58 protein-coding genes, 1 tRNA gene and 1 pseudogene (1 of these 60 running past the window's edge) are annotated in these 54,416 nt (G+C 62.9%); 22 read left to right on the top strand and 38 right to left on the bottom strand.

The features are described 5' to 3' along the window. The 7 genes from A3A9_RS0121910 to gcvA (A3A9_RS0121880) all read right to left on the bottom strand — a co-directional run. A protein-coding gene (locus A3A9_RS0121910) for an ABC transporter ATP-binding protein (RefSeq protein WP_027060694.1) crosses the window boundary here: on the bottom strand, nucleotides 1-683 show its 5' portion. 43 nt of this gene lie to the left of the window's left edge; the window shows 683 of its 726 coding nt (coding positions 1-683); its start codon is at nucleotides 681-683; its stop codon lies beyond the left edge, outside the window. Further along, nucleotides 680-1,642 carry a branched-chain amino acid ABC transporter permease gene (locus A3A9_RS0121905; RefSeq protein ID WP_027060693.1) on the bottom strand — a complete coding sequence of 321 codons (963 nt, stop codon included), beginning with the start codon at nucleotides 1,640-1,642 and terminating at the stop codon, nucleotides 680-682. The genes A3A9_RS0121910 and A3A9_RS0121905 overlap by 4 nt, the downstream gene beginning before the upstream one ends. After that, nucleotides 1,639-2,520, bottom strand: coding sequence for a branched-chain amino acid ABC transporter permease (locus A3A9_RS0121900; RefSeq protein WP_027060692.1), 882 nt, complete (start codon nucleotides 2,518-2,520; stop codon nucleotides 1,639-1,641). Before A3A9_RS0121900 ends, A3A9_RS0121905 begins: the two co-directional genes overlap by 4 nt. 181 nt (nucleotides 2,521-2,701) lie before the next feature. After that, entirely contained in the window at nucleotides 2,702-4,006 is a 1,305-nt protein-coding gene (locus A3A9_RS0121895) for an ABC transporter substrate-binding protein (RefSeq protein WP_027060691.1), read from the bottom strand. A gap of 153 nt (nucleotides 4,007-4,159) precedes the next feature. Beyond that, nucleotides 4,160-5,599 (bottom strand): hypothetical protein, encoded by a 1,440-nt coding sequence (locus A3A9_RS0121890; protein WP_027060690.1) that lies wholly within the window; start codon nucleotides 5,597-5,599, stop codon nucleotides 4,160-4,162. A gap of 171 nt (nucleotides 5,600-5,770) precedes the next feature. Further along, a complete protein-coding gene (gene pncB, locus A3A9_RS0121885) occupies nucleotides 5,771-7,075 on the bottom strand; it encodes a nicotinate phosphoribosyltransferase (protein WP_027060689.1) in 1,305 nt (434 codons plus the stop codon). A gap of 116 nt (nucleotides 7,076-7,191) precedes the next feature. Beyond that, a complete protein-coding gene (gene gcvA, locus A3A9_RS0121880; RefSeq protein ID WP_027060688.1) occupies nucleotides 7,192-8,166 on the bottom strand; it encodes a transcriptional regulator GcvA in 975 nt (324 codons plus the stop codon). Nucleotides 8,167-8,378: 212 nt separating this feature from the next. Here gcvA (A3A9_RS0121880) and speB point away from each other — a divergent pair, with 212 nt between their 5' ends. From speB to A3A9_RS39225, 6 genes are all read left to right on the top strand, one after another. Then, nucleotides 8,379-9,440, top strand: coding sequence for an agmatinase (gene speB / locus A3A9_RS0121875; protein ID WP_027060687.1), 1,062 nt, complete (start codon nucleotides 8,379-8,381; stop codon nucleotides 9,438-9,440). Nucleotides 9,441-9,520: 80 nt separating this feature from the next. Next, entirely contained in the window at nucleotides 9,521-10,327 is an 807-nt protein-coding gene (locus A3A9_RS0121870) for a transporter substrate-binding domain-containing protein (RefSeq protein WP_027060686.1), read from the top strand. Nucleotides 10,328-10,332: 5 nt separating this feature from the next. Further along, on the top strand, nucleotides 10,333-10,989 hold the full coding sequence (locus tag A3A9_RS0121865; protein WP_027060685.1) for an amino acid ABC transporter permease: 657 nt from the start codon (nucleotides 10,333-10,335) through the stop codon (nucleotides 10,987-10,989). Next, on the top strand, nucleotides 10,986-11,633 hold the full coding sequence (locus A3A9_RS0121860) for an amino acid ABC transporter permease (protein ID WP_027060684.1): 648 nt from the start codon (nucleotides 10,986-10,988) through the stop codon (nucleotides 11,631-11,633). Before A3A9_RS0121865 ends, A3A9_RS0121860 begins: the two co-directional genes overlap by 4 nt. Nucleotides 11,634-11,716: 83 nt before the next feature. After that, nucleotides 11,717-12,577: a dienelactone hydrolase family protein gene (locus A3A9_RS0121855; RefSeq protein ID WP_027060683.1), complete on the top strand. Its 861-nt coding sequence runs from the start codon at nucleotides 11,717-11,719 to the stop codon at nucleotides 12,575-12,577. Between the two features lie 80 nt (nucleotides 12,578-12,657). Further along, nucleotides 12,658-13,095, top strand: coding sequence for a c-type cytochrome (locus tag A3A9_RS39225; protein WP_033838721.1), 438 nt, complete (start codon nucleotides 12,658-12,660; stop codon nucleotides 13,093-13,095). 22 nt (nucleotides 13,096-13,117) lie between these two features. Here the strand turns inward: A3A9_RS39225 and A3A9_RS0121845 are convergent, their stop codons facing one another. Continuing rightward, nucleotides 13,118-14,521 carry an MATE family efflux transporter gene (locus A3A9_RS0121845; RefSeq protein WP_027060682.1) on the bottom strand — a complete coding sequence of 468 codons (1,404 nt, stop codon included), beginning with the start codon at nucleotides 14,519-14,521 and terminating at the stop codon, nucleotides 13,118-13,120. Between the two features lie 252 nt (nucleotides 14,522-14,773). Here A3A9_RS0121845 and A3A9_RS0121840 point away from each other — a divergent pair, with 252 nt between their 5' ends. From A3A9_RS0121840 to A3A9_RS0121815, 6 genes are all read left to right on the top strand, one after another. Then, entirely contained in the window at nucleotides 14,774-15,691 is a 918-nt protein-coding gene (locus A3A9_RS0121840; RefSeq protein ID WP_027060681.1) for an AraC family transcriptional regulator, read from the top strand. A 240-nt stretch (nucleotides 15,692-15,931) separates the two neighbouring features. Then, nucleotides 15,932-17,203, top strand: coding sequence for an extracellular solute-binding protein (locus tag A3A9_RS0121835; RefSeq protein ID WP_033838720.1), 1,272 nt, complete (start codon nucleotides 15,932-15,934; stop codon nucleotides 17,201-17,203). A gap of 110 nt (nucleotides 17,204-17,313) precedes the next feature. After that, nucleotides 17,314-18,180, top strand: coding sequence for a carbohydrate ABC transporter permease (locus tag A3A9_RS0121830; protein WP_027060679.1), 867 nt, complete (start codon nucleotides 17,314-17,316; stop codon nucleotides 18,178-18,180). A gap of 11 nt (nucleotides 18,181-18,191) precedes the next feature. After that, nucleotides 18,192-19,004, top strand: coding sequence for a carbohydrate ABC transporter permease (locus A3A9_RS0121825; protein WP_027060678.1), 813 nt, complete (start codon nucleotides 18,192-18,194; stop codon nucleotides 19,002-19,004). A 15-nt stretch (nucleotides 19,005-19,019) separates the two neighbouring features. Beyond that, nucleotides 19,020-20,066 (top strand): NAD(P)-dependent alcohol dehydrogenase, encoded by a 1,047-nt coding sequence (locus A3A9_RS0121820; RefSeq protein ID WP_027060677.1) that lies wholly within the window; start codon nucleotides 19,020-19,022, stop codon nucleotides 20,064-20,066. Between the two features lie 2 nt (nucleotides 20,067-20,068). Next, a complete protein-coding gene (locus A3A9_RS0121815; protein ID WP_027060676.1) occupies nucleotides 20,069-21,157 on the top strand; it encodes an ABC transporter ATP-binding protein in 1,089 nt (362 codons plus the stop codon). A 19-nt stretch (nucleotides 21,158-21,176) separates the two neighbouring features. On the opposite strand, the gene A3A9_RS0121810 is transcribed toward A3A9_RS0121815, so the two are convergent. The 9 genes from A3A9_RS0121810 to gcvA (A3A9_RS0121770) all read right to left on the bottom strand — a co-directional run bounded on the left by A3A9_RS0121810 (nucleotide 21,177) and on the right by gcvA (A3A9_RS0121770) (nucleotide 31,212). Continuing rightward, complete coding sequence (locus A3A9_RS0121810; RefSeq protein WP_027060675.1) at nucleotides 21,177-22,763, bottom strand: FGGY-family carbohydrate kinase; 1,587 nt, start codon at nucleotides 22,761-22,763, stop codon at nucleotides 21,177-21,179. Continuing rightward, complete coding sequence (locus A3A9_RS0121805; protein ID WP_027060674.1) at nucleotides 22,760-23,443, bottom strand: HAD family hydrolase; 684 nt, start codon at nucleotides 23,441-23,443, stop codon at nucleotides 22,760-22,762. The genes A3A9_RS0121810 and A3A9_RS0121805 overlap by 4 nt, the downstream gene beginning before the upstream one ends. A 15-nt stretch (nucleotides 23,444-23,458) precedes the next feature. Next, nucleotides 23,459-24,937 carry a mannitol dehydrogenase family protein gene (locus tag A3A9_RS0121800; protein ID WP_027060673.1) on the bottom strand — a complete coding sequence of 493 codons (1,479 nt, stop codon included), beginning with the start codon at nucleotides 24,935-24,937 and terminating at the stop codon, nucleotides 23,459-23,461. 164 nt (nucleotides 24,938-25,101) lie between these two features. Further along, nucleotides 25,102-25,875: an L-iditol 2-dehydrogenase gene (locus A3A9_RS0121795; RefSeq protein WP_027060672.1), complete on the bottom strand. Its 774-nt coding sequence runs from the start codon at nucleotides 25,873-25,875 to the stop codon at nucleotides 25,102-25,104. Next, nucleotides 25,869-26,873, bottom strand: a complete 1,005-nt coding sequence (locus A3A9_RS0121790) for an ABC transporter ATP-binding protein (RefSeq protein WP_027060671.1) — start codon at nucleotides 26,871-26,873, stop codon at nucleotides 25,869-25,871. The genes A3A9_RS0121795 and A3A9_RS0121790 overlap by 7 nt, the downstream gene beginning before the upstream one ends. A 46-nt stretch (nucleotides 26,874-26,919) precedes the next feature. Further along, entirely contained in the window at nucleotides 26,920-27,744 is an 825-nt protein-coding gene (locus tag A3A9_RS0121785; protein WP_027060670.1) for a carbohydrate ABC transporter permease, read from the bottom strand. Between the two features lie 11 nt (nucleotides 27,745-27,755). Continuing rightward, complete coding sequence (locus A3A9_RS0121780) at nucleotides 27,756-28,628, bottom strand: carbohydrate ABC transporter permease (protein ID WP_027060669.1); 873 nt, start codon at nucleotides 28,626-28,628, stop codon at nucleotides 27,756-27,758. A gap of 143 nt (nucleotides 28,629-28,771) precedes the next feature. Further along, nucleotides 28,772-30,082, bottom strand: coding sequence for an ABC transporter substrate-binding protein (locus A3A9_RS0121775; protein ID WP_027060668.1), 1,311 nt, complete (start codon nucleotides 30,080-30,082; stop codon nucleotides 28,772-28,774). A 224-nt stretch (nucleotides 30,083-30,306) separates the two neighbouring features. Then, nucleotides 30,307-31,212 carry a transcriptional regulator GcvA gene (gene gcvA / locus A3A9_RS0121770; RefSeq protein WP_027060667.1) on the bottom strand — a complete coding sequence of 302 codons (906 nt, stop codon included), beginning with the start codon at nucleotides 31,210-31,212 and terminating at the stop codon, nucleotides 30,307-30,309. 110 nt (nucleotides 31,213-31,322) lie between these two features. On the opposite strand from gcvA (A3A9_RS0121770), the gene A3A9_RS0121765 reads away from it, so the two are divergent. After that, entirely contained in the window at nucleotides 31,323-31,508 is a 186-nt protein-coding gene (locus A3A9_RS0121765; RefSeq protein ID WP_027060666.1) for a hypothetical protein, read from the top strand. 45 nt (nucleotides 31,509-31,553) lie between these two features. Here the strand turns inward: A3A9_RS0121765 and A3A9_RS0121760 are convergent, their stop codons facing one another. Further along, entirely contained in the window at nucleotides 31,554-32,513 is a 960-nt protein-coding gene (locus tag A3A9_RS0121760) for a sugar-binding transcriptional regulator (RefSeq protein WP_027060665.1), read from the bottom strand. Nucleotides 32,514-32,757: 244 nt separating this feature from the next. Here A3A9_RS0121760 and A3A9_RS0121755 point away from each other — a divergent pair, with 244 nt between their 5' ends. Further along, a complete protein-coding gene (locus A3A9_RS0121755) occupies nucleotides 32,758-33,390 on the top strand; it encodes an HAD family hydrolase (protein ID WP_027060664.1) in 633 nt (210 codons plus the stop codon). Here the strand turns inward: A3A9_RS0121755 and A3A9_RS0121750 are convergent. The 9 genes from A3A9_RS0121750 to ureC all read right to left on the bottom strand — a co-directional run bounded on the left by A3A9_RS0121750 (nucleotide 33,387) and on the right by ureC (nucleotide 40,236). Continuing rightward, a complete protein-coding gene (locus A3A9_RS0121750; RefSeq protein WP_027060663.1) occupies nucleotides 33,387-34,154 on the bottom strand; it encodes a class II aldolase and adducin N-terminal domain-containing protein in 768 nt (255 codons plus the stop codon). The two genes, A3A9_RS0121755 and A3A9_RS0121750, sit on opposite strands and share 4 nt — an antisense overlap. Nucleotides 34,155-34,232: 78 nt before the next feature. Beyond that, the gene (gene ureG, locus A3A9_RS0121745; RefSeq protein WP_027060662.1) at nucleotides 34,233-34,862 is read right to left on the bottom strand and encodes an urease accessory protein UreG; all 630 of its coding nucleotides are present in this window, start codon (nucleotides 34,860-34,862) and stop codon (nucleotides 34,233-34,235) included. Continuing rightward, nucleotides 34,859-35,299 carry a DUF3995 domain-containing protein gene (locus tag A3A9_RS0121740; RefSeq protein WP_027060661.1) on the bottom strand — a complete coding sequence of 147 codons (441 nt, stop codon included), beginning with the start codon at nucleotides 35,297-35,299 and terminating at the stop codon, nucleotides 34,859-34,861. The genes ureG and A3A9_RS0121740 overlap by 4 nt, the downstream gene beginning before the upstream one ends. After that, complete coding sequence (locus A3A9_RS0121735; RefSeq protein ID WP_033838718.1) at nucleotides 35,296-35,967, bottom strand: urease accessory protein UreF; 672 nt, start codon at nucleotides 35,965-35,967, stop codon at nucleotides 35,296-35,298. The genes A3A9_RS0121740 and A3A9_RS0121735 overlap by 4 nt, the downstream gene beginning before the upstream one ends. Next, nucleotides 35,960-36,556, bottom strand: a complete 597-nt coding sequence (gene ureE, locus A3A9_RS0121730; RefSeq protein ID WP_027060659.1) for an urease accessory protein UreE — start codon at nucleotides 36,554-36,556, stop codon at nucleotides 35,960-35,962. The genes A3A9_RS0121735 and ureE overlap by 8 nt, the downstream gene beginning before the upstream one ends. Beyond that, nucleotides 36,553-37,158, bottom strand: coding sequence for a glutathione S-transferase family protein (locus A3A9_RS0121725; protein WP_027060658.1), 606 nt, complete (start codon nucleotides 37,156-37,158; stop codon nucleotides 36,553-36,555). The genes ureE and A3A9_RS0121725 overlap by 4 nt, the downstream gene beginning before the upstream one ends. Nucleotides 37,159-37,202: 44 nt before the next feature. Further along, entirely contained in the window at nucleotides 37,203-37,796 is a 594-nt protein-coding gene (locus A3A9_RS0121720) for a membrane protein (protein ID WP_027060657.1), read from the bottom strand. 56 nt (nucleotides 37,797-37,852) lie between these two features. Next, entirely contained in the window at nucleotides 37,853-38,341 is a 489-nt protein-coding gene (locus A3A9_RS0121715; protein ID WP_027060656.1) for a DUF29 domain-containing protein, read from the bottom strand. A 182-nt stretch (nucleotides 38,342-38,523) separates the two neighbouring features. Next, complete coding sequence (ureC, locus tag A3A9_RS0121710) at nucleotides 38,524-40,236, bottom strand: urease subunit alpha (protein ID WP_027060655.1); 1,713 nt, start codon at nucleotides 40,234-40,236, stop codon at nucleotides 38,524-38,526. Between the two features lie 152 nt (nucleotides 40,237-40,388). Between ureC and A3A9_RS0121705 the strand changes: the two genes are divergently transcribed. Together A3A9_RS0121705 and A3A9_RS0121700 are read left to right on the top strand one after the other, a co-directional pair. Continuing rightward, nucleotides 40,389-40,772, top strand: coding sequence for a hypothetical protein (locus A3A9_RS0121705; RefSeq protein WP_033838717.1), 384 nt, complete (start codon nucleotides 40,389-40,391; stop codon nucleotides 40,770-40,772). 111 nt (nucleotides 40,773-40,883) lie between these two features. Beyond that, on the top strand, nucleotides 40,884-41,372 hold the full coding sequence (locus tag A3A9_RS0121700) for a hypothetical protein (RefSeq protein ID WP_027060653.1): 489 nt from the start codon (nucleotides 40,884-40,886) through the stop codon (nucleotides 41,370-41,372). Nucleotides 41,373-41,392: 20 nt separating this feature from the next. Here A3A9_RS0121700 and A3A9_RS0121695 read toward each other — a convergent pair whose 3' ends face one another. Genes A3A9_RS0121695 through A3A9_RS0121675 form a run of 5 tightly spaced genes read right to left on the bottom strand, consistent with a single transcriptional unit; the run spans nucleotide 41,393 to nucleotide 43,738 of the window. Beyond that, complete coding sequence (locus A3A9_RS0121695) at nucleotides 41,393-41,698, bottom strand: urease subunit beta (RefSeq protein ID WP_027032439.1); 306 nt, start codon at nucleotides 41,696-41,698, stop codon at nucleotides 41,393-41,395. Between the two features lie 6 nt (nucleotides 41,699-41,704). Beyond that, the gene (locus A3A9_RS0121690) at nucleotides 41,705-42,292 is read right to left on the bottom strand and encodes a HupE/UreJ family protein (RefSeq protein ID WP_027060652.1); all 588 of its coding nucleotides are present in this window, start codon (nucleotides 42,290-42,292) and stop codon (nucleotides 41,705-41,707) included. 34 nt (nucleotides 42,293-42,326) lie between these two features. Beyond that, on the bottom strand, nucleotides 42,327-42,569 hold the full coding sequence (locus A3A9_RS0121685) for a DUF1272 domain-containing protein (RefSeq protein ID WP_027060651.1): 243 nt from the start codon (nucleotides 42,567-42,569) through the stop codon (nucleotides 42,327-42,329). 10 nt (nucleotides 42,570-42,579) lie between these two features. Further along, on the bottom strand, nucleotides 42,580-42,882 hold the full coding sequence (locus A3A9_RS0121680; protein WP_023693076.1) for an urease subunit gamma: 303 nt from the start codon (nucleotides 42,880-42,882) through the stop codon (nucleotides 42,580-42,582). 13 nt (nucleotides 42,883-42,895) lie between these two features. Continuing rightward, nucleotides 42,896-43,738, bottom strand: coding sequence for an urease accessory protein UreD (locus A3A9_RS0121675; RefSeq protein WP_027060650.1), 843 nt, complete (start codon nucleotides 43,736-43,738; stop codon nucleotides 42,896-42,898). A gap of 201 nt (nucleotides 43,739-43,939) precedes the next feature. Between A3A9_RS0121675 and A3A9_RS0121670 the strand changes: the two genes are divergently transcribed. The 3 genes from A3A9_RS0121670 to A3A9_RS0121660 all read left to right on the top strand — a co-directional run bounded on the left by A3A9_RS0121670 (nucleotide 43,940) and on the right by A3A9_RS0121660 (nucleotide 46,306). Beyond that, nucleotides 43,940-44,194, top strand: coding sequence for an acyl carrier protein (locus A3A9_RS0121670; protein ID WP_027060649.1), 255 nt, complete (start codon nucleotides 43,940-43,942; stop codon nucleotides 44,192-44,194). A 5-nt stretch (nucleotides 44,195-44,199) separates the two neighbouring features. Next, entirely contained in the window at nucleotides 44,200-45,408 is a 1,209-nt protein-coding gene (locus tag A3A9_RS0121665) for a beta-ketoacyl-[acyl-carrier-protein] synthase family protein (protein ID WP_027060648.1), read from the top strand. Nucleotides 45,409-45,601: 193 nt separating this feature from the next. Continuing rightward, nucleotides 45,602-46,306 (top strand): glutathione S-transferase family protein, encoded by a 705-nt coding sequence (locus A3A9_RS0121660; RefSeq protein ID WP_027060647.1) that lies wholly within the window; start codon nucleotides 45,602-45,604, stop codon nucleotides 46,304-46,306. 51 nt (nucleotides 46,307-46,357) lie between these two features. On the opposite strand, the gene A3A9_RS0121655 is transcribed toward A3A9_RS0121660, so the two are convergent. From A3A9_RS0121655 to A3A9_RS0121640, 4 genes are all read right to left on the bottom strand, one after another. After that, nucleotides 46,358-46,672: a hypothetical protein gene (locus tag A3A9_RS0121655; RefSeq protein WP_027060646.1), complete on the bottom strand. Its 315-nt coding sequence runs from the start codon at nucleotides 46,670-46,672 to the stop codon at nucleotides 46,358-46,360. Between the two features lie 93 nt (nucleotides 46,673-46,765). Then, entirely contained in the window at nucleotides 46,766-47,377 is a 612-nt protein-coding gene (locus A3A9_RS0121650) for a nucleoside triphosphate hydrolase (protein WP_027060645.1), read from the bottom strand. Between the two features lie 93 nt (nucleotides 47,378-47,470). Then, nucleotides 47,471-48,565, bottom strand: a complete 1,095-nt coding sequence (locus tag A3A9_RS0121645) for a hypothetical protein (protein ID WP_027060644.1) — start codon at nucleotides 48,563-48,565, stop codon at nucleotides 47,471-47,473. 139 nt (nucleotides 48,566-48,704) lie between these two features. After that, on the bottom strand, nucleotides 48,705-50,519 hold the full coding sequence (locus tag A3A9_RS0121640) for a hypothetical protein (RefSeq protein ID WP_027060643.1): 1,815 nt from the start codon (nucleotides 50,517-50,519) through the stop codon (nucleotides 48,705-48,707). 211 nt (nucleotides 50,520-50,730) lie between these two features. On the opposite strand from A3A9_RS0121640, the gene A3A9_RS0121635 reads away from it, so the two are divergent. The 3 genes from A3A9_RS0121635 to A3A9_RS0121625 all read left to right on the top strand — a co-directional run bounded on the left by A3A9_RS0121635 (nucleotide 50,731) and on the right by A3A9_RS0121625 (nucleotide 53,068). Beyond that, nucleotides 50,731-51,624 carry a D-alanyl-D-alanine carboxypeptidase family protein gene (locus A3A9_RS0121635; RefSeq protein ID WP_033838716.1) on the top strand — a complete coding sequence of 298 codons (894 nt, stop codon included), beginning with the start codon at nucleotides 50,731-50,733 and terminating at the stop codon, nucleotides 51,622-51,624. A gap of 210 nt (nucleotides 51,625-51,834) precedes the next feature. Continuing rightward, on the top strand, nucleotides 51,835-52,761 hold the full coding sequence (locus tag A3A9_RS0121630) for a DUF1003 domain-containing protein (protein ID WP_027060641.1): 927 nt from the start codon (nucleotides 51,835-51,837) through the stop codon (nucleotides 52,759-52,761). Nucleotides 52,762-52,991: 230 nt separating this feature from the next. Continuing rightward, nucleotides 52,992-53,068, top strand: a tRNA-Arg gene (locus tag A3A9_RS0121625). 52 nt (nucleotides 53,069-53,120) lie between these two features. On the opposite strand, the gene A3A9_RS0121620 is transcribed toward A3A9_RS0121625, so the two are convergent. Further along, entirely contained in the window at nucleotides 53,121-54,014 is an 894-nt protein-coding gene (locus A3A9_RS0121620) for a restriction endonuclease (RefSeq protein WP_027060640.1), read from the bottom strand. Nucleotides 54,015-54,219: 205 nt separating this feature from the next. After that, nucleotides 54,220-54,416 (bottom strand): annotated as a pseudogene (locus A3A9_RS39220) (IS630 family transposase); the annotation flags it as partial.

Genomic DNA, 54,416 nt, shown 5'->3' with positions numbered 1-54,416 from the left:
TCGCGGATCGCCTCGGGCGTGCCTTCGGCCAGTATCTTGCCGGCGTTGAAGACGGTGATGCGGTCGGCAAGCTGCATGACGACAGGCATGTTGTGTTCGATCAGCAGCACCGTGGCGTCCGTGGCGATCTCACGCACCAGAACGATGAAATTGTCGATCTCGCTGTCGGCCAGCCCTTGCGTCGGCTCGTCGAGGATCAAAAGGCGTGGCTTCAGCGCCAGGCCCATCGCCACCTCCAGCAGGCGCTGGTGGCCATACGACAATTGCCCGGCCGGCATATGGGCGCGGTCGGCTAGGCCAGTGCGTTCGAGCGCCAACATGACGCCGGCACGCACCGCACCCTTCGAACGGCCATCGCTCAGCGTGCGTTGCACCGGCAGCGCGACATTGTCGTAGGCGCTGAGGTTGGCGAAGACACTGGTGATCTGGAACGTGTATGCGATGCCCTGGCGCACCCTGATATAGGCCGGCAGGCCGGTGATGTCGGCGCCGTCGAAGACGATCGCGCCCGAAGAGGGCTGGATGCGGCCGCTGACCATGCTGACGAAGGTGGTCTTCCCCGCCCCGTTGGGTCCGATAACGGCGCGGATCTCTCCGGGCATCAAGGTGAAGTCGACATTGTCGACGGCGCGCAGGCCGCCGAAACTGCGCGACAGGCCCTTGGTGGTCAAAAGCGGCATCATGGCAGCCATCCGAGCCAGCGCTGGCGGATGGTGCCGAGAACACCCTTGGGAAAGAACAGCACCAAAAGGATGAGCGCGATGCCGACGATCAGCAGATAGGCCGATGTGTAGCCGCTGGTGATGTCGATGACATAATACATGAAGACCGTGCCGATCAACGGCCCGAGCGTCGTGGCGGCACCCCCGAGCAGGACCCACAGCAGCGGCAGGATCGAATATTGCACCGAAGCGAAGCTCGATCCGACATAGCCGAACAGCAGCGCATAGGCGGCCCCCGAGGCAGCACAGATGGTGCCGGAGACGACGACGGCTATGAGCTTGTTGGAGAAGGTGTCGTAGCCCAGCATCTTCGTCCGCTCCTCATTCTCGCGGATGGCGATCAGTACGCGGCCGTATCGGGAACGGACAATGGCCAGCGTGATCAGCAGAACGACTGAAAACAACGCCAGCGCGCTCATGTAGCGCACAGTCGGGTTGGTCAGGTCGAGCGATGTCGCACCGAAAGTGAGAACCCGCGCCGGCTGCGGCACGACCATGCCCTGGTCGCCCCCGGTCCACGACGCGAAGTAGAGGATCAGCAGCGAAAACACCTGCGCGAACATCATGGTGACGATCATGAAGGCGACGCCCGTGGTGCGCAGTGCCAGGAGACCGATCACCAGCGCCAGCACGGCGCCGCAGGCAATCCCGCTGACGAAGGCCAGCGGCACGCCCCAGCCGAGCTGGATGACGGCAAGGCCGGCGCCATAGAGCCCCGCACCGAAGAACATGGCATGGCCAAGGCTGAGTAGGCCGACATAGCCGAACAGGATATTGTAGCCAATGGCGAAGACCGCCAGTACCATGATGCGGGAAAGCAGGCCGTGATAATACTCCGGCAAAAGGAAGCTCAGCACGAAGAGCAGGGCAATGACGCCGAGATGAAGGGCATAGGCCTTTACCGGGGAAGCATCGCTCATCGCGATGCGGTCCCGAACAGGCCCTGAGGCCGGAACACCAGCACCATGGCGACCAGCAGCGTAGCGATGATCTTGGCCAGCGTCGGCGAGAAGAACATTGAGACGATGCCGTCGGACATGCCGATCAGCACGGCGGCGACGACCGTGCCGCGCAGGGAGCCAAGGCCGCCGATGATGACGACGATGAAGGACAAGAGTAGCGGATCCTGCCCCATCAGATAATGCGCCTGGCTGATCGGCACGATCAGCAGCGCGGCGATCGCCGCCAGCATGGCGCCAAGCGCGAAGACGCCGCCATAGACGCGGCCGACGGGGATGCCGAAGGCTTGCGCCGTCTCGCTGTCATACTGGGTGGCGCGCATAATGAGGCCGATCCTGGTGCGCGTCAGCACCAGCCAGGTCGCGATCAAGATGAGCGCGGAAGCCGCGATGATCGACAGCTTGTAGCCGGAATAGCCGAACCACGGCAAAAGGATGCGGTAGCTGAATGGCGGCTCGACGGGCCGCGCCTCCGGACCATAGAAGGTCAGCGCCAGCTGCTGGATGATGTAGAGCATGCCGATCGTGGCAACGATGGTGGCTTCCGGATTGTAGTTGAGCCGGCGCAGCACCAGTCGTTCCGCGACCAGCGCAATGGCGCCGACGATCAAGGGCGCTATCACCAGCGCCGCCAGGAAACCGAGCGCCGGATGGCCGCCGATTGCTGTTGTGATCGCCCAGGCGAGCACGGCGCCCAGCATGAAGAACTCACCATGCGCGACATTGACGACGCGCATCACGCCGAACACCAGCGACAGCCCAAGTGCCGTCAGCGCCAGCACGGCCGAGGTGACGAGGCCTTCGAGGGCGGCGAGGAGAAGATGGGGTCCGAAGTGCATGGGCTAGACACCCGGTGATAGCGCCAACGCGCCCCTTGAGGGGGGTGAGGAATGGTCCGCGCAGCGGACGGAAAGCCAATTGCTTGGCTTTCCGAACGACGAACGCCCGGAGCGACAGCGGAGGGCCGGGTCCGGCAGGACAGAGGGGGGTGCCTTGGCGCTCACGCTGCTAGAGCTAGGCTCACAGCGCCTGCGTCGTATAATCCCCTTCGGCCTCGTAAAGCCCGTCCTCGATTTTGGTCTTGTGCACCACCTTCAGCTTGCCGCCTTCGACTTTGGAGATGTTCTGGATGCCAAAGCATTGGTGGATCTTGCCGTTGAAGGTTTTTGCGCCTTGCGGATGCTCAGGTCCTTCGGCGAAGGCGGTCAGCGCTTCGGTCGCCTCGACGAGCTTGGCGCGGTCTTCCGGTCCCTTGTAGCCGGCATCTTCCATCGCCTTCTTGACGACATAGAGCGTCTCCCAGCAGCCGAACATGTGCGCGGCGGTGGAGACGTCCTTGGGGTCGCCGACGGCGGCGCCATTGTCGTCGATGCCGACCGCGGTGCGATAGGCCTTCTGTGCCTCGCTGTCATCAGGTTGCGCGTAGCGTGGCGAACCTTCCCAGAAATGGCTGCCGTCCAAAAATTCCAGGCCGGGGCTGTTGATGTCGGTGGCCTCGAGCGAATCGATGAAGCCGAACAGCTGCGGCCGGTTGGAGCCGTAGAACTCGCCGAGTTCCTTGACGAAGGTGAGCACCGCCGGGCCGACCATGACGTGGTAGATCACTTCGGTCTCGGGCGGGATCTGCGGAAAATATTTGGTGAAGGACGATTCCGTCGGCGGGATGGCGATCTGGGCGATGACCTCGGCGCCCTGCGCCTTCAGCGCCGGCGGCAGGTAGTCGCGGTGGTCGTAGCCGAAGGCGAAATCGGGGAAGATCTGCGTCACCTTCTTGCCGGCATTGGCCGCGATCCACGGCGCCATCGACTGGATCTGGCTCTTCACATCGGTGATGCCGGGCTGGAAGACGTAGCGGTTGAGCTTGGTCGAGGCGACGTGGTGGCCTTCACTGACGACGAAATAGGGCATCTTGTTTTCGCCGGCGGCGGGCGCCGAGCCGATGACGACATGCGAGAACAGCGTGCCGAAGACGATGTCGGTCTTGTGCTGAGTGGCGAACTTGCCGACCACTTCCGCACCTCGGCCGGGATCGGTGCCGTCATCCTCGATGATGACCTCGACCTGACGGCCATTGATGCCGCCGGCGGCATTGATCGCCTTGATCGCGGCGGCCGTGGTCTTCTCGTACCAGCGGCCATAGGCAGCACCAATGCCGGTGCGGTGCGACTGGAAGCCGATCTTGATCGGCGCAGAACTCTGCGCCTGGGAGTAGCGGACGAAACCGGGCGCGACAGCAAGGCCGGCGCCGGCGGCAAGGCCCTTCAGCGCCGTGCGGCGGGTGAAGGCAGTCTTGGAGAGGTCGAAAAATCCGTTCTTGTCAGCCATGTTCGTTCCCCTGTTTTTCAGTCTTGACCAACGATAAGGCGGCATCGGCCTCCTCGCTCAGAGGAGGCAAAAAAATTGCATGTGTACAAACTAATCATCAAAGCCTTGATGTGGCAAGCGAGCTTTCCGCAACGACATTGGGGCCGCCGTTTCTCAGCCGACCGTCGGTGTGGCAAGCAGCCAGAGGCCGAACACCGTATAGGCGATCATCAGCAGCGTGAGTGGAAACTGGCTAAGCGCGGCGCGGGCAGGCTGCAGATGCAGGCGCCAGGCAAAGCCGTGGGCGACGAGGACGGCGAGTACGTGACCAAGGATGATGGCGCCGGCCTGGATGTTCCACAGCCACCAGGCAGACTCCGCGCCGGCGACGATGCCGGCCTCGACCTGCATGTCGGCGGTGCCGAACAGGTTCCAGCCCAGCGCGAACGGGTCGGACAGAGAGGCCAGCGCATATTGGCCGTCGACCAGCAGCGCCGTCAGATAGTGCGCGACATGGTAAGCGAGCGCGATCGGCACGATCGACCACACCAGAAGGCCGGCTGCCCGGGCGAGCGGCTGATCGCTGCCGGCCAGGCGCTGGCCAAGCCAGACGGCGACAAGGAACACCGCCGCCAGCAGGACGAATGTCAGAACGAGCCCGAACGTGCCGCTACCGATCACTGCGGTGCGGCCCGGGAATTCGAGCGGATTGATGCCGAACAGGCCAAGCCAGAAGAAAGTTTTGGACAGGCCGTCGAATGACACCGACGACAGGGCCAATAGGAGAAAGGCGATGCCACTGGGCGGCAATGGTTCCGCCACCAGCAGCTTGGCGCCCGGCCAGCAGAGGCAAAGCCGGCCCTGCTCTTCACGTTCGACCGGCGCGAAACGCGCCACCATCGAGAAGAAGACCGTCAGGAATTCGCCGCTGCGGCTCCACTGGGGATAGCCGAACACCAGCATGGCGAGGAAAGTAAGCAGCCAGTAGAGGCCGGCGGCGAACGCCAGTCGTGCCGGATCGTCGGGCGCCGGATCGATCAGCTCGAACCAGGCAAAGGCGAAAAACAGGATGACGGCCGGCCAGCAGCCGATCCATCCGGGGAGGCGCCGCGCTCCTTCGTCGCCTGCGCTGAACAGCCGCGTGACGAGGCGCCACGGCCCGTACCACGGGTTGAGCCAGGACCAGAGGCCTCCGAAGACGCCTTGCAGCAGCGTGAGGCCGGCCCACAGCAGTGTCCAGATCACCAAAGGCAACGGGTTGGAAAGGGGGTCGCGGCTGCCAAAAAGGCCGGCAGCGACAAGGATTGCAAAGCCGGCAAAGGAGATCAGGCTGATGGCGGTGCGGGCTTTGTCGCCGAGGGAGAAAAGCATCATGCGCCGATGCCAGAAGCGATCGAGGGAAGCCGCCGGCAACAGCGCCAGCACGAGGAAGCTGACGGCCACGGCGAAAGCGCCGCCGATGAGATAATAGCCGGTCGGCAGAAGCAGGACATGGCCACGGTCGGAGGCGTGGGCGAAGGCGGGGGTAGGTGAGGCGAACAACAACGCCGCAGATAATACTGCCAACAGCCGACGACAGCGCTCTACGGCGCCCCCCTCCGCCCTGCCGGACATCTCCCCCTCAAGGGGGGAGATCATGCTGTCATCTTCGCCTTCGCCAATCTCTGTTGTTGCAAGAGAAACGCCGGCAGAGAAACTGCCAATCTCCCCCCTTGAGGGGGAGATGTCCGGCAGGACAGAGGGGGGCGCCAAGGAACTCAGCCTATCCAAGAGCCCCGCCACCCCTTACACCTTGACCAGCTGCTCCACGCGATCCTTCTGGCCGAAAATCCTGATGTAGCGCTCGATCTCTTTGTCATCCCCCGTCGCCTTGGCGGGATTGTCGGACAGCTTCACCGCCGGCCTGCCATTGGCCTCGGTGACCTTGCAGACCAGCGATATGGCGTCGAGGCTGTTGGTCTCGATCGGCGCGCAGCCTTCGAAATCATTGGTCAGGTTGGTGCCCCAGCCGAACGACATGCGCACCTTGCCTTTGAAGTGCCGGTAGGTCTCCTCAATCGTTTCGACCTCGAGCCCGTCGGAGAAGATCAGCAGCTTCTGCCGGGGGTCCTTGCCCTTCTCACGCCACCAGTCGATGATTTTTTCGCCACCTTCGATCGGCGGCGCGCTGTCCGGGCGGAAGCCGGTCCAGTCGGCGACCCAGTCCGGCGCGTCGCGCAGGAAGGACGCCGTGCCGAAGGCATCGGGCAGCACGATCAAGAGGTTGCCGCCATAGTAGCGCTGCCAGTCCTGCAGCACCTTGTAGGGCGACTGCTTCAGCTCCTTCTCGGAGTTGGCCAGTGCCGCGAACACCATCGGCAGTTCGTGCGCATTTGTGCCGAGCGCTTCGAGGTCGTTATCCATGGCCAACAGCACATTGGAGGTGCCGGTAAAAGCCTCGCCGATGCCTTCCTTGAGCGACTCGACGCACCAGCGCTGCCACAGGAAGGAGTGGCGCCGGCGGGTGCCGAAGTCGGAAATGCGTATGCCGGGCAGCGCCTTTAGCCGCTCGGTCTTGGCCCACATCTTGGCTTTGGCGCGGGCATAGAGCACATCGAGCGCGAACGGGCCGAAGGCCCGCATGGCGGCGCGTGAGCGCAATTCGTTGATGATGGCAAGCGCGGGAATCTCCCACAGCGTGGTGTACATCCACGGCCCGCTGAAGGTCAGTTCGTACTGGCCGTCGCGCTTCGACAACTCGTAGTCGGGCAACCGGAAGCCTTCCAGCCAGGCGAGAAATTCCGGCTCGAAGATCTGCTTGCGGCCATAGAAATTGTTGCCGCCCAGCCAGATCATCTCCTTCTTGGAGAAGCGCAGCGTACGGGCATGGTCGAGCTGCTCGCGCAATTCGCCTTCGTCGATCTCGTCGGCCAGATGCACTGAAGTGGTGCGGTTGATCAGCGAGAAGGTGGTTTCGACCTTGGGATACATGCCCCAGATCATCTGCAGCATCAAAAGCTTGTAGAAATCCGTGTCGAGCAGGCTGCGCACGATCGGGTCGAGCTTCCAGGTGTGGTTGTAGACGCGCCGCGCAATATCGGTCTTTGCCATATCTCGATGCCGCCTTCGCTGCTCGCTCCCCGCAAATGCCTCTTAGCATTGAATTTTTGAAAGCGCCTCCCGCTTTGCGGGCTGGCCCGACAAAAAGGAACCACTCCAGTCCAGCGTCAAGAAGCCGCCTTGGCGCCGATGACCTTGAGCTGAGGACGCTTGCGGCGGCTGATGATACGGCCCGCAACCGGAGCGTCGGCGCGGCCGTCATCCCCGGCCTTCTCGGCAAACAGCCAGTCGATGAACACCTGCACGATGGGTGTGGTCCGCATTTCGTTGCGGCAGACGATGTAGAATTCATCGACCGCGGGCACCGACAGGCTGAATGGCGCGACCAGCATGCCTCTGGCCAGCAGCGCGCTTGCGGTCACGGAATCGCCGAGCGCCACGCCATGGCCGTGCACGGCGGCCTCGGTCGCCATGCGTGCGTCACCCAGATAATGGCGGCGGCCGCGCTCGAGATCCAGTGCATCGGCGGTCGCCAGCCAGGTGTGCCATTCGCGGCCGTCATCGCCATGCAGGAAGACATGGTCGGCAAGATCCCTGACGCTGCGGATCGGCCGGTTGTTGATCAAGGTCGGGCTGACCACGGGAAACAGTTCGAGGCCCGACCATTTGCGCATCCAGCAATCGGCCCAGCTGCCATTGCCATAGTGCACGCAGACATCGATATGCGGCGCGCGGATATCCCTGGGATCGTTGGAGGGAATGAGCGTCAGCTGGATGTCGGGATACTGCGCGGTAAAGCTGCCGAGCCTCGGCGTCATCCACAAAAGCAGCAATGCCGGCACGCAGGACACCGACAGAGCGCCGCTGCTTGCCGGCCGCGTCAGCCGCTGCGTGGCGGCAGCGATGCCGTCGAAGGCGGTCGACACCGCCGGCAAAAGCTCGGCACCATGCGGTGTGAGTTTGACCCGCTGGCCGACACGTTCGAACAGCTTGACGCCGAGCGACTGCTCCAGCGCCTTGATCTGGTGACTGATGGCGCCATGTGTGACATTCAATTCACCGGCCGCCTTCGTCAGCGAACCATGGCGCGCCGTTGCCTCGAAGGCGCGCAGTGGATTCAGGGGTGGCAGGCGCTTGGCCATGAGTGCTCGACTTCTTTGTGAGATTTTCTCACAGAAAACACCCTAACAATATCAATTGATTTTTCAATGCGGCTGCCGGACACTTCGGCTCGGAACAAATATCAAGACGTGAAATCTGCAGGCAGCCAGCGGGACAAGCGACCCGGCCGGACGACGGTCAATTCGCTCGAGGTCGCCGACGGTCGCACTGCATCAGCCCAGGAGGAACGGATATGGGTTACGATCGCGGCAAGCTCGACGCGTTGCGTCGCAAATATGGCGAGAGCCATGGCGGCGAAATGTTCGACCCAAAATTCCGCAAGGTCGCCGACAAGATCTTTTCCAAGAGCGGCACCAGGCTGGCACCCTATGCCGGCATTCCGACCTTCCTCGCCGCGCCCTACCGCGAAATCGCGGCCGAAAATCCGGATTTCGGCGATTTGCAGGTGGCCATCATCGGCGTGCCGATGGACCTCGGCGTCACCAACCGGCCGGGCTCGCGCTTTGGACCAAGGGCGCTGCGCGCAATCGAGCGCATCGGCCCCTACAATCACGTGCTGGAATGCGCGCCGACACATGAGCTTCGCGTGGCCGACATCGGCGACACTCCGTTCCGCAGCCGCTACCGGCTCGAGATCAGCCATGAGGATATCGAGCGCCGCACCAACCAGATCGTCGATGCCGGCGTCATTCCGCTGTCGGTCGGCGGTGATCATTCGATTAGCCATCCGATCCTGAAGGCTGTCGGCAAGAAGGCGCCGGTCGGCCTGATCCACATCGACGCCCATTGCGACACCAGCGGCCTGTTCGACATGACCAAGTTCCACCATGGCGGGCCGTTCCGCAACGCGGTGCTCGACGGCGTGCTCGACCCGACGCGCACCATCCAGATAGGCATTCGCGGCTCGGCCGAATACCTTTGGGAGTTCACCTACGAGTCCGGGATGACCGTGGTCCATGCCGAGGAGGTGACCGGTCTCGGCATTCCCGCCATCATCGAGAAGGCGCGCAAGATCGTTGGCGATGGCCCCACCTACATCTCCTTCGACATAGACAGCGTCGACCCGGCCTTTGCTCCGGGCACCGGCACACCGGAAGTCGGCGGCCTGACGACGCGCGAAGTGCTCGAACTGCTGCGCGGCCTTAAGGGCCTCAACATTGTCGGCGGCGACGTCGTCGAGGTGGCGCCGCAATATGACGCCACCACCAACACGGCCCATGCCGCCGCGCAGGTGCTGTTCGAGATACTGAGCCTGATGGTGTTCAGCCCGGCGATCACAAGCAAGGGCGCCTGATGTTCAGAAAGCAAAAGGCGGTCGCTGCACTGGAACTGGCGGCCGTCCCAACAATCAAAAGCTTCCAGAAGGGGAATAACATGACGATCCACTCGACACTCAAATCATCCATCGCCGCCCTGGTGCTAGGCGCCGCAGGTCTCGGCCTCGCCATCCAGGCAGCCAACGCCGACGCGCTGGCTGACATTACCAAGGCCGGCACCATCAATGTCGGCGTCTTCGCCGACTTCCCGCCCTTCTCGTCGGCCAGCGCCGATATGAGCCTCAAGGGCTATGACATGGATGTCGCCCAGTACATCGCCGACACGCTCAAGGTGAAACTCAACACGGTCGCCGTCACCGGACAGAACCGCATTCCCTATCTGAACGACCATCGCGTCGACATCCTGATGAGCGTCGGCTATTCGAAGGAGCGCGAACAGGTCATCGACTTCGCAGCCCCCTACGCGCCCTATTACATCGCGGTGATTGGTCCCGCCGCAATGATGGTGAAAGGCAAGGAAGACCTTGCCGACAAGTCGATCGCCGTCAATCGCGGCACGCTCGAGGACACTTCGCTCACCGAGGCCGCGCCCGCCTCGGCCGACATCAAGCGTTTCGACAATTACAATTCGGTGATCCAGGCCTTCATCTCCGGCCAGACCCAGCTGATGGTCGTCGGCAACGATGTCGGCGCCCAGGTGCTGGCCAAGCAGGATGCGCTGAAGCCGGAGCAGAAGTTCCAGCTTCTGACCTCGCCCTCGCATATCGGTCTCAACAAGAACGAGGACGCCCTGAAGAAGGCGGTCAACGACGCCATCGCCAAGATGCTGGCTGACGGCAAGCTGGACGAAAGCTCGAAAGCCTGGCTGAAGACGCCGCTCAACCCCGACAACCTCAAGGATTGAGTTCCGTGACCTTTGGCTGGCTTCCAGGTGCTGTGGGCGACATCGCACACGGCGCGGCCACGACGATCCTGCTGATCGCCGTGACCACGCTGGCGGGGACGCTGCTCAGCATCCTCGGTGCCGCCGGACGGCGAAACGGTCCCGCGCTGCTCAAGCGGGCCATCGCCTGGTATGTCGAGGTGATGCGCAACACGCCGTTCCTGGTGCAGCTGTTCTTCATCTTCTTCGGCCTGCCCAGCCTCGGCGTCAGGCTCGATCCGATCCTGGCCGCCATGCTGGCGATGACGCTCAACATGGCGGCCTATACGATCGAGATCGTCGGCGCCGGGCTGGACGCGGTGCCACCAGGGCAGACGGAAGCAGCCCTGGCACTTGGGCTGCGGCCACGTCAGGTGTTCATCAAGATCGTGCTGCCGCAGGCGCTCAAGATCATCTATCCGGCGCTGACCAGCCAGATCGTCATCATGATGTTGGAATCGGCCGTGGTGTCGCAGATCGCGGTGCGCGAGCTGACCTATGAGGCCGACATGCTGCAGGCGCGCACTTTCCGGTCCTTCGAGACCTATTTCGTCGTGACGCTGGTCTATCTCGCTTTGTCGATGGCCTTGCGCCGGCTTCTGGTCACCGGCGGGCGCCGCGCGCTCGGAGCCGGCGTGTCATGATCGAGTTCACGCTTTGGGACATCGTTCGCAACCTTCTGCTCGCCGCCCGCTGGACGGTGCTGCTTTCACTGGCCGCCTTCGTCGGCGGCGCGGCCGTCGGAATGGCGGTTCTTTTCTTCAGGATATCCAAGAATAAATGGAGCCGGCGTATTGCCTCCGGCTACATCGCCCTGTTCCAGGGAACGCCGCTGCTGATGCAGCTCTTCCTGATGTTCTTCGGCCTGCCGATGCTCGGCCTGCGCATCGAACCGTGGACCGCCGCGGTGCTCGGCCTCACCTTCTTCGCCAGCGCCTACCTCGCCGAGATCTGGCGCTCCGGCGTCGATGCCCTGCCGTTGGGCCAATGGGATGCAGGCGCCAGCCTCGGCCTGCACTATCTGCAGGAGCTCAGGCTGATCATCCTGCCGCAGGCGTTCTCGATCACCCGCGCGCCGACGGTCGGCTTCCTCGTGCAGCTCATCAAGTCGACGGCGCTGACCTCGATCATCGGCTTCGAGGAACTGGTGCGCACCTCCAACGCCATCAACAACGCCACCTTCGAACCGTTCAAGGTCTATGGGCTGGTGGCATTGATCTTCTTCGCCATGTGCTTCCCGCTGACGCAATATGCCCGTTCGCTCGAGAAGCGGGCGGCTACCCGTTAAGCCACGCAACCGTGATTTGTGGTTGGCTGGCATACGCCACACTGTGAGTGCCACGGCATTTCGAGGAAGAGGGCGGTTTGGCGATGCAGGCGAAATATCGTGTTGCTCTCGCGGGCCTGTTCGCGCTTTGGATGGCCCAGCCGGCTGCGGCGGCCGATCAGATACCCGATCGCGTCAGCATTCCGGCCGACGGCAAGAACGAGCCGGCGACGCTGGACGCAATGCTGTTCAAGCCGCAAGGGCAGGGGCCGTTTCCGGCTGTTGTGGCCATGCATGGCTGTAGCGGCCTGTGGAGCAGCAAGAACGGGACGAAGCTCAGCCCGCGCCATGCCGATTGGGGCCAGCGCCTGGCGGCTCTCGGTTACGTCGTGATCTTTCCGGACAGCTACGGGTCGCGCGACCTTGGACCGCAATGCAAGAACGGCGACCGGGAAGTCGAGCCATACCGTGAGCGGGTGGAAGATGCCAACGCCGCCCGCCGCTATCTGCAGACGCTGCCCTATGTGAAGCCTGACGCTATCGCCCTGCTTGGCTGGTCGAATGGTGGCTCGACCGTCCTCTACACAGTCCGTCCAAAGGACACGCCGAAGCCGGATTCGCCGGACTTTCGCGCTGCGGTTGCGTTCTACCCCGGTTGCACTGCCCTGGCCGACAAGGGCGATTGGGCGACACGCATGCCGCTGCTGATTGTGATGGGCGAAGCGGATGACTGGACACCGGCCAAGCCGTGCAAAACCATGGCTGCCGCCAATCCCGATGGCGTCAAGCTTATCCTTTATGCCGGCGCCTATCATGACTTCGACAATGAGGCGCAGAAGCTTCACGAACTGCATGGGCTGGCCTTCACCGCCAATGACGACGGTGTCGCGCATGCAGGCCTCAATCCGGCCGCTCGTGCGGCGGCGCTCAAGGACGTGCCCGATTTCCTGGCTGTGTTGAAGTAGTAGGCGGTGCACTTGACGATTTAAATGTGAGGGTTTATCACGTTATAACATGATAAACCCTCACGTTTAAGGTCGATAGCATGGTTTTGCTCTCTCGCTTCTCACGCAGTGTCGGTCGTTTGCCTGCCGTGTTTGCCGCAGTGCTGCTGGCGACCGTCCCACCAGCATTGACCGTAGCGCGGGCGGCATCAGCCGCCGCGTCCAAGGGAGATGCTACCAGCGGTCGGGGGTATTTCGAGGACCGTTGCACCAGCTGTCACTCGATTTCGCAGAACCGCTTCGGTCCTCGCCTTGGCGATGTCTATGGCAGGCGTGTTGGATCCGTTGCCGGCTTCCAATACAGCCAGGCCTTGCGCCAAGGCCAATTCATCTGGTCGGAAAAGCTGCTCGACAAATGGCTGTCCGGACCCGGTCAGTTGCTGCCCGGAACGCGGATGGGCATCTCGATAGGCGATCCGCAAATCCGCGCGGATATCATCGCCTATCTCAGATCCCATCCGTCCGGGCAGGATGAATGAAGTGCGCGCGGTATTTCCCGCTTCAATGCCGAAAGGCGAGCGACGGCGCGATCCGGTCGCGCCGCAGCCAGCGCGCCAAGAGCAACGCCGCCACCACGGCCAGTCCTGTCGACAGGCCCATCCAGATGCCGACGCCGTGGAAGCCGAAATGGAAGGCGAGCAGCACGCCGAGCGGCAGGCCGACGCCCCAATAACCAATCGCGGCATAGATCATCGGCACCTTGGTGTCGTGCAGGCCGCGCAGCATGCCGGCGGCAACCGCTTGCGCACCGTCGAACACCTGGAACAGGGCGGCAAAAGCCAGGAACGACACGGCAAGCGCGATCACCCTGGCGTTGGCCGGGTTGGTCATATCGATGAAGGCGCTGATCAACAGATGCGGCCACAGGATCATCACCAGCCCCATCAGCGCCATGAACGAGACGCCGATGACAAAGGCCGTCCAACCGGCACGCGACACACCTTCCGGATTGCCGGCGCCATGCGCGAGCCCGACGCGCACGGTCACCGCCTGGTTGAGGCCAAGCGGCACCATGAAGGAGATCGAGGCGATCTGGATGGCGATCGCGTGCGCGGCCAGCGAATCCGCATCGATCAGGCCCATCAGCAGTGCTGCCGCATTGAAGATCGTCACCTCGAAGGCAAGGATGCCGGCAATCGGCAGGCCGAGCCGCAGCAGCCCCTTGAAGCGCGGCCAGTCGGAGCGCCAGAAGCGGCCGAACAAGCGATAGCGCCGGAACTTCTTCTCCCGCATCACCACAACGGCCATGCCGACGAACATCAGCATGCTGGACAGCGAGGTCGCGAGACCGGAGCCTGCGATACCCATTGCCGGGACACCGAGATTGCCGAACATGAACACCCAGTTGAAGAGCACGTTGCAGGCGACGGCGACGAAGACGATGATCAACGCCCAGCCCGGCCGCTCCAGCGCGGAGATGAACGAGCGCAGCACGATATAGCCATAGAAAGGCAGCACCGCCCATTCGAGCCAGCGCAAATACACGCCCGCCTGATGCGCCAGCACGGGCTCCTGGCCCATGGCCAGCAGAATAGCTTCGCCGTGCCAGAGCACGAGCCAGATCGGGATCGAGATCAGGATCGCCAGCCACAGGCCCTGGCGCACGGTGCGGCGCAAGTCGCGCACCGAATAGCGGCGGCGGCCAAGCTCGGTCGCGATCATCGGCGAGGTCGCCAGCATCAGGCCGAGGCCGAAGATCAGCGGCATGAAATAGAGGTTGGCGCCAAGCGCGCCGCTGGCCAGCGTATCCGCTCCGAGACGTCCCATCATCATGACGTCGGTCGCCGTCATCGCGGTCTGGCCGAGATTGGTCAGCACCATCGGCCAGGCCAGCGCCAGCGTCGCCCTGATTTCCTGACGCCAAAGATTTTCCGGCGCACGAGCGCCGGCTTCGATCGCAGACATTGTCCTGCTCTTTCAAGGTTGCGGCACATCGGCATAAGGCCGGAAGCTGCATTGCAAACGGCAAAACCTTCGGTTTCGCGGCGTTTGTGTCAGCTTTTGGACGAAACGCGACGTGAAGGCAAGGGAGGAGGAGCGGAGACCGATTGAGCCAGCGTCATTCCAGAGGTGCCACTGCGTCGTTCCCTTGCCGGGCGCGGACTGTTACGGATTGCCTTGGAGACCGGCAGCCAGCGAACCCGCCGGGAGGAATGGATGGCGTTCAGACAGCGAAAAAACACGGCCGCGATCCCGCGCACAGTGCCGGCCTTCGAACATATCGTCACCGAAGCCAGCGACAGCTTTCTGTGGCGGCTCGACGACTATCCCTGGGAGCGCAATGTCTGGAACTTCCATCCGGAGTACGAAATCCATCTGCTCAGGAAATCTTCTGGCGTGGTGCTGGTCGGCGATCATATCGGCGAGTTCGGGCCGGGTTACCTGACCATCGTCGGCGGCGGGCTGCCGCATGATTGGGTGACGGCGGTGCAGCCGGGCGAGCTGATCGAAGGCCGCGATATCGTCCTGCAATTCGATGCGCAAAGGCTGCGTGGCTCGGCGGGCCTGTTGCCGGAATTGCGCGAGCTGGAGCCGTTTCTGGGGCGGTCCCTGCGCGGCATGGTTTTTCACGGCGGCACGGCGCTGGAAGGCGCCGAGTTGCTGGAGCGGATGGGGGCGGTGCATGGGCTCGCCCGCCTCTGTCTGTTTCTCGAACTGGTCGACCTCCTGGCCAGGACCGACGAATACGAACTCTTGTCGTCGCCGGATTTCTCGCCGCTTCTCGACGCCGCTTCGCTCGACATCATCCAGCGCACGCTGACCTATCTGTTCCAGCATTTCGCCGAGGATCTGAAGCTGTCCGACTTGGCTGAACTCGCCGGCATGAGCGAGAGTACGTTTTCGCGCTTTTTCCAGAAGAACACCGGCAACGCCTTCAGCGACCACCTGGCCAAGCTCCGGCTCTGGCAGGCCTGCAAGCTCCTGGCCGACACCGATGTCGCGATAACCGACATCTGTTTTCAGGTCGGCTACATGAACATCTCGAACTTCAACCGCGCCTTCATGCGCAAGCATAAGATGACGCCGTCGTCCTATCGCCGGTTGTCGCGGCAGCGGCTGACATTGCGCGCATAAGCACCCCCTGAAATCCCCATCCCACCCCCGATCAATACTCAGGTGACAACCGTTGTCGATGGGCGCTGCATTTTGCGCCGCACAATGCATAAAAGTACAGGTCGGCTGCAACGGGGCTTCTAGCATGACCCGTCACAACTGCGCATTTTGGCGACGGGTGGCATGTCACTCGGGCGATGGTGAGGATCGCAGACCCGAGGACTTCCGCTTCCCGCGAGTGTTCCTGGAGGAGAAAAATCAATGAAACCAATTCGGCTCGCTGCGAGCTTGGGCGCAGCTTTCATGCTTTCCGCTACCGTATCCACCATCGCGCTGGCGCAGGCGCCGATCTGCTCGGCGCCGGTCAAGGTGCTGGCGCAGCCACGCGACGGCCTGACGCTTCTGGAGGACTCCAAGGCCGAGTTCCAGAAGCTCTCCGGCGCCAGCTTCCAGATCGATTATCTCAACGAGAATGACCGCCGGGCCAAATCACGCGCCGATGCGTCCACCGTCGGCAATTACAACGTCTATTATGTCGACGAAGCCAATGTCGCTTTGTTTGCGTCGTCGAAATGGATCGTGCCGCTGACCGATTATTATCCGGCTGACTATGACTATGCCGACTTCGATCCCGGCCGGCAGAAGGTTGCGACCTATGACGGCAAGGTCTGGTTTGCGCCGCTGACCGGCGGCGGCGACCTGATGGTCTACCGCAAGGACGTGCTGGAGGCAGCCGGCATCCAGCCGCCGAAGACGCTGGATGAACTGATCGCCGACGTGCCGAAGCTGACCAATCCAGACAAAGGCATGTACGGCATCGCGCTGCGCGGCGCACGCGGTTCGGGCGCCAATGTCTGGCGCTGGATGCCCTTCTTCAAAGCCTATGGCGGCCAGTGGTTCGATGGCGACAAGCCGGTCTTCAATTCCGACGCCGCCGTCAAGGCGACCGAGACCTATCTGAAGCTGTTCAAGGATTCGGCGCCCGGCACGCAGACCGGCAGCTGGGATGAATCGACCGGCGCCTTCCTGTCGGGCCAGGTCGCCATCCTCGTCGAATCGACGCCGCTGTCGGGCATGGCGGTCGATCCGAAAACCTCGCAGGTTGTCGGCAAGATCGGCTTCCTGCCGCCGCCCTCGCCGCTTCCTGGTGGTGGCTACGGCCATGGCCTTGCCATCGCGGCGAAGGCCAATGCGGACGACGCTTCGAAGAAATGCGCCGGCCTGTTCATCGCCTGGGCAACGTCGAAGGAAAACGAGAAGCGCCGGCTCGATGCCCACCAGTTCGGTGAGCTGAACCGCACCAGCATCCTGTCCAGCAAGGAATTCGCCGACATCTACGGCGCCGACCTTGGCCAGGCGCTGGCCGCGACAGGCAAGGTCACGGCGGTCAACTTCTGGCAGGACCCACGCTGGCCGGATCTCGGCGACCGCTGGGGTATTATCCTCGAAGAGCTGATTGCCGGCACGCGCACCGACATCAAGGGCAGCCTCAACGAGCTTGATGCCTATGCCAACCAGTTGGTGAAGAAATAAGCCATCCTCCCCCTGCGGCGCGCGGTCCACGGCATTCCTGGGAATGTCGGGACCTGTGCGCCGCGGGTCTCCCTTTTCGCCACTGCCGAGACACAGCCAGGGATAGACAGATGCCGCGACGCTCTTCCTTGCCGGTCACATTCATTGTGCCGACGCTGGTCATTCTTTTGATCCTGTCGATGGTGCCGACGCTGTATGCGATCATCATCGCCTTGCAGAACCGCGAGCTGAGTTCAACAGCCTATTCCTATGTCTGGTTCTCGAACTTCTATGACCTGTTCTTCGATCGCCGCTTCCTCAACGCCGTCTGGGTGTCGGTGAAGTGGGAGTTCGTCACCGTCATCGCCACGATGGTCGTGGCCATTGGCCTGGGCGTGCTGATGTTCGAGGCCGCCTCGCCGCGCATGCGAAACGTCTACTGCTTGCTGTTCATCATTCCGGTGCTGTTGCCGCGTGTCTCGGCGGCTTTCGTCTGGAAGTTCGCCTACCATCCGCTCTATGGCATCGCCACTTATCCCTACAGGCTGATCACTGGCGGGCTGATCTTCGATCCGTTGTCGAAGCCGGCGACTGCACTGTTCGCCGTCGCATCGGTCGATGTCTGGCAATGGGGTCTGTTCTTCGCCGTCATCGTGCTGAAGCTCTTGGAAACGCTGCCGCCGCAGCCGATCGAGGCGGCGCGGCTCGATCATGCCAAACGCTGGCAGATCCACGCCTACGTCACCTTGCCGATGCTGAAGGCGCCGCTGGTCAGCCTGATGTTCGTCAAGATGATCGAATCACTGCGCTCCTTCGACCTGATCTATGTGATGACCCGCGGCGGACCGGGCGTGGCGACCGAAACGCTCGACATGTACGCCTTCTCGCAAGGCTTCATCGAGTCGGGCAAGGTGTCATACGCCTCAGCCATGGCGGTGCTGATGATGATCGCCACCGTCATCACCTTCACCATGCTGTGGAAGCGGGTGCAGGCATGAGATTGTATCACATGAGACCGGGCCTTCTCATCGGCAAGACCGTGCTGGCCTTTGCCGGCTTCATGGCTGTGTTTCCGCTCGCCTGGACGGCGCTCAATTCGCTGAAGAACAATGTCGACATCATCACCCGCGTGCCGCGCCTGGTGTTCACGCCGACACTGGCCAACATCAGCTATATCATCGGCCGCGACAGCGTCATGACCGGCCTCTACAACTCGGTCATCGCCTGCGGCGTCGCGGTGCTGATCGGGGTGGTGCTTGGCCTGCCTGCCGCCTACTCGGTGGCGCGCTATCCCAACCGTTGGGCCGGCGACATCCAGTTTTTCGTGCTGTCGCTGCGCTTTCTGCCGCCGGTGGCGGTCGCCATTCCGCTGATGGTGATCTGGCTGCAGCTTGGCCTCTACGACACGCTGACCGCGCTGATCGTCACCTATTCGCTGCTCACCATCTCGGTCATCATGTGGCTGGCCATTCCCGCCTTCCAGGCCGTGCCGAAGGAAATCGAGGAAGCCGCCTTCGTGGATGGCTACGGCGCCTATTCGGTGTTCTGGCGGATCGCGCTGCCGGTCGCGGCACGCTCGCTGATCGGGGCGGTCGCCTTCAGCTTCGTGCTGGTCTGGAACGAGTTCCTGATTGCGCTGATGCTGTCGAGCTCCAACGCCAAAACCTTGCCGATCGTCGCCTCGGAACTGTCCCAGCAAGGCATGAACGTGCCGTGGGGCATCCTGAATGCTTCGGTCGTGCTGCTGTCGCTGCCGCCGCTGCTGTTCCTTGGCGTGCTCAGCGGCTTCCTGAATTCCGTTTTCCGGCAAAAAAAGACTTGATGCGAGGATTACCCGATGCGGGCACTGGTGCTTGAGAAAAAAGGCGAACTGTCGCTGCGCGAGATCGCGTTGCCGCTCGATGTCGGGCCGGACGACGTCAAGATCGCCATTCACACTGTCGGCGTCTGTGGCAGCGATGTTCACTACTACACCCATGGCGCCATCGGCAGCTACGTCGTGCGCGCGCCGATGGTGCTCGGCCATGAAGCCGCTGGAACGGTGGTCGAGACCGGCGCCAATGTCGGGACGTTCAAGGTCGGCGACCGTGTCTGCATGGAGCCTGGCGTGCCCAACCTGTCGTCGCGCGCGACGAAACTCGGCATCTACAATGTCGACCCTGATGTCAGTTTCTGGGCGACGCCGCCGGTGCATGGCGTGCTCGCGCCCTATGCCGTGCACCCCGCCGCCTTCACCTACAAATTGCCCGACAATGTCTCCTTCGCCGAAGGCGCGATGGTCGAACCCTTCGCCATCGGCATGCAGGCGGCAAGCCGGGCCCGGATCGTTCCGGGAGATGTCGCCGTCGTCGTCGGTTGTGGCCCGATCGGCATCATGATCGCGCTTGCCGCACTTGCCGGCGGCTGCTCGAAAGTGCTGATTTCCGATTTCTCCGCGCCCAAGCTGAAGATCGCCGCGCAGTATGCCGGCATCGTACCGGTCAATATCGGCGAGCAGTCGCTGGTCGATGCCGTCGCCGCCGCGACCGACAATTGGGGTGCCGACATCGTCTTCGAGGCCAGTGGCAGCCCGAAGGCTTTCGCCGATCTGTTCGATGTCGTGCGGCCGGGCGGCGCGGTGGTGCTGGTCGGGTTGCCGGTCGAGCCGGTGGCGCTCAACGTACCGGCCGCGATCTCGAAGGAAGTGCGCATCGAGACGGTATTCCGCTACGCCAACATTTTCGATCGCGCCTTGCAGCTCATCGCTTCCGGCAAGGTCGACCTCAAGCCGCTGATCACCGGCACCTATGATTTCTCCGACAGCATCAAGGCATTCGAACGGGCCGCCGAAGGCAAGCCGGAGGACGTCAAGCTGCAGATCCTGCTGACCGGCGAGAAGGGCTGAGCATGTCCGCGATCGTTTGCTCCCATGTCGACAAGGCCTATGGCGCCACCACGGTCATCCGCGACCTCAACCTCTCGATCGAGGAGCACGAATTCGTCGTCTTCCTCGGCCCGTCCGGCTGCGGTAAGTCGACCTTGCTGCGCATGCTGGCGGGGCTGGAGGACATCAGCGGCGGCGAGGTCTCGATCGGCGGCAAGGTGGTCAACGATCTCGATCCGGGCGACCGCGGCATCGCCATGGTGTTCCAGAACTACGCGCTCTATCCGCACATGACGATCTTCGACAACATCGCCTTCGGCCTGAAGCGGCAGAAGGTGCCGAAGGCCGAGATCCAGCAGCGTGTCGAGGCAGTCTCGAAGACGCTGGGTCTCGATCCCTATCTCGGCCGCAAGCCCACTGAGCTGTCCGGCGGCCAGCAGCAGCGCGTCGCCATCGCACGCGCCATGATCAAGACGCCAAAAGTGTTCCTGTTTGACGAGCCGCTGTCCAATCTCGACGCCAAGCTGCGCAACCACATGCGCATCGAGATCGCCCGGCTGCACCAGTCGCTGAACACGACCACCGTCTACGTCACCCATGACCAGCTCGAGGCGATGACGCTCGCCGACCGCATCGTGCTGCTGCGCGACGGCCGGATCGAGCAGATCGGCTCGCCGGCGGAAATCTACGAGCGGCCGGCGAATCTGTTCGTCGCCGGGTTCATCGGAACACCGAACATGAATTTCATCGACGTGACGGTCAGCCGCGTCGCGAATGGCTGGACGCTGACCAATCCCGGAACCGCCTTTACCATCGATGGCTCACGCTTCACGCTTCAAGATGGCGAGCGCGCAGTGCTTGGGATCAGGCCTCCTGACCTCAGGACAGCGACGCCCGGCGGCTCCGAAAATCTGCTGGCAGGCACAGCTGATCTCATCGAGTTTCACGGCAACGATGCGCTGGTGACATTTGCTTTGGGCGGCAAGGAAATCAGCGCTCTGGTTTCCAGCCGCGCGTGCCCCATCATCCGCAGCGATGTCCGCTACACCTTTGATGAATCGAGCCTGCATCTGTTCAACGCGGCATCCGGCGCATCCCTGCTCAGGCAGTGACGCGGCCCGTTCCAGGCCGCTACCGGATCGCGTCAAGCGCCTGCCGCTGGCGGTGCATTTCCAGGAAAATCCGGTAGTCGCGGTCAAAGCGGGCGCCGGCGGCCGGATTGGCGGCGCGCGTCCTGCCGCCTTGCTGCATGGCAAGGCAGGCGGCGTTGAGGTCGGGAAACAGGCCGGCAGCTGTGGCGGCCACCATGCCGGTGCCAAGCAGCACCGCTTCGTCGGCCAAGGGTTCGACCACCGTGCAGCCGGTGGCATCGGCATAGAGTTCCATCAGCAGCGGGTTCTTGGTGTGGCCGCCGGTGACGTGCAGCGTGTCGATCAGATAGCCGTTCTCGTTCAGCGCCTCCAGCACATGGCGCACACCGAGCGCGATGCCGACGGCGGTGCGCCAATAGAGCTTGCACAGGCTGTCGAAGGAGGAATCCAGCGTCAGCCCGCTGACGACGCCGACCGCGTGCGGATCGGCGAGCGGCGACCGGTTGCCGTGAAAGTCAGGCAGCACATGCAAGCGTGCGGCGAGGTTCTCGCCCTCAGTGGCGCGCAGTTCGGCGACGCGCCGGGCGATTTTGGCATGCATGGCCGCATCCGGCTCGCCGCCAACACCGTGCCAACGGATGATGTGGTCGAGAAGCGCCCCGGTGGCCGACTGGCCGCCTTCCGACAGCCACAGCTTCGGCAGCGCCGCGCCGTAGTAGGGTCCCCAGACGCCGGCGAAAGGCTGCGGGTCGGGCGACATCGCCATGACGCAGCTCGACGTGCCGGCGATCAGCGCCAGGTGCCGGCCGATATCCTGTTCGTCGCCGGCAAAACCGCCAAGCACGCCAAGTGCGCCGGCATAGGCATCGATGACGCCTGCGCCGACCCGGCATTTTTCGCTCAGGCCAAGCTCCGCCGCCGCATGCGGTGTCAAGTGGCCGATATCGGCGCCAACCGGGCTTGCCCTTTCAGGCAGGTTGCCGTGCTCAAAGAGATCGTCGAGGCCGACCATTTCGAAGAAATCGCGCTGCCAGGCGCTTTCCTCATGCGCCAGATAGGTCCATTTGGCGGTTAGCGTGCATTGCGAGCGGGCGAGAGAGCCCGTCGCCTGCCAGGTCAGGAAATCGGTCAGGTCAAATAGGTAGCCGGCTTCATTCCACGTCTTGCGCAGATTACGCTTCAGCCACATCAGCTTCGGCGTCGCCATCTCCGGCGACATGACGCCGCCGATATAGTTGAGCACCTCGTGGCTGCTCGCTGTGCATTCGTCGGCTTCACCAATGGCGCGGTGGTCGAGCCAGACGATGGTGTCCCAGCGCTGGTCGCCCGACACCGAGACGCTGAGCTGGTCGCCCTGCCGGTCGCGCACCACCAGGGAACAGGTGGCATCAAAGGAGATGCCGACAATATCTTCTGCCGTAACGCCGGCTTTTTCGCGGGCGGCACGTACTGCGATGCAGACCGCCGACCAGATATCGCGCGAATCATGCTCGGCGTGGTCGGGCTTCGGTTGATTCATGGCGATCGGCCGCTCGGCGCGGCCAAGCAACGTGCCACTGGTGTCGAGAATGCCCGCGCGAGCGCTCCCGGTGCCGACATCGACCGCGCAAACAAACTGTTTCGTCAAGATGCTCTAACTCTCGCTCCCAGGCCTGCAATCAGATCGGGCAATTGCAGCATGTCAGCGAATATAAAGTCAGGTTCGTTCGACGCAAGCCGCGCTTTCAAAGCGGGGTTGCCGGCATGTGCGCCGCCGGTGAAGCCAAAGACGCGCATACCGGCCGCGCGCGCGGCCGCGACACCGGCCGGACTGTCCTCGATGACGAGGCATTTGCGTGGATCGGCCTGCATGCTGGCGGCGGCATGCAGGAAAAGGTCGGGCGCCGGCTTTCCCTTGGTCACCATGGCGGCGCTGAACAGATGCGGCTCCATCAGCCCGAGCAGACCGGTGACATCAAGCGCATAGCGGATGCGTTCCAGCGTGCCGGAGGAGGCGACGCAGAACGGCAGGCCAAGCCCACGCAACATCTCCTTGACGCCGGGGATCGGCTTCAGCCCTTCACGGAACTTTCGCATCAGGTCGACGCGCATCGCGGTCAGGTGCTGATCGGTGATCTCCAGGCCGAAGTCGCGGCCGAGGATCTCGCGCACGCTTTTCATGCTCTTGCCGAGGAAATGCTCGTAGGCGGCGTCCTCCCCGATGCTGCCGCCGGCAAGCTCGATCATGCCGAGAAGCGCCGAGACGGAGAGCGCCTCGCTGTCGACCAGCACGCCATCGCAGTCGAAGATGACCAGTTCAGGCGTCATGGCGTCGGATGGCTCTCAGAGCTTGCCGGCGATGTAGCGCGTCAGCGTGGCGCGGGCGCCATTGGCCCACAGCACGTTGAGCGCATGGCCGAAGGCCTCGACAAAGGCCGCCGCGCGGCCGACATCGCCATAGATGTCCTCCATGGCCAGCCAGGCGGCGGGCGCATCCTTTGCCGCCCTTGCCGTTGCCTGCAGCCGGTCCCAGCTCGGGTCGTTGGGTTCGATGACGGCGCCGCTGTCTGATGTGCCGAAGCAGTAGCGGCACCAGAGTGCGGATTCCAGCGCCAGGCCGGAGACACCTTTTCCCGCCTTCAGGCGGTCGGCGATGGTCGGGATGATGAATTTCGGCTGGCGGTTGGAGCCGTCGAGGCAGAGCCGGCGGATAGTGTCGCCGATCTTGGGATTGGAAAAGCGCTTCTCGATGAGCTGGTAATAGTCCTCCAGCACCGTATCCGGCACCGGTGGCACGGTCGGAATGATCTCGTCGTGCTCGAGCTTGTCGAGAAAGCCGCGCACCAGCGGCTCCTGCATCGCCTCATGGACGAAATGGATGTCCATCAGCCCGGCCGGATAGGCGATGGTGGCGTGGCCGCCATTGAGGATGCGGATCTTCATCAATTCGTAGGGCGCGACGTCCTTGACGAACTGGACGCCGACCTTTTCCAGCGGTGGGCGACCATCGGTGAAACGGTCTTCCAGCACCCATTGCCGGAACGGCTCGCAGAACACCGGCCAGGCGTCCTCGACGCCAAAATCCTTGGCCAGGATGCCGCGTTCGCGGTCGGTGGTGGCCGGCGTGATGCGATCGACCATGCCGTTGGGAAAGGCGACATGGTCGCTGACCCAGTTGGCCAGATCCTCGTCGATCAGCCGGGCCAACCCGATGACCCCATCCGACGTGACATGGCCGTTGTGGGGGATGTTGTCGCAGGACATGACGGTGAACGGCACGGTGCCCTCGTCGCGCCGGCGCACCAGTCCGGCGAGGATGATGCCGAACACGGTCTTCGGCATGGCGCCCGGTCGTGCGTCGGCGACGATATCGGGGTGGGTCGGGTTGAACACGCCCGAGGCCGGGTCGATGAAATAGCCGCCTTCGGTGATGGTCAGCGACACGATCTTGATCGCCGGATCGGCAAGGCGTTCGATTGTGCCGGCTGCATCGCCCGGCATCAGGAAGTCGATCATCGCGCCGGTGACGCGGGCGCTCATATGGCCTTCATCCTGCTCGACGACCGTGGTCAGCCAGTCCTGCTCTTCGAGCTTGCCGCGGCCGATCTTCTCGCCCTCGAACACGCCGGCGCCGACCAGTGCCCAGCCATGTCCGACACCCGAATTGAACAGATCGTCGAGATAGACGGCCTGATGCGAGCGATGGAAATTGCCGACACCAAAATGCACGATGCCGGCCTTGAGCTTCGAGCGGTCGTATTTCGGACCGGCGACATTGGCGGGCAGCTTGGAGAGATTGGAAGACGAGAGTTTCACGGTCATCTGTTTTACCCTTTGGCCTGATTTCGGCCTGCGTTATTCCCCTCTCCCGTGTTCACGGGAAGAAGGTCAGGGATGCCGCGCCGACCGGGGTCGATGCGGCCTTTCACTTTGATGTGTCGGCCTCTGCGCCTCGCGGAGGAACGAGGAACAGAGGCCGTCCCCCCTCAACTCATCCACTGGCCGCCATCGACATTGTAGGTCTGGGCGACGATGTATTCGGCGTCAGCGCTCGCCAGGAAGACAGCCATGCCGGCGAGGTCCTCCGGTTTGCCCATCCGGCCGTAAGGCACGCCCTCGCCAACCAGTCTCTTCTTCTCGCCCTTTGGCCGGTTCTCGTACTTGGCGAACAGCGAATCGACCTCGTCCCACATATCGCTGTCTACGACACCGGGTGCGATACCGTTGACGTTGATGTGGTGCTTGATCAGGTCAAGCCCCGCCGATTGGGTCAGCGAGATAACGGCGGCCTTTGTGGCGCAATAGACGCCGACCAGCGCCTCGCCGCGCCGACCGGCCTGGCTTGCCACGTTGATGATCTTGCCGCCCTTGCCCCGCGCGATCATCGATCGGGCGGCAGCCTGCAACATGAACAGCGTGCCGGCGACATTGACGGAGAACAGTTTTTCGTAACTTGCCCGCGAGATCTCGACGATCGGCGCCAGGTCGAACAGAGCAGCGTTGTTGATCAGTATGTCGAGGCCATCAGCCTTGGCTTCCACCGCCTTTACCGCCGCGTCGATGGATACCTGGTCCGTGACATCGAGCTTCACGGCATAGGCTTTGCCGCCGATCTCGCCAGCCGTCTTTTTCGCGGCCTCGAGGTTGATATCGGCAATCGCCACCGTGGCGCCTTCGCCGACATAGGCTTCGGCGAAGGCCCGGCCGATGCCACGGGCGGAGCCCGTGATCAGCGCCGATTTGCCGGCCAGTCTCACGATGCCAGCGCCTTTCCGTCGGGTCCGAAGCGGTGCATCTTGGCCTTGTCGGGCGTCAGATAAATGGTGTCGCCGTGGTGAACCGCGAGTTCGCCGTCGGCACGCACCGTCAGCGGACCGACGCCATCGGCCTGGACGTGCAAGAACGTGTCGGAGCCAAGATGTTCGGCAACGCCTACAGTGGCTTTCCATTCGCCTGCCGTGGTCGAGATTTCCATATGTTCGGGACGGATGCCGATGGTCTTGGCATTGTATTTGGCGGCGGGTGCGCCTTCGATCAGGTTCATCTTCGGCGAGCCGATGAAGCCGGCGACGAACAGGTTCTTCGGCGTCTTGTAGAGCTCCATCGGCGAGCCGACCTGCTCGATATTGCCGGCGTTCAGCACGACGATCTTGTCGGCCATGGTCATGGCTTCGACCTGGTCGTGGGTGACGTAGATCATGGTCGTCTTGAGCTGATGGTGCAGCTCGCTGATCTCCAGCCGCATGGTGCCGCGCAGTGCGGCGTCGAGGTTGGACAGCGGTTCGTCGAACAGGAAGGCGGTAGGCTGGCGCACGATGGCGCGGCCGATGGCGACGCGCTGGCGCTGGCCGCCGGAAAGCTGGCCGGGACGGCGTTCGAGGTAATTCGTGAGGTTCAGCACCCGCGCCGCGTCGCCCACCTTCTTGTCGATGGTGGCCTTGTCTTCACCGGCCATCTTCAGCGGGAAGCCGATGTTCTTGGCCACCGTCATATGCGGATAGAGCGCGTAGGACTGGAACACCATGGCCAGCTTGCGCTTGGCTGGCGCCTCGCCGGTGACGTCGCGGCCATCGATGTTGATGGTGCCGCCGCTGGTGTCCTCCAGCCCGGCGATCAGCCGCAGCAGCGTGGACTTGCCGCAACCCGACGGGCCGACGAAGACGACGAACTCGCCATTCTCGATCACCAGATCGAGGCCGGGGATGATGGACGTCGATCCAAAGGACTTGGAGACGTTCTTGAGCGTGATGTTTCCCATGGTTTCCTCCCCGAGGGGTTATTGTCCGACGTTCTTACGCGTCACGTTACTTGACGGCACCAAATGTCAGGCCGCGCACCAGCTGCTTCTGGCTGAACCAGCCCATGATCAGGATGGGCGCGATGGCCAGTGTCGAGGCCGCTGAGAGCTTGGCCCAGAACAGGCCTTGCGGGCTGGAGAAGGAACTGATGAAGGCGGTGAGCGGCGCGGCTTCCGTGGTCGTCAGACGGATCGTCCAGAAGGCTTCGTTCCAAGCCAGGATGATGTTGAGCAGCATGGTCGAGGCGATGCCCGGCACCGCCATGGGCGTGAGCACGTAGATGATCTCGTTCCACAGGGAGGCCCCGTCCATGCGCGCCGCTTCCAGGATCTCGCCCGGGATTTCGCGGAAGTAGGTGTAGAGCATCCACACCACGATCGGCAGATTGATCAGCATCAGCATGATCATCAGGCCGATGCGGCTGTCCAGCAGTCCGAGATTGCGGAAGATCAGGTAGATCGGGAACAGCACGGCGACCGCCGGCATCATCTTGGTGGACAGCATCCACATCAATATGTCCTTGGTCCGCTTGGTCGGCGCAAATGCCATCGACCATGCCGCCGGGATGGCGACAAGCAGGGCCAGGATGGTCGAGCCGACCGAGAGCAGCACCGAGTTCAGGAAGAATTTGAAATAGCCGCTCTGCGCCTGAACCTCGATATAGCTCTCGAATGTTCCCGACGGGATCAGGTTGAAGCCCTGGATGGCCTCCTGCTCCGACTTGAACGAGGTGATGATCGTATAGAGGATCGGGAAGAAGATCAGCAGGGCGACGATCCAGGCCGCAATTGTCGCGATCGTCTTGTGCTGGGTGGTGACTGAGCGTGCCATCGTATCCTCCCTTACTTGTCCAGGTTCTTGCCGACGGCGCGCATGGCGAAGAAGGCAACGATGTTGGCGAGAATGACAGCGATGATGCCGCCGGCGGATGCCTGGCCGATTTTGAACTCCAGCAAGGCCTTCTGGTAGACGAGGAAGGGCAGGTTGGTGGACGCATAGCCGGGGCCGCCATTGGTGGTGACGAGGATCTCGGCATAGACCGACAGCAGGAAGATCGTCTGGATCAGGATGACGACGGTGATGGCGCGCGACATGTGCGGCAGCGTCAGATAGATGAAGCGGCTGACGAAGCCGGCGCCGTCCATCTCGGCGGCCTCCTTCTGCTCACCGTCAAGCGACTGCAGCGCGGTCAACAGGATCAGCGTCGCGAAAGGCAGCCACTGCCAGGCGACGATGATGACGATGGCCAGCATCGGATGCTGCCCGAACCAGTCGATCGGCTGGGCGTCGAAGAAGCGCGCTATATCGGCGAAAACGCCATATTGCGGGTGCATGATCATGTTCTTCCACACCAGTGCGGCCACCGGCGGCATGACGAAGAACGGTGAGATGACGAGGATGCGGACAATGCCTTGTCCCCACATCGGCTGGTCGATCAGCAGTGCCAGCAGGATGCCGCCGATCACCGTGATCAACAGCACGCTGACCACCAGGGTGAGGGTGTTGAGGATCGACTGCAGGAAGGCCGGATTGGAATAGAACAGTGCGTAGTTGGAGAAGCCAACAAAGCCGTCGCGGATGGGGTTGAGCGGATTGTACTGCTGGAAGGAGAACCACAGGGTGAGTGCGAGCGGAACGACCATCCAGACCAGCAGCAGCACCACGGATGGCGCCATCATGAAACGGGCAAGCGAACGGGTCTGCTGAGTAGCCATGATGGTCACCCTCCCAAGGTCAGCCAGGTTTTCAGAATTGTGCCAGAATTTTCCCGATTTTGAAAAGTGGCCGCCCGAACTGGGTTTCGGGCGGCCCTTTGCCGGTCATGGTAGGCGACCGGCATTCGGCACCGGGAGGAGCCTTACTTGGTATAACCGCCTTCGGTCATGGTCGCGGTGGCCGCGTCCTGGGCCTGCTTCAAGGCATCGTCGACACTCGACTGGCCGGCAAGAGCCGCCGAGAAGAGCTGGCCGACGGTGGTGCCAAGGCCCTGGAACTCAGGGATGGCGACGAACTGGACGCCGACATAGGGCACCGGCTTGACGGTCGGATGCGTCGGGTCAGCGGCGTTGATGGAGTCCAGCGTCATCTTGGCGAACGGAGCCGCCTTCTGGTACTCGGCATTGGCATAGAGCGAGGAGCGCGTGCCCGGAGGAACGTTGGCCCAGCCTTCCTTCGAAGCAACCAGTTCGGCATAGTGCTTGCTGGTCGCCCACGAAACGAACTTCTCGGCGGCGTCAGCCTTCTGCGTGCCGGCCGGAATGGCCAGCGACCATGCCCAGAGCCAGTTGCCGCGCTTGCCCAGGCCATTGTCCGGCGCCAGCGCATAGCCGACCTTGTCGGCGACAGTCGAGTTCTTCGGGTCCGAAACGAAGGAGGCAGCGACGGTGGCATCGATCCACATGCCGCATTTGCCCTGCTGGAACAGCGCCAGGTTTTCGTTGAAGCCGTTGGAGGACGCGCCTTCCGGGCCGTCGGCCTTCATCAGGTCGACATAGAACTGCAGCGTCTTCTTCCATTCCGGCTGATCGAACTGCGGCTTCCAGTTCTCATCGAACCAGCGGGCGCCGAAGGAGTTCGACATGGCGGTCAGGAAGGCCATGTTCTCGCCCCAGCCGGCCTTGCCGCGCAGGCACACGCCGTTCACGCCATTGGCGCGGTCGGTCATCTTGTCGGCGGCCTGGCGGATGAAGTCCCAGGTCGGCGCGTCGGGCATCTTCAATCCGGCCTTGTCCATCAGGTCCTTGCGGTACATGACGAAGGAGCTTTCGCCGTAGAAGGGCGCGGCATAGAGCTTGCCGTCGACCGAAAGACCGCCGGCGATGGCCGGGATGATGTCCTTGGCGTCATAGTCGTCGCCGAGCTTGTCGAGCGGCAACAGCCAGCTCTGCTTGGCCCAGATCGGAACCTCGTAGGTGCCGATGGTCATCACGTCATACTGGCCACCCTTGGTGGCAATGTCGGTGGTGACGCGCTCGCGCAGCACGTTTTCTTCAAGCGTCACCCAGTTGAGCTGGATGTCGGGGTTCGCCTTGGTGAAGTCTTCGGTCAGCTTCTGCATGCGGACCATGTCGCCATTGTTGACGGTGGCGATGGTGATGGATTCGGCATGTGCGGCAAAAGCGAGAGCGCTAGCCGACAACAAGCCCAGGGTGAGCGTGCGCAGTTTCATCAAATTCCTCCCATGAACCAAGATGAGCATTTGCCTTGGCTATGAGCAATTACTCACTTGGCATGAATTATGTCAAGCCGGATTCGATGCTGCAGCGCAGCACTCGGCGATGCTGACGGGCAGTGTCGTGTGTGGAGATTTGCGCAGACGAGCTTCGCCGTCGCCGGATTTCAGCGACGACGGCGGAGACGTGCGAAATTGGTGTCGTGCGGAGGGGCTGCCTGTCAGCAGGCCATCTCGGCGAGCAGCCAGTCGCGGAAGGCGCGGATCTTCGGCACGTTGCGGCGCGCCTGGGGATAGACCAGCCAATAGGCATGGCCATCATCGCCGACTAGGTCGAAAGGCTGGATCAGGCGGCCGTCGGCGAGTTCGGCCTTGAACAGGGCCCTGGTCAGGATCGCCACGCCATGACCGGCAATCGCGGCATTGGCCTCATAGGCCTGCGCGCCCATGCTGCTGCCGGGCCGTCTGGCAAGATCGTGCGAGTGCACGCCGGCGGCCGAAAACCACTCCGTCCACCAGATGTCGCCCGGATCGAGGATCGGCAGGCGCAACAGGTCGGCCGGTTCGTTGACGCCGCCAATGCTTGCCGCGAGCGTGGGACTCAGCATCGGCGTGAAATCGGCGTCGAGCAGCTTGTGCGCCTCCAGGCCCGGCCATTTGCCACCGCCCGAGCGGATGGCTATATCGGTATCCTCACGCGAGAAATCCGTCAGCCGGCTCGATGTCTCCAGCCGCACGGCAAGTGCGGGATGCGCGATCTGGAACGAGCCCAGGCGGTGCGCCAGCCAGTTCGAGGCGAAGGTCAGCACGGTGGTGACGCAAAGCAATCCGTCAGCCCCAGCGCGCGCTGCGGCGTAGGCTTGGCCAAGAATGGCAAAAGCCTCACTGACGGCGGGCGCGAGGCGCTGTCCGGCTTCGGTCAACTCGATCTGCCGCGGCCGGCGCAGGAACAGCGGTGAACCGACACGCTCTTCCAGCACCTTGATCTGATAGCTGACCGCAGCCTGTGTCATGCCGAGTTCCACGGCGGCCTTGGTGAAGGAAAGGTGCCGCGCCACCGCGTCGAAGACCCTGATCGCCTGCAGCGGCGGGAGCTGGGAAACCTGTCGCGAGCTGAGATCAGGCATAAGGCCTCCTTATGGGCCGTGATCGACGTTCGATTGGCAAAGGTGGCCGCCGACACCGACATTCAGCGTCAACCCGTCACTCGGGTTCAGGATAGCGGAGGTTGACGATCATGACCATGGCGCAGCAAAAATGCACTCCCACCCCGGATCATCGCTGGATTTCGTGGCTGGCGGATGGATTCTGCTGGTTCGCAGCCAAAAAACGCGCGCATCTCGACATCAGGGACCTGTCGCCGCATCTGCAACGCGACATCGGTTTTCTCGATGGCAACGACCCTTTCGGGCCACACAGATAGCGTGGCCCGGTTTATCGCAATCAATCCCCAACTGACGGCGGCCGGTTATAGGCTCGCCAGCAGGGCGGCGGCGGTCCGTTCATCGGTAATGAGGCCGTTGATCAGCCGCCGGTTGGCAGCCGCCAAAATGCCTGGCAGTTTGCGTTCGCCCATTGCCAGAGCGATGACCAGCGACTTTTCACGCGACGGCAGCGAAGCCGACGACACCCGGTCGTTGGTGATGCCCTCGATCATGCGGCCGTCCCTGTCGAACACCCAGCCGACGATCTCTGCGACGCCGCCGGCCTTCTGCAGGGCCTTCAACTCGCTTTCGGAAATGAAGCCATCCTCGTAGAGCGGCGCCTTGGGGCCGAGATCACCAATGCCGATGAAGGTGACGTCGGCCTCCGCGGCGAGCGCCAGCGTCGGCTGGATCATCGGCTGGTTGAGCAGCATCTCGCGCTCCTCCGGCGAGGAGGCGATGACCGGCAGCGGCATCGGGAAGGATCGCGCCTTGACCCTGTCGGCCATGGTGAAGATGACGTTGTAGAAGGCGGCTGAGCCGTCGGGCGAGATGTTGCCAGTCAAGGACACCACCTTGTGCTGCGGGCATTCCATCGGCGGCAACTGTTCGATCGCCGCCTTCAGCGTGCGCCCGGTGCCGATCCCCATGACGATCGGCGTCGGTGACCGCAGCCGCCGCTCGATCTCCGCGGCCGCCGCCTCGGCGATGCCGATGGTCGTCGACGACGACGTCGGGTCGCTCGGCACCACTTCGACAAGGTCGAGCGCGAAGCGCGATTTCAATCGTGCCGCAAGGTCCAGGCAGTTGGCGATCGGATGATCGACACGGACCTTGATCAAGCCTTCCGACACCGCCAGCGACACCAGCCGCTGCGCCGTCTGCCGGGAGATGCCGAGCGTGGCGGCGATCTGGTCCTGTGTGTTGCCGGCAACATAATAGAGCCAGCCGGCGCGCGCCGCGTCGTCCAGCCTGTTTGAGCCGCCATCCTGCCGGGTATTCACGTCCTGCCTCCCGAAACCGCCGATCATTGGACGGTCCGCCCTTACTTTCGCAGGGAATGCCTCGCTGCGCAATTGTCAATCTCAAGGGCAAATGCTTGCACGCGCGCAGCTGAGGTGGTTCCGCCGACAAAGTCTGGCTGGAGAAAGCTGGGCAATTTCGGCTCCGGTTGCAGCCACGTTCTGCGGTCTCGATGGTTTATCTCCCGGCGCAAACCCTTTAAGGGGATCGAAAAAGGAGCGTTGCATGACACCGAAGGCGGTTTTCTGGGACATGGACGGCACGCTGGTCGACAGCGAGCCGCTGCACGAGGCAGCTTTGATAGCGGCGATGCGCAATGTCGGTCTCAAGCCACCCGCCGACCTGCATGAGCGCGTTCTCGGCGTCGCCGCCTGGCCGGTCTACGAGATGATGCGCGACGAATTCGGCCTGGACCTGCCGTTCGACGACTGGATCATGCGCAAATACGAGCACTATCTTCCGCTGGTCGAGGGTCTCAAGCCGCGCCCCGGCGCCATCGAAGTCTTTAACGAACTGCGCGCAAAGGGCGTGCAGCAAGCGGTGGTCTCCAATTCGGACCGCATGATCGTCGACGCCAATCTGCGCATGGTCGGCCTGACCTATCCCGGTATGAAGACGATCAGTCGCAATGACGTGCGCGAAGGCAAGCCGCACGCCGAACCGTTCCTGCGCGCCGCCTATCTGGCCGATGTCGATCCGGCGCAAGCGGTAGCGGTCGACGACAGCTGGCCGGGCGCCCTGGCGGGGCTGGCGGCGGGCATGAAGACGATCTTCTGGCCGGAAGCGCCCATGGAAGGCCCGCCCGGCGCCATTGTCATCAACAGCGCCGAGGAACTGCGCCGGGAAGTCGGGCTTTAATTCCGGTAGACCGGTTCCTGCTCGTCGAGGAGCGCTTTCAACTCGCTGAGATGGCGATCGGCCTGACCGGGATAATCGTCTGTCTCTGTCGCCGTCTTCTCGGCGATCGCGTCGGACAGGGTGCGCAGCGGCCGGCCGGTCCACAGCGCCTTGATGTAGGTCTCGGCGGCGCGCTCGAAATAGAACATGCGGTTGAAGGCATCGGCGACCGTGTCGCCGATCACCAGCACGCCATGATTGCCCATCACCATCACCTTGACCTTGGGATCGGTGAGGAGCTGCGAGCAGCGCTCGCCCTCCTCCTCGAAGGCCAGCCCGCCATAATGCGCGTCGACGACATGGCGGTTGAAGAACATCGCGGAATTCTGGTCGATCGGCGGCAGGGTCGAATCCGCAAGCGAGGCCAGCACCGTGGCATGGATCGAATGCACATGCATGACGCAGCGCGCGTGCGGCACGTTGCGATGGATAGCGCCGTGCAGGCCCCACGCCGTCGGGTCCGGCGCGTTGGGGCCGGAGAGCGTGTCGGGATCGTTGGCGTCGATCAGCAACAGGTCGCTCGCCTTGATGCGCGAGAAATGCACCTGGTTGGGGTTCATCAGGAACTGAGTGCCGTCCTCGTTCACCGCCAGCGAGAAATGGTTGGCCACCGCCTCGTGCATGTTGAGCCGCGCCGTCCAGCGGAAGGCACAGGCAAGATCGACGCGCTCCTCATAGAAGGGCAGGTTGGTCAGCGGCTCTTTCTGCAGGCGGGCAATGCTCATCTCGAAATCTCCAGTTTTGGCAAGAATGGCGCGACCAACGTCTGCTCGCAACCGGTTTCGATTGGTGCAGGCTGTCCGTCAGGCGGCAGCGACGGCCCTCAGCCCGCCATGCTCGACGATGAAGTTGATGACCTCCTGCAGCCCCTTGCCGCGCGACAGATCGGTGAAGCCGAACGGCCGCTTGCCGCGCATGCGGCCGGCGTCGCTCTCCATCACGTCCAGGTTGACGTTCACATAGGGCGCCAGATCGCTCTTGTTGATGACCAGGAAATCGGACCGGGTGATCGCCGGCCCGCCCTTGCGCGGGATCTCTTCACCCTGGCAGACCGAGATCACGTAAAGCGTCAGGTCAGCAAGGTCCGGCGAAAAGGTGGCGGCGAGGTTGTCGCCACCGGATTCGATGAAGATGATGTCGAGATCGGGGAATTTCTTGTTCATCTCGGCGATCGCCTGGAGATTAATCGAGGCGTCTTCGCGAATGGCGGTGTGTGGGCAGCCGCCGGTCTCGACACCCATGATGCGATCCTCCGGCAGCGCCTGCAGCCGGGCCAGCATCATGGCGTCTTCCTTGGTGTAGATGTCGTTGGTGACGACCGCGATCGAGAACTCATCGCGCAACGCCTTGCAGAGCTTCTCGGTGAGCGTCGTCTTGCCGGAGCCGACAGGGCCACCAATGCCGATGCGAAGAGGGCCGTTAGCTTGGGTCATGTCGGGAACTCCATGATGGCAAGGGTAGCGAAGCCGAGCCCGATCAACAGGCAGAGCGGCGAATAATATCTGACATCGAGCCGAGCGAAAGGCTGCTCGGGCGCCAGCCGCCGCCACCATGGCGTGAAGCCGGCAATGCCGCGGCCGAGGAACACCAGGCCGATGAGCAGCGCGGTGGCGGCAAGGCCCTCTTTGGGAAAGGGCGAGGCAAAAAAACCGATGAGCGCCAGCGGCCAGAGCGTCGCCAGGCCAAGACAGGCGGCAACGGCGAAACTGGCGAAGGGCGTCGGCATTTCATCGACGCCACGAAAACCGACAACGGCGCGGGCGCAGGAGGCGCCATCCGTACCCGGCCAGATGCCGCCAATGCCCCAATAGACATGCAGGGCGGTGATCAGCAGCAGGACCAGGGAGAGGGCGAAAGCGAGGACGATCATGAACGGAACAATCGCGAATACTGGGTTTCGTGCTTCATCGCCATGACGTCAGAGAGGAAGGCGCAGCCACCGAGATCATCCAGTGTCGACCGGGACGCGCGGGCTGCGGTCGAGAGCGCCAGCGGCTCGAAGCCGGCAAGCAGCGCCGTGGCTTCGCGTTGGCCAACGACGCTGAGCCGGATCGCCGCCTGGACGAGATTGGAGAAGAAGGCCTGCAGGAAGGCGGAGAGTGCGTCCTGCACCGCAATGCCATTGCCGCCGGCGATGGCGCCGACAGCGATGCAGTAGGCACATTCGGCCGGCAAGCGCTCCAGCACCGGGTTGGGCCAAGCTGCGGCAGCCCTAAGGAAGGCTGCACCTTGCAGCATGGTCTCGGTGTGGCGCTCGCGCGACCCGGCGAGTGCCTCGGCCAGTGCGGCGATTTCGTCGAGATCGCCGCCGTCGCGGGCGCGGCGCCAGCTTTCGGCGAACAGCACGGCATCGTTCCAGCCCGAGCCCATCTCGACCAGCGTTTCCAACCAGCTGGCCAGACTCCCGGCTTCGGTTATCAGCCGGTCATGCACCGCGCGCTCCAGACCATGGCTGTAGGCAAAGCCGCCGACCGGAAAGGCCGGCGACAGCCACGCCATCAGCCGCAAGAGCGCAATGGTCGAAGGCTGCTCAGTCATGGTCGTGGTGATGGCCGGCGTGGGAATGGCTGTGCGCGTGGGAATGCGATTCGCCATGCGCGTGCGAATGCGCTTCCGCGTGGCTGTGGGCATGGCCGTGATCATGCCCATGTCCACCACCATGGCTGGAATAGGCGCCGCGCACCGGCTTGAACGGTTCGGAAACCTCGCGCACAGTGGCGCCAAGTCCCTCCAGCATCGCCTTGATGACGTGGTCGCGCAGGATGACGATGCGGTCGGCCTCGATGCCCGCCGCGAGATGACGGTTGCCGATATGCCAGGCGAGCTCGGTCAGATGCACGCTGTCGCGGGCGCGGATGTCATAGACTTCTTCCGGCGCAGCAGCGATCTCGACATGGCGGCCATCCTCCAGCACCAGCCGGTCGCCATCGTTGAGGGCGACGGGTTCGGGCAGGTCGACCAGCACCTTGCTGCCATCGGCAAGTTCGATGGCGCGGCGGCGCAGATGCCGCTCGTCATGGGCAAGTACGGCCCGACCGGATGGCGCTGTGGCTCCCGCACTGCCAGCTTGCAGCACGGAGACGGCGCGGGGGAATTTGGTGAAGTCGGTGTTGAGGTTGAGCTTCATTTCATGGAGCCTCCGTTGGCTTGCGCCCGCGCACGGGCAGGCCGCGCCAGAACGCGGTCGAAATAGGCGTTGACGCGCTCGGACTCGATCGGGAATTTTCCGGCGCGGGCCCAGTTGCCCATGTCGCCAAGCAGCACGTCCACGGCGGAAAACCGTTCGCCCAGCGCAAACGTCTGGTCGCCAAGCCGGCGATCCAGCGCCTTAAGCTCCGAGACGAAGTCATAGGTCGCTGCGGGGCCGACATCGACGCGAACCTCCTTCGGCAGCAGGAAGCGGTGGCGCAATTTGTTCCACAGCGGCGCCTCGAACTCGCTCTGGGCAAAATGCATCCAGGAATCCATCTCGGCTCGGCCTGCAACGCCCGGATTGGCGCCCATGCCTTTGTCGGCGTGCTTGTCGGCCAGATAGACGCAGATCGCCGCCGAATCCGTCACCGTCAGCTCGCCGTCGATGAGGATCGGCACCTTGCCCGATGGGTTGAGCGCATAGGCTTCCGGCGAGCGCAGCTTGACCTCGACGAATTCATAGGGCTGCCCGAGTTCCTCGAGCATCCAGAGAACGCGGCTGACCCGGGATCCGCGCGATCCGATGGCCTTATACATCGTTGAAACCTGCCTTTCACCGGACCCTAGACCATCCACCACCGTCATACGATGGTGTCGAAGAGCCGCAGGATGAACGATACCTGATAGATCAGCGTGCCGACGACAAAGGCAATGTGAAAGCGGCGATCGCGCACCAGTATGGCGGCAATGCACAGTGCCACGAAGACCGGTGTGCGGAACAGATATTCATTGCCGTAGCGGGCGAAATGCTCCGGGCCTTTCAGTAGCGTGTCGACCACGTCGAGCAGATAGGTCGTCGCCAGCAGGCCGAAGAACCAGCCCCGGCGGGAATAGAAGAAATCCTCGTAGCTGGTGTAGTCCAGCATTGAATCCGGAAACAGCAGCGCGCACAGCAGGAACAGCGTGATGGCGTAGAAGATCAAGAACAGGTATTTGCCGAAGGTCCAGACCTCTATGGTGTAGAGACCGAACTCCCACCACCAGAAATGCACCAGCAGCAACAGCATGGAGGCGACCCAGGCGAGGTGCACGGGATAGAGCCTGTATTGGCCGGGATGCTGGACGATGCGCGCCACCCCAGACAGCAGGCGGGCGACGCCAAGCCCGATCACCATGCCCATGACGATGCGGATATGCGGGAAAATATCGTGGGGAGAGGCTAGTTCGGTGGCCATGGGCGGATACCAATGCTCACGACGTTATGAAATATCTGCGACGGACCAATTCTCAGTTACCCGCGAATAAGTTTGTCCGAAGACCACGGCGCACCTGGAAAATAGTCATGGTCCAGAATGTCCCTGATCGCATACGGGCAATCAACAGGGAAATCGCGATCTGTCATGCCGGTTTCGTCCAGCGCCTTTAATCTTGCTATCTTGAACTCTCGTCCCAGCATCTGCGCCGGATATGCTTTCAGGCTCGGACTTTCATCGAGCAGATTTTCTATCCGATGCCGCTGCTCACGGATTGTCAGCAGCCATCCAGTTTTGCGCTGCTCCGGCTGAAACTCCCATTTGAGCAAGTGAAGGACCAGGGTACCAAGCCTGCTTGCAATTTCCCTTTTGTCGCTCCGCCCCAAGCTCTCGATCTCCTCGGCAAGATTCTCGCGGTCGAGGTCGGATAGACGACCTTCGCGCAACAGCGCGCCTTGCTCCGCGCACCACCGAGCATAATCGGCCTCATAGGGCGTCAATTGCTGTTTTCGAAAGATCTTGTTCATGAAGCGTATATTGCTCCAAAGGCCCCGGATTTCCAAGTTGGAAGCTAAAGCATGCCGGCGATCAGGCGGATCCACGAAGTACCGTCGGTTTCGAGGACCGCTTCGCGTCGGCACTTGACGAAATGCGCGCACTTCTCAGAGGCATTTGCCCGAATTCATGAACCATGACTTTGGGGCCGGCCTCAAAACAGAAAATACCGCTGCGCCATCGGGAGCACGGTTGCCGGCTCGCAGGTCAAAAGTTCTCCGTCGGCGCGCACTTCGTAAGTCTCCGGATCGACCTCGACATGAGGCGTCGCGTCGTTGAGCACCATGGAATGCTTGCCGATGCCGCCGCGGGTGTTTTCGACAGCGACGAACTGCTTGTCGACGCCAAGCCGACCATGCAGGCCGGACTCGAGCGCTGCCTTCGAAACGAAAGTCACCGACGAGTTGGTCCGCGCCTTGCCGTAGGCGCCGAACATCGGCCGGTAGTGCATCGGCTGCGGCGTCGGGATCGAGGCGTTGGGATCGCCCATCGGGGCTGCGGCGATCATGCCGCCAATCAGCACCATGTCCGGCTTGACGCCAAAGAAGGCCGGGTTCCACAAAACGAGATCGGCGCGTTTGCCGACCGCGATCGAGCCGATGTCTTTCGACAGTCCATGCGCGATGGCCGGATTGATCGTGTATTTGGCGATGTAGCGGCGGACGCGGAAATTGTCGTTGTTGCCGGTTTCCTGCGGCAGCGAACCGCGCTGGCGCTTCATCTTGTCGGCAGTCTGCCAGGTGCGGATCGCCACTTCGCCAACGCGGCCCATGGCCTGGCTGTCGGACGAGATGATGGAGAAGGCGCCGATGTCGTGCAGGATGTCTTCGGCCGCGATCGTCTCCTTGCGGATGCGGCTTTCGGCGAAGGCAATGTCCTCGGGAATCGACGGCGACAGATGGTGGCAGACCATCAGCATGTCCAAATGCTCGGCCAGCGTGTTGACTGTGTAGGGCCGCGTCGGGTTGGTCGAGGACGGGATGACATTGGGCAGGCCACAGACCTTGATAATGTCAGGCGCATGGCCGCCGCCGGCGCCCTCGGTGTGGAAGGCGTGGATGGTGCGGCCCTTGATCGCCGCGACGGTGTTTTCGACAAAGCCGGATTCGTTGAGCGTATCGGTGTGGATCATCACCTGGACGTCGTACTCGTCCGCGACCGACAGGCAGCAGTCGATGGCCGCTGGTGTCGTGCCCCAATCCTCGTGCAGCTTAAGCGAACAGGCGCCGCCCAATACCATTTCTTCCAGTGCCGCCGGCAGCGAGGCATTGCCCTTGCCCGACAGGCCGATATTCATCGGGAAAGCATCGAAGGACTGGATCATGCGCGCCATGTGCCAGGGGCCCGGCGTGCAGGTCGTCGCCAGCGTGCCATGCGCCGGGCCGGTGCCGCCGCCCAGCATGGTGGTGATGCCGCTCATCAGTGCTTCCTCGATCTGCTGCGGGCAGATGAAGTGGATATGCGCATCGAAACCGCCGGCGGTCAGGATCTTGCCCTCGCCGGCGATGATCTCGGTGCCGGGGCCGATGATGATCGTGACGCCGTCCTGCGTATCGGGATTGCCGGCCTTGCCGATCGCCGCGATGCGGCCGTCCCTGAGCCCGATATCGGCCTTGAAGATGCCGGCCGACGCATCGATCACCAGCGCGTTGGTGATGACGGTGTCGACAGCGCCCTGGGCGCGCGAAACCTGACTCTGGCCCATGCCGTCGCGGATGACCTTGCCGCCGCCGAATTTTACTTCCTCACCGTAAATGGTGAGATCCCTTTCGACCTCGATGAACAGCTCGGTGTCGGCCAGCCTGATCTTGTCGCCGACCGTCGGGCCATACATCTGGGCGTAGGCGGCGCGGGTTATTCTGGCCATCAGCGATTGCTCCCGAAATGCGATTTGTCTGAAACCTGCCCGCACATTGTTGCCATCCAATGGTCATTCAATGACCCGCTGGCCGACACCTTCTGATCCCATTTGGCGGTTGAGGTTGGGAGGTCACCCCAAAACACCCGTTTGCCAAATCGATGGAAGGAAAATCCATGCGCAAAACGATAATTCTTGCAGCCGCCGCCAGCCTGATGCTGGCCGGTGCCGCCAGTGCCCAGCAGCAACCCACGCCGCAGCCCGCGCCGGCTCCAACCGCGCCTGCTCCCAAGGCTCAGGCACCGGCGATCCAGAGCGTCAACATCGTTGACATCAAGGAGCTGCCGCCAGCCACGCAGACCGAGGTCAATCAGATTGTCGCCCAGCGCGGCGACGCCGGTTTGCAGAAGCTGCGGAGCTCGATCGACGCCACGCCCGAGGTGAAGTCCGCGATGGACGCCAAGGGAGTGACCTCGGCGCAGGTGATCGCGGCCAGCATGCAGCCCAATGGTGCGTTGACCCTGATCACCAAGAAGGCGAGTTGACGACGCGGCTTGGCGGGCCGGCATCCGGCCTGCCGACCGCATTGGACGGGGAACCTTGGCAAGGCGGGAGACGTTTTGATGCCTGACGGAAACAAATCCCGAAAGCGAATCATGGCCGTTCCAGCGTTGCCCACCCCCCAATGGCTGCCCGTGCTCGTGGTAACCGGGTTTTTGGCCGCAACTCTGCCCTTTGCCGACGCGCAGGGCCTGGAAAACCCTGAAACCGTCAACCGGATCGTTGGATCGCAGGTCAATCAGGAAGTGGCCAGGACCACCGCTGAAATCGGAAAAGTCAGTTCGGCGATCGACCGCACGCGTGAAAACATCAGCACGGTGCGCAAGACGTCCAAGCTCGACAAGGTCGATATCGTGTTCCTGACCGACGCGGCGCGCAGCGAAGGCGGCCCGCCGCCGGCCATCGAGAACAAGGTCCGGCAGCATAAGGACGACGTCGCCGAACTGCGTAAGGAGATCGAGGCGAACGCTTTGCTGTTCAATGCCATCGATTCGCGGCGCGTGCTGGCGCAGGACGTCCTCGCCGTCGAGTTCGACGATCCAGGAGAGATTGTCATCTATGCGGCTGCCAAGCCCTCCAGATGACTTAAGCGCGCCGCTACACGTCACAGCTTGCCCATGATCTTCTGCTGGAACCCGTAAACCTCGCGTTTTCCCCCGAGCGGCACCAGCGTGACGTCGCGCTCCTGGCCCGGTTCGAAGCGCATGGCGGTGCCGGCGGCGATGTCGAGGCGCATGCCGCGGGCCTGTTCGCGGTCGAATTTCAGCCCCTCATTGGTCTCGTAGAAATGGTAGTGGCTGCCGACCTGAACTGGCCGATCGCCACTGTTGGCAACTTTCAGGGTGACGGTCGCCAGACCCTTGTTGAGCTCGATGTCGCCTTGGACGGGGATGATTTCGCCGGGGATCATTGGACCTCACACAACGCCGAAAGCGAGGCCGACACCGATCGCCGCGCAGGCAGCACCCGCGACGCGGGCCAGACCACGCAACCTCAGGCCAAGACCAAGCCCGGCGGCGATGCCGACAGCATGGAGCAGCGCCGTGGCGACGGCAAAGCCCGCCATATACTCGAACCCGCCGGCATTTTCCGGCACTTCGGTGCCATGGGCGTGCCCGTGAAACAGCGCGAACAGGCCGATAATGGCAACACCGGCCGAGACGGGCAGATCGACCGCCAGCGCCACCAGCAGGCCGAGCGCCACGACGGAGGCCAGTATGCCCGGCTCGACGAAGGGCACCGGCACATGGGCCATGCCAAGGGCCGCGCCGCCCAGCATGACGCCGACAAAGGCAGCCGGCCACGCCCAGATCGCCCTGCCGCCCTTGAGTGCCGCCCACAGCCCGACCGCGATCATCACCGTCATGTGATCAAGGCCGGAGAGCGGGTGCATGAAGCCGGCCGTGAAGGACGACGTCGTGCCGATGCCGACATGGGCGTGGGCGGGCATTGCCGCGGCCAGAAACAGGATCGCCGAGAGTGACAGTCGTTTGGCAGGGATCATTTCCATTTGCCTTCCGTTTCCAATGTCAGGGTATTCATGCCGCCTTGCGAGGGCCGCAGCCTTCGGCCTTGAGGACGCGCCTGGTCGAAGCCGGATATTTTTCCAGCTTCGCCGCCGGGCGGATCGGCCGGGCCGAAAAATTGCCGCCGCAATTGGGGCAGACGCCCTTGAGGACGTGTTCCACACAATCGGCGCAGAAGGTGCAGATCAATGCGTCCGTCGCCGCCGGCGGCAGGTTCTTGTCGCAGCACTCGCAGTTCGGACGCAGTTCAAGCATTTTCCTCTCCTCACCTGATGGGTTCGTGCACGGTCACCAGCTTGGTACCGTCGGGAAAAGTTGCCTCCACCTGCACGTCATGGATCATCTCGGCGATGCCTTCCATCACCTGCGCGCGGGTGACGACATGGGCGCCGGCCTCCATCAATTCGGCAACCGGGCGGCCATCGCGGGCGCCCTCGACGACGAAATCGGTGATCAGCGCGATCGCTTCCGGATGGTTCAGCTTGACGCCGCGCTCCAGCCGCTTGCGCGCCACGATCGCCGCCATGGCGATCAGCAGCTTGTCTTTTTCCCTTGGCGTCAGGTTCATGCGGGTTCCCGAATCACAGTGACCATAATTTGGGCAGCCCCGCCCTTCCATTGAGCAATCCGACAAGCGGAACCAGCCGCTGGCGCAGTTGGTAGCTGTCCTCGGCATAAAGCCTCGCAAGAAGCTTGCCAGATGGCTTCACGCTCCAGGCGCTGGCGCCCCCCTGGTCGCCGACGATCTCCCGGACCCGATCGAGCAAAGCCTCGGCCCGCGCCGACACCAGCAGCAGCGTTGCCACCGCGATTGCGCCGCCGGCAGCCGCCGGGCGAGCGAGGGTTGCGGCGATATCAGGTCCGATTCGGAAATCCTCGGCATGGATGAGAAAACCACCCTGGCGGACGCGCCAGCGGTCGCGAAAACTGCCCAGCGCGGCGCTTTCACCCATGGCTAGGCGGCCGAAGACGGTTGCCTCCAGCACCAGCGCCTCGGCCCCCGCGGCAAGCTCGACATCCAATGTGCGGGCAAAGGCCGCCCGGTCGAAGACAATGGTTTCCTGCGGCAGCCAGGCGATGCGGCCGTTTTCGCCGACGCTCAGCCTGACCCGCACCTGGGCCTGGTCGGATGCGGCGCGGTAGACCTTCTCGCAGGCCTGGGTCGTTATCGATGCCGAGGCATCGGCGCCGACATCCACCTCCCAGCCGATGCGGTCGCCGCCGGTCAATCCACCGGCGGTGTTGATCAGCACCGCCTCCAGCGGATCGGCCGAAACGGCCGGCAGCCTTATCTTGGCGGAGCCATCCTGATAGAGGCGCTGCAACCGCGTGCGGCCGTCGGCGCTGGCGCAGCCCAGCTGTGCCAGACCCGCGGCGCGCTGGGCCGGCTGGCCCGAAAACTTGGTATATTCGATCGTATCCACGCCGTCAGGTTAAGCACTGCGGCGGTTTTGTCGATATATAGCTTGTTGCTTGATGGCGTTTCCGTTTCTATAGAGGGAGCCACCTTGGTGCGGTCATGCGATGCTTGGCGGGGGTGTAAGGCGACGGTCGCAGCCTGATATCGAGGACAAGAAGGCGCTGTTCAGTTGGCGTCGAGAAACGAAAAGTGGGGAAGAGGCGGAATGGCTGACCAACTGGCAACGGATATCATCGAAAAGATCAAGGCTCATGCGGAGTCGGGCGGTGAGGAAATCACCACCGGCACCGAGTTGACGTCGCTGGGCATCCATTCGCTTGAATTGACGGAGATCATCTTCGATCTCGAGGAGCAATATGGCATCGAGATCGAAATGAATACGGTCGATGCCTGGAGCAATCTGAAGAATGTCGGCGACATGGTCGAGGCCGTTCGCGCATTGATCGCGAAAAAAGCCTGAACTGAATGCTGAAGCGCGTCGTCATTACCGGCATGGGTGGCATTTGCGGGCTCGGCACCAACGCGCCCGCGATCTGGAACGAGATGCGTGCCGGCCGCTCGGCCATTGGCCAGATCAGCAATTCGCCACTGTACGATCTGAAGGTCAGGGTCGGCGCCGAAATCAAGACGCTGCCCGATCATGGCATTGGCCATAAGCAGACGGTGTCGATGGACCGTTTCAGCTTGTTGGCGACGATCGCCGCACGCGAGGCCCTGAAGCAGTCCGGCCTGGTTTCGGATGAAGCCACCACCTACCGGATGGGCGCCGTCATCGGCGTCGGCGTCTGCGGCTGGGAAGCGATCGAGGAGAGCTATCGCGCCATCTTGACCGAGGGCAAGAACCGCGCCGGCATCTTTACCGTTCCGAAGGTGATGCCCAGTGCGGCCTCGGGCCATGTCAGCATGAATCTGGGCCTGCGTGGTCCGGTTTTCGGCGTCACCTCCGCTTGTTCGTCGTCCAACCATGCCATTGCTTCGGCGGTCGACCAGATCAGGCTTGGCCGCGCTGACGTCATGGTAGCGGGCGGCACCGATGCGCCGCTTGTCTGGGGTATCCTGAAAGGGTGGGAGGCGTTGCGGGTGCTGGCGCCGGACACATGCCGGCCGTTTTCAGCCGATCGCCAGGGCCTGTCGCTTGGTGAAGGCGCCGGCATGGCGGTGCTGGAAACCTATGAACATGCCATGGCGCGCGGCGCCACCATTCTTGCCGAAGTCGCGGGCGCCGGCCTGTCCGCTGACGCATCCGACATTGTCGCGCCGACCGTCGAGGGGCCGACGGCCGCCATGCGCGCCTGTCTGGCCGACGCCGGGCTCAATCCCGAGGATGTCGACTATCTCAATGCGCATGGCACCGGGACCAAGGCCAACGATCTGATCGAGACGGCGGCAATCAAGCGCGTCTTCGGCGACCACGCCTATAGACTGTCGGTGTCGTCGACCAAATCGATGCATGCCCACTGCCTTGGCGCATCCGGCGCGCTGGAGATGATCGCTTGCGTCAATGCGATCCGCGAAGGCATCGTGCCGCCGACCGCGAACTATCGCGAGCCCGATCCGGATTGCGATCTCGACGTCACGCCCAATGTTGCCCGCGAACGCAAGGTGCGCGCCGCGATCAGCAACGGCTTCGCCTTTGGCGGCACCAACGCGGTGCTGGCCTTCAAGGCGGTCTGATCCCGGGTGGTTACCACCGCCCGGGCGGTCACTACCTGCCCCAGGCGGTCACCACCGCCAATCCGGTTCCGTGACTGTCCGTGCACGGCGAAACCGTTGCCGCCATATTGATCATGCCGGGCCGCGCGCCTAATTCTTGGGCGACCCGCCAACCCGGCGCTTTTCGGCGCCAATCCCATTTCAGGAGTTTTCCATGGCCGACCTGTCCGCCTTCCCGATCGAAACCCGCTGGCCAGCCAAGCATCCGGATCAGATCCAGCTCTATTCGGCGCCGACGCCGAACGGCGTGAAGGTCTCGATCGCCCTGGAAGAGATCGGCCTGCCCTACGAGCCGCATTACGTCAACATCGGCAAGGATGAAAGCTGGACGCCGGAATTCCTGTCGCTCAACCCCAATGGCAAGATTCCGGCGATCATCGATCCCAACGGCCCGGACGGCAAGCCGATCGGCCTCTTCGAATCCGGCGCCATCCTGCTCTATCTCGCCGAAAAGACCGGCCTGCTTCTGCCCGCGGATGCGGTGCGGCGCTACGAGACCATCCAGTGGGTGTTCTTCCAGATGGCCGCGGTCGGGCCGATGTTCGGCCAGCTCGGCTTCTTCCACAAGTTCGCTGGCCGTGAGATCGCCGACAAGCGCCCGCTGGAACGTTACCGCGACGAGTCGAGGCGGCTGCTCGGTGTGCTCGACGGCAGGCTGAAGGGCCGCAAATGGATCATGGGCAACGACTACACCATAGCCGACATCTCGCTGCTCGGCTGGGTACGCAATCTGATCGGCTTCTATGAAGCAGGCGAGATTGTCGGCTTCAAGGATTTCGCCAATGTCGGCGCTTGGCTGGGACGCGGTCTTTCACGGCCGGCGGTGCAGAAGGGCCTTAGCATCCCGGCAAGGGGCTGAAACGGGCCTGTAAGGCGATTGCCCTGGGTCGGGTAGACGATGCAGGCGTTGCTACTTCGCCTTGGCCTTGGCCTTCGAGCCACCCCTGCCGATCACGGAAGCGGCAAGCGAAACGGCGCCGCGCGCGGTTGCGACCACCGCGCCAGCGGCTATATTCGCCGCCGTCCGGACCGCACCGGGTTTCGCCGGCACCGACTTACGCGGGCTGGCAGCCTTCGCGGCCGGAGCGACTTTTCTAGGGGCGGCCTTGCCAAAAGCGCCCTTGGCATCCTTCGAGCGTTCCGCAATCGCTGGACCCGCACCAGCCTTCGCCTGCGTTGCCTTCGCAGGCGTCGTCTTGGCGGGTTTTTTTGCCTTGGTTGCCATCGGAAAATTCCTTACGCCGGACAGATAGGTTCTCCGCAATAACGGCGTGAAACTCTTAAAGTTCCCGTCCGAAAATACCGAAAATTAAGCGTGTTAACCAATGACCAGATCCGCCGCCCGGCGCCGGCCCAGCACGCGCTCGATGTTGGGCATGTCGTTGGAAGCGATCCAGGCGCGCGCATCCTCGTCGGAACGGCCATGGCCGTGCCAGCGCTCCATCAGGCGGCGTTCGAGTTCATTGCGCGGCACGTCGACGAAGATCGAGAAGTCGAACAAAGGCGCCAGCCGCGACCACGGCTCCTCATCGAGCAGCAGGTAATTGCCTTCGACCAGGATGAACTTGGTCTCGGTGCCGACGATCGCCGCGGCGGCGCGCGACAGTTCCATGCTGCGGTCGAAGACGGGGATCGCGATGTCGGGTTCGCCGGCCCGGATACGCTTCAGCAAGGTTTCGAAGCCGGCAAAGTCGAAGGTTTCCGGTGCGCCCTTCCGCGCGCGCAGGCCGCGCGCGTCGAGCACGATGTCGTCATAGTGAAAGCCGTCCATAGGCACGACTTCCACCGCCCCTTCCGGCAAAAGGTCATGCAGGCCGGCCGACAGCGTTGACTTGCCGGCGCCAGGTGGCCCCGCAATGGCGACGATGAAGCGCTTGGCCTTGCCGGCGCGCTTGAAAATGCTGGCGGCGAGGTGGGCGATTTCGGACATGGGAACCTCACCTGGATGATCGGCGCGATGTTTCTGCCGCATCTTGGCGGCAGTCGGTGGAAATTTCAAACCCCGCGGTCGCGCAATTCCCGCTCAAGCAGCCGCAGGCTGACCAATGCGCAGGAACGCGCTGTCGAAGGGCACTTGCGATGTTGAGCCATCGGCCGAGAGCCGCATCTGGCCGTCCGCCGTTGCAATCTCCCGCGGTGGGGTGCCGCCGGACAGCGCGCCGATGACATGGCGGAACGAGACGCTGCGACCTTCGCCGAGCGCAAAGGCGGTCGCCACGCCTTCGCGTCTCAGCCAATTGTCGCCGATCGAGGCGGCATGGCCGACGGCGGCACGCCCATCCTCGATGCCGAGCACGCCGAGGTGCCGCCCGCTCCAGGGCGCGTAGTCGCGCCCGCCATTGCTGAGCCACAGCATGGTAATCGGCAACTCGGCCGGGTTCTTCAGCACCAGAACCAGATCGTCCTCGGCCTGCCGCGCCAGCGCCGTCCAGCCCGGCCCGCCATGGTCGGCCTCGACCAGCGTGATGAAATCCTCGCGCCGGTCCTCCATGCGGTATTGCGTCAGGTCGAGCGTGCCCCCGCCGGTGGCGGGAAAATGGCTGAGATCGGTGGACCGCGCCGGATAGGCCAGCATGAAGCGGCCGCGCGCCGGGTCCGGCTCCAGCGGCGCGTCCAGCGTCGCGGCGAACCGTTTTGGCGAAAAGGCCAGCCTGCCGCCGCCTTTCATCGCCGTCATCGGGTGGTGGGCGACCGAAATCGCGCCGGAGCCGCCGGAAAACACATGTTCCTGATAGAGGAATGGATGGTCGTCGCGCAGTGTAAAGATCTTGTCGACGCTGGCGCCCGTCACCTTGTGCCGCAGCCGGTAGACAGCGCGCCATCCGCCATCCGTGGCGGCGCTCTCGGTGACATCCCAGGCGCTGTTGGCCGGCCAGCCATGCAGCGGCGCCTCCTCGACATCGCTGCGCGAAAACGGCGCGCAGAGGAAATCGCCGGACAGCCGAACCGTGCCTTGCGGCAGGTCTTCGGGCAGCGCCTCGCCTGCGTCGACCCAGGGCGCACGGTGCAGCGGCTTCAGCTGGCGCCCGCCGCTCTCGATGGTCATGTCGGCGATATGTCCGACCGTGAGGTCGAGCGAAACCGAAATACCCCTGGCCTTGATCGTGCTGATGGTCATTGAGCTGTCACCGATTCTTGGCGCACGACCCCGAAAATCCGAATCGATTTTCGGAAAGGATCATGCGCAAAACAAAGCGCGCAAACAGAACCTGTTTGGCTCGGGTTTCGCAAGCACCGCGGCCGGCATTTCGCATCGGCTACTGCCGCTTGTATTCCCGCACCGGCGATTTGGTGCCGTCGGTGTACGTGACCTGCACCGACATCGACTTCACGCTGTCGGCGACCTTGAAATAACCCTTGGCATCGTAGGGGATGGCGTAGGGATCCTTCTTGTCGCAAGGCGGTATATCGAGCGACTTGTCGAGCGCGGCACCGTTCAGGCTGTAATGCACCTCCTTGATGGCGCAGCGGTAAGACAGCATCTGGGTGAAATAGACCAGGCCGTGATTGCCGCCGGAGTCGAAGGCGATCCACGAGGTCCAGAACTGGTCTAGGATCTGCTTGTCACCTCGCTGCAGCGCGGCATCCGGATCGAAGCGGATGTCGAACGGGCCGGTTTCTCGGCCTCTGATATCGAGATATTTGATCGCGATCGTGGTCGCCGCCGTGCTGTCGGGCAGTTCGAAGCTCGGATTGGGCATCGGCTTGCCGGTGCGCTGGTCGTTGAGCGCCATCAGGCCGGTGTCGGTGAAGGAGCCGGTGTCGCCGAGACGCCAGGAAATCGCCGTCGCCGGCTCCGGCAGCGAAATGGTCATCGACCAGCCCTGGTTGGAGCGCATCGGCGTCACCGAAGGCGCAAAGCGGGTGGGGTCGAGCACGTCGCCAAGTGCGGCCAGCCGGCTGCGGCTGCGGTCCAGCCAATCGGCGAGCTGCGTCTGGTCGACGAAATATTTGAGCAGCCCGCCATCCTTTTCGTAGGACACGAATTTGGTCAGCGCCTGGGCTTCGCTGCGCTTGTCGGTCAGCGTCTGGCTGCCGAGGCGGTCTTCCGAGAACTCCTGCGCCAGCAGGTAGTAGGCCGGCGCGAAATCGGGGTTGGCCGCGATGAAGGCGTTGAGCTTGTCGAGGCGCTGCGCGTCGTCGAACTGCAGGATATGCACCAGCTTGATCGACAGCGCCTTGCCCTTGTCGGCCAAAGCGCCAAACACCTCGCGCGCGCCGGCCTTGCCGTCCTGCACCCGAAGCAGCGTGGCAAAGCGCGTATAGGGGTCGATGGCGTCGACATCGAAGCCGGCAAAGGCAAGGTAGGAGCGCCGTGCGTTGAGCATGTCGCCGGACAGTTCGTAGACGCGGGCATTGTGGTAGAACTCGTCAGGCCGCTTTGGCTCGGCGATCGCCCCGCCTTGCGCCGCGAGCTGGGCAAACCCCTTGGCGATGGTGTCGATTGAGGCGGCGATCAGCTCGGTTGTCGCCTGCAGCTTTTGCGCCTGCACCTGCTGCTGTTGCTGGCCGGCGGCGAGCGTCTCCGTCGTCTTCTTGACCGCCTCGACGGTCTTTTGCGTCTCGGCGCCCTGCGCCGTCTGCTGCTGCTGGGCGGACGCGATCTGATCGGTCTTCTGCGCAACCGTGTCGGTCGATTTCTTGACCTCTTCGACGGTCTTTTGCGTTTGCGTGACCGTCTGCTCGATCTTCGCCACCTTTTCGGAGACGATGCCGATCGACTGCTGCAACTGCGCGATCGCCGGCACCAGGCCAGCGATCACCCCGTTCTGCGAATTGGTCTCCTGCTGCACGGCATAGACACCGCCGGCGACCGCCGCCGCACTGGTGGCAAACACCAGCGCCGGCAGCGCCTTGGCGGCCAGCACAAGCTTGAGCACGATGGCGATGGCGATGATGGCCGCTGCCACCGCCGCGACCAGCGCGATATAGGCGGCGAACGGCGCCAGCGGATTGAGCACGTCGCCAACGGCGCCGCTGATGAAAGCGACGCTGCCGGCCCATTTGCCGGTCCGGCTGAGTGATGCCCTGATAAGCGAGGGCGCTGCGCCCCCAACCCCGATATCCGCCATGCCAAGCCCCCCAAGCCGCCAGATGCCCACGCCCCTTCCCACAGGAAACGCGGCCTTGGCAAGGAAAGACACAGAAACGGGCGATTTCGGGGCGGCTTACGAAGGCCTCGACAATCCTGGGGCCAACAGCCATTAACCAAATGGACGCATCCATCGCGTTACGTTAGCTTCGCCTTATCTCAGCAACAGCATCGCCAGAACAGTCCAGCCCTTGTCCAATCTGCGTCCCTTTCCGCTTCTTCAGAGACTTTTCGTCGCCCTTGGCGTGTTGCTGATGGTCGCCGGCTGCTCGACCACGGCTCCGCCGGATCAGGTGCTGACTGTTCCCGCGCCGCCGCAGAAATATGCGGCCATCGTCGTCGACGCCAAGACCGGCAAGCAGCTGTTCGAGGTCAACTCGACGGCGCAGCGCTATCCGGCGTCGCTGACCAAGATGATGACGCTCTACCTCCTGTTCGAGGCGATGGACTCCGGCCGCGTCACCAAGGAAACGCAGATCCCGGTTTCCGACCACGCCGCCTCGCAGCCGCCGACCAAGATGCGCTTCAGGCGCGGCGAAACGATCGATGTCGATTCCGCCATCCGCGCCATTGTGGTCAAATCCGCCAATGACGTGGCGGTGGCGGTCGGCGAGTATCTCGGCGGCTCGGAGGACCAGTTCGCCGCCATGATGACATCAAAGGCGCGCCAGCTCGGCATGACCAGCACCACGTTCCGCAATGCATCGGGCCTGCCCGACGACAGCCAGATGACGACGGCGCGCGACATGGCCGTGCTCGGCATGGCGCTGCACACCCGCTTTCCGCAGCACTTCCACTATTTCTCCGAAAGCGACTTCATGTTCCGCGGCAAGCTGGTGCGCGGCCACAACGACATGCTCGGCCGTGTGCGCGGCGTCGACGGCATCAAGACCGGCTACATCAGGGCCTCCGGCTTCAACATCGTCACCTCCTACGATGCCGACGGCCGCCAGCTGATCGTGGTGGTGATGGGCGCCGACAGTGCCCGCCAGCGCAACGACCATGTCGAAGCCCTGATCCAGCGCAGCCTGTCGCCGACGATGGATGCCACCAAGACCAGGCTGATGTTCGCCGAACAGCAGTAAAGCAGCAGCGGAGCGGAGCCACCCCTCGAAGCGGGGGAAGGCTTCGCTCACCCTGCGAACAGCCGCGAAAAACCCGCAGCCGGCTATTGTTATCCTGTTGTCACGCAATCGTTGGGAAGCCATGGCATAGGCTGGCAAAACCGGTGGTAGCTATACCCCGCCACCTCGGCGTATCCTTGAGTCAGCAGCGCCACAGCAGGAGCCAGCACCATGAGCACCGTTCCCAAGGCAGCCGACCAGAAGGCGGCGGACAATGAGAACGACAGCGGCGGCGAATATTTCGAGGCGCCGATCGCGCAGGAGGATCTGCAAGAGGTTTCCGACGAGCATTTCGACACGCCCGAAGTGCCGGATTCCGAACCATCGCTCCCCGGCGCGTCGCGGACAAAGCCAAGGAAAAAACCGTCGGCGATCTCGGGCCGCAAATTCCGCAAGCGCGACCTAGTGCGCATCGACACGCTGCGCCCGAGCCTCGCCGACCGCATTCGATCGGACCATCCGGACCTGCCCAAGGGCGCCCGCGTCAGCCGTGAGGAGCTCGGCCGCTACCGCATGCGCTACATGGAGGAGCTGCTGCAGCAGGAGCACGGCGAATTCTCCGAGCTCGACCGTCAGGTGGTGGAATCGATCGCCAGGCAGGACACGATTTCGGAAAACTCGGAAGAGGAGTTCGAGGAGCACCGCACGTTTCCCGACCGCGTCTCCGACAACATGGCGGCCTTCGGCGGCAGCTGGTGGTTCCTGATCTCGTTTGCCACGGTTCTCCTGATCTGGATCGGCATCAACCTGTTCGAGGGTTTGAATGGCGCCTTCGATCCCTATCCTTTCATCCTGCTCAACCTGCTGCTCTCCTGCATCGCCGCCATCCAGGCGCCGATCATCATGATGAGCCAGAAGCGCCAGGAGGTGAAAGACCGCCTGCGCTCCTTCAACGAATACCGCGTCAACCTCAAAGCCGAGCTTGAAGTGCGCCATCTGCACGAAAAACTCGACTACCTCATCTCCCGCCAATGGACGCGCCTGGCGGAGATGCAGCAGATGCAGCTCGAGGCCATGCAGGAGCTGGCGGGCGCGAAGAAGACGAAGCGCACGGTGCGCGGCGCGAGGCGGAGGACGGTGAAGGGTGAGGCGGGGTAGGGAGCCCCGGCAGCTTGGTTCCTCGCCCCCGCCAGAGGCGGGGGAGAGGTGGCTCGGCGAAGCCGAGACGGAGAGGGGGAGCGCCATCAACAACTGGCCCGTATCAGCGACCAGACCATCCACTCCGTCACCAGACGCCGCACAATTCCCCGTTGAAGCCCGCGCCCGCTTCCGCTAAGAAGCCGTGACTTGCCGGTTCACCGGCTGGTTCGTTTTCCGGTTCCCGGGAAGCACCCGTAGCTCAGCTGGATAGAGCGCTGCCCTCCGAAGGCAGAGGTCACAGGTTCGAATCCTGTCGGGTGCGCCATATGCGTCCGATGCTGTAGCAGCCCAGAGGATTGCAACGGCCGTATGCCAAGTTAGTTTTTCTTTTGGTAGGCAACGAAGAAGTCAGGTTCGATCGTCAGAGCTTTCGTCTCCCTGACCCCAAGACCTTCTTCGATCAGAAGCTGCAGCAGCCGATCGATGTCCACAAGTTCGATCGCTGTGGCGTTGTCGAGCGCAGCGGCGTCGCGAGCTCCTTTGGTGAATGTGCCCGTCGTAAGAAAGATGCCTCGCTCGGCTCTTCCTTGGATCGCGCCGCGAAATTCTCGGACCTTCTCCGGCCCCACCGTCCCATCGTAGCGTTTGCACTGGAACATGACCTTCGTACGTACAAAACGATTGATGAGGAGGTATCCCTCGCCATCAATGCCCTGATCTCCGCGCTGGCCAGTGACCTTTACGTTCTCAAAACCGATGTGTCTCAAGAGACGCGCGCAAAGCTCCTCGAAACCCTTATCTGTCGTGCTGCGCAATAATTCGACAAGGCGTTCCTGAATTTCATCTTGATTGAGATAAACCTTCTCATCGGGCGCGCTGGCGTCCTCATCGTCGGTGGGAGACCTAGGTTGATTTCGCTCCTCTGCCTTATCTGGGCGGGGGAACGCACTATGGATCGCTTTAAAGAGCTGGTAGGCCTGATCATGCGTTAAATTGGTCGCACGCCCCTTCTCGGTTAGCACCCAGACACCGCGTTGCTCAGTGGCTATCAAACCAGCCTTTGCCAAGTAGAAACGCGCCCAGCCGACCTTGTTTTCGAATTTCGATTGCCCGCCTTTGGTTGTGCCCTCGATCTCCAACTTAGGAACATTCCGATGTTCGGAAATCCAGCCGTAAACCTCCCTAGGTCTCGCTGAGGACCCCAACTCGCGCAGCCCATCTATCACGGGCTGGAAATACTGGATAAATTTTGGTCCTTTTGGGTTTGACATCGTCGCTGCTCAGGCACTGCCTGACATAGTGAGGTACTGTGAAATGACGTCCCCTGCTTCCTCGGATAGCTTACGTTCGAGTGATTCCGCCTCTGCTTGCTTTGCTGCCGCCTCTTCGGCGAGGTCCGCGATAGTCGCTTCCTGCTTTGGGTCAAGACGAGCGATCGGAATTCCCGCGATGTCGTTGGGATCTAGTCATCTGAATCTAAATTTCGTGGCATAAGGAGTGTTCCGCCCTCTGGCAGAAGCGTTTGACGGAGGCGAGAATGTCGTCTGCGGACTTGGTCCATCGATATGGCTTGGGGTTCTCGTTGTGGCGCTGGATGAAGGCGCGAATATCGGCCTCAAGCTGGCTGGTGGAGGTATGGACACCACGGCGCAGTTGCTTGCGGGTGAGTTCGG

Source organism: Mesorhizobium loti CJ3sym (assembly GCF_000472785.1).
GTDB classification, from domain to species: Bacteria; Pseudomonadota; Alphaproteobacteria; order Rhizobiales; family Rhizobiaceae; genus Mesorhizobium; species Mesorhizobium loti_E.
The sequence above is the reverse complement of the archived record's forward strand: the minus strand, read 5'-3'. Positions and strand labels throughout refer to the sequence as shown.

Excerpts from the sequence above, each read along its gene's own strand:
- A3A9_RS0121905 (WP_027060693.1), bottom strand. The coding sequence starts at position 1,642 with ATGAGCGATGCTTCCCCGGTAAAGGCCTATGCCCTTCATCTCGGCGTC.
- A3A9_RS0121900 (WP_027060692.1), bottom strand. The coding sequence starts at position 2,520 with ATGCACTTCGGACCCCATCTTCTCCTCGCCGCCCTCGAAGGCCTCGTC.
- A3A9_RS0121895 (WP_027060691.1), bottom strand. The coding sequence starts at position 4,006 with ATGGCTGACAAGAACGGATTTTTCGACCTCTCCAAGACTGCCTTCACC.
- A3A9_RS0121890 (WP_027060690.1), bottom strand. The coding sequence starts at position 5,599 with ATGTCCGGCAGGGCGGAGGGGGGCGCCGTAGAGCGCTGTCGTCGGCTG.
- pncB (WP_027060689.1), bottom strand. The coding sequence starts at position 7,075 with ATGGCAAAGACCGATATTGCGCGGCGCGTCTACAACCACACCTGGAAG.
- gcvA (WP_027060688.1), bottom strand. The coding sequence starts at position 8,166 with ATGGCCAAGCGCCTGCCACCCCTGAATCCACTGCGCGCCTTCGAGGCA.
- speB (WP_027060687.1), top strand. The coding sequence starts at position 8,379 with ATGGGTTACGATCGCGGCAAGCTCGACGCGTTGCGTCGCAAATATGGC.
- A3A9_RS0121870 (WP_027060686.1), top strand. The coding sequence starts at position 9,521 with ATGACGATCCACTCGACACTCAAATCATCCATCGCCGCCCTGGTGCTA.
- A3A9_RS0121860 (WP_027060684.1), top strand. The coding sequence starts at position 10,986 with ATGATCGAGTTCACGCTTTGGGACATCGTTCGCAACCTTCTGCTCGCC.
- A3A9_RS0121855 (WP_027060683.1), top strand. The coding sequence starts at position 11,717 with ATGCAGGCGAAATATCGTGTTGCTCTCGCGGGCCTGTTCGCGCTTTGG.
- A3A9_RS39225 (WP_033838721.1), top strand. The coding sequence starts at position 12,658 with ATGGTTTTGCTCTCTCGCTTCTCACGCAGTGTCGGTCGTTTGCCTGCC.
- A3A9_RS0121845 (WP_027060682.1), bottom strand. The coding sequence starts at position 14,521 with ATGTCTGCGATCGAAGCCGGCGCTCGTGCGCCGGAAAATCTTTGGCGT.
- A3A9_RS0121840 (WP_027060681.1), top strand. The coding sequence starts at position 14,774 with ATGGCGTTCAGACAGCGAAAAAACACGGCCGCGATCCCGCGCACAGTG.
- A3A9_RS0121835 (WP_033838720.1), top strand. The coding sequence starts at position 15,932 with ATGAAACCAATTCGGCTCGCTGCGAGCTTGGGCGCAGCTTTCATGCTT.
- A3A9_RS0121830 (WP_027060679.1), top strand. The coding sequence starts at position 17,314 with ATGCCGCGACGCTCTTCCTTGCCGGTCACATTCATTGTGCCGACGCTG.
- A3A9_RS0121825 (WP_027060678.1), top strand. The coding sequence starts at position 18,192 with ATGAGACCGGGCCTTCTCATCGGCAAGACCGTGCTGGCCTTTGCCGGC.
- A3A9_RS0121820 (WP_027060677.1), top strand. The coding sequence starts at position 19,020 with ATGCGGGCACTGGTGCTTGAGAAAAAAGGCGAACTGTCGCTGCGCGAG.
- A3A9_RS0121815 (WP_027060676.1), top strand. The coding sequence starts at position 20,069 with ATGTCCGCGATCGTTTGCTCCCATGTCGACAAGGCCTATGGCGCCACC.
- A3A9_RS0121805 (WP_027060674.1), bottom strand. The coding sequence starts at position 23,443 with ATGACGCCTGAACTGGTCATCTTCGACTGCGATGGCGTGCTGGTCGAC.
- A3A9_RS0121800 (WP_027060673.1), bottom strand. The coding sequence starts at position 24,937 with ATGACCGTGAAACTCTCGTCTTCCAATCTCTCCAAGCTGCCCGCCAAT.
- A3A9_RS0121790 (WP_027060671.1), bottom strand. The coding sequence starts at position 26,873 with ATGGGAAACATCACGCTCAAGAACGTCTCCAAGTCCTTTGGATCGACG.
- A3A9_RS0121785 (WP_027060670.1), bottom strand. The coding sequence starts at position 27,744 with ATGGCACGCTCAGTCACCACCCAGCACAAGACGATCGCGACAATTGCG.
- A3A9_RS0121780 (WP_027060669.1), bottom strand. The coding sequence starts at position 28,628 with ATGGCTACTCAGCAGACCCGTTCGCTTGCCCGTTTCATGATGGCGCCA.
- A3A9_RS0121775 (WP_027060668.1), bottom strand. The coding sequence starts at position 30,082 with ATGAAACTGCGCACGCTCACCCTGGGCTTGTTGTCGGCTAGCGCTCTC.
- gcvA (WP_027060667.1), bottom strand. The coding sequence starts at position 31,212 with ATGCCTGATCTCAGCTCGCGACAGGTTTCCCAGCTCCCGCCGCTGCAG.
- A3A9_RS0121765 (WP_027060666.1), top strand. The coding sequence starts at position 31,323 with ATGACCATGGCGCAGCAAAAATGCACTCCCACCCCGGATCATCGCTGG.
- A3A9_RS0121755 (WP_027060664.1), top strand. The coding sequence starts at position 32,758 with ATGACACCGAAGGCGGTTTTCTGGGACATGGACGGCACGCTGGTCGAC.
- A3A9_RS0121750 (WP_027060663.1), bottom strand. The coding sequence starts at position 34,154 with ATGAGCATTGCCCGCCTGCAGAAAGAGCCGCTGACCAACCTGCCCTTC.
- ureG (WP_027060662.1), bottom strand. The coding sequence starts at position 34,862 with ATGACCCAAGCTAACGGCCCTCTTCGCATCGGCATTGGTGGCCCTGTC.
- A3A9_RS0121740 (WP_027060661.1), bottom strand. The coding sequence starts at position 35,299 with ATGATCGTCCTCGCTTTCGCCCTCTCCCTGGTCCTGCTGCTGATCACC.
- A3A9_RS0121735 (WP_033838718.1), bottom strand. The coding sequence starts at position 35,967 with ATGACTGAGCAGCCTTCGACCATTGCGCTCTTGCGGCTGATGGCGTGG.
- ureE (WP_027060659.1), bottom strand. The coding sequence starts at position 36,556 with ATGAAGCTCAACCTCAACACCGACTTCACCAAATTCCCCCGCGCCGTC.
- A3A9_RS0121725 (WP_027060658.1), bottom strand. The coding sequence starts at position 37,158 with ATGTATAAGGCCATCGGATCGCGCGGATCCCGGGTCAGCCGCGTTCTC.
- A3A9_RS0121720 (WP_027060657.1), bottom strand. The coding sequence starts at position 37,796 with ATGGCCACCGAACTAGCCTCTCCCCACGATATTTTCCCGCATATCCGC.
- A3A9_RS0121715 (WP_027060656.1), bottom strand. The coding sequence starts at position 38,341 with ATGAACAAGATCTTTCGAAAACAGCAATTGACGCCCTATGAGGCCGAT.
- ureC (WP_027060655.1), bottom strand. The coding sequence starts at position 40,236 with ATGGCCAGAATAACCCGCGCCGCCTACGCCCAGATGTATGGCCCGACG.
- A3A9_RS0121705 (WP_033838717.1), top strand. The coding sequence starts at position 40,389 with ATGGAAGGAAAATCCATGCGCAAAACGATAATTCTTGCAGCCGCCGCC.
- A3A9_RS0121700 (WP_027060653.1), top strand. The coding sequence starts at position 40,884 with ATGGCCGTTCCAGCGTTGCCCACCCCCCAATGGCTGCCCGTGCTCGTG.
- A3A9_RS0121695 (WP_027032439.1), bottom strand. The coding sequence starts at position 41,698 with ATGATCCCCGGCGAAATCATCCCCGTCCAAGGCGACATCGAGCTCAAC.
- A3A9_RS0121690 (WP_027060652.1), bottom strand. The coding sequence starts at position 42,292 with ATGATCCCTGCCAAACGACTGTCACTCTCGGCGATCCTGTTTCTGGCC.
- A3A9_RS0121685 (WP_027060651.1), bottom strand. The coding sequence starts at position 42,569 with ATGCTTGAACTGCGTCCGAACTGCGAGTGCTGCGACAAGAACCTGCCG.
- A3A9_RS0121680 (WP_023693076.1), bottom strand. The coding sequence starts at position 42,882 with ATGAACCTGACGCCAAGGGAAAAAGACAAGCTGCTGATCGCCATGGCG.
- A3A9_RS0121670 (WP_027060649.1), top strand. The coding sequence starts at position 43,940 with ATGGCTGACCAACTGGCAACGGATATCATCGAAAAGATCAAGGCTCAT.
- A3A9_RS0121665 (WP_027060648.1), top strand. The coding sequence starts at position 44,200 with ATGCTGAAGCGCGTCGTCATTACCGGCATGGGTGGCATTTGCGGGCTC.
- A3A9_RS0121660 (WP_027060647.1), top strand. The coding sequence starts at position 45,602 with ATGGCCGACCTGTCCGCCTTCCCGATCGAAACCCGCTGGCCAGCCAAG.
- A3A9_RS0121655 (WP_027060646.1), bottom strand. The coding sequence starts at position 46,672 with ATGGCAACCAAGGCAAAAAAACCCGCCAAGACGACGCCTGCGAAGGCA.
- A3A9_RS0121650 (WP_027060645.1), bottom strand. The coding sequence starts at position 47,377 with ATGTCCGAAATCGCCCACCTCGCCGCCAGCATTTTCAAGCGCGCCGGC.
- A3A9_RS0121645 (WP_027060644.1), bottom strand. The coding sequence starts at position 48,565 with ATGACCATCAGCACGATCAAGGCCAGGGGTATTTCGGTTTCGCTCGAC.
- A3A9_RS0121640 (WP_027060643.1), bottom strand. The coding sequence starts at position 50,519 with ATGGCGGATATCGGGGTTGGGGGCGCAGCGCCCTCGCTTATCAGGGCA.
- A3A9_RS0121630 (WP_027060641.1), top strand. The coding sequence starts at position 51,835 with ATGAGCACCGTTCCCAAGGCAGCCGACCAGAAGGCGGCGGACAATGAG.
- A3A9_RS0121620 (WP_027060640.1), bottom strand. The coding sequence starts at position 54,014 with ATGTCAAACCCAAAAGGACCAAAATTTATCCAGTATTTCCAGCCCGTG.